We start from the raw sequence: 57671 nt of genomic DNA, 5'->3' as shown, positions 1-57671 counted from the left end.
GCCCTGATCTATACTCAGACTTCAGTGTTGATGGGAGTGTTGGATGGGTATCATCTTTTTTTATCTGCAGTGGCTCAGCTGAAATTGGGTTGGAATTCGTGCTGGAATCCTCAGATTTAGTAAACGTCTGCTGCGGTTCAACAGATGTCTCCTTGGAGAGATAACTGTGAGATGCAGCCCCTGGATGTGTGAGTGATTGCGCAGGAGCAGTTATATATAATTGATTGAGACTGTTGACAGCTTCATGTAAAAGTCGTATCCGAGCATCGCATGCTAACCCATCACCATCATAAAACGATGGATCGAAAACGAACAGCGGGCAGATGACATCTGCATCGGCAACAGCATTCGCAAGCGCTCGGTGGTCAGCGGTTCGGAGATGTTTACGATGCCAGATGACACAGCCATTCAGGGCAGATGACGTTTCAGTATTGTCAGAACCGATGTTGATATTAGTGTCGGCGTTATCGGCAGTCGTAATCGCTTCGGTGGGAGTAGGGATATCTGATAGCATTGGAACCGACGTGATTTCGGCATTATTTCCCACGTTATCGCTCATCAGTGTATTATTGATTTATAAGCTCGTAACTGGTATGAATCCGTCGGAAAAAACGGCGACAGGCGAGATTAGCTATTATCAAGATACGATACTCTCTAATCGCCTCCTATAGGATGTACATTTGGTGGATGATCTACCGGTTATATCGCTGCATCCCTTCGATTTCGCACAGCCAGGATAATAAATATAGCAAGTCCACCCCCGCGGAGAATGAGTTCGATTATTGATCCATTGATGATGAGAGTTGTCCCAAGGAACTCGGAGACATCACGCACAGTCGTCCAGAGAAGTTGTGGAGACATTAATAGAAGCGAGCTGCTGGCGAACCCTACCCGTTCCACCGGTGATGCTTGTGTATACAACGTTCCAATAACAGTGATTCCTAAGGCTACAACGCCGGTAAATACACCAATAACTGGAATTACAATCTCTGGAATAGCGTATGACAGATTGAGGAGATCTGCAAATTCAATTACACGATATCGCTCACGAAGGGGGAGTTCTGCAGCGTTTGACTTTCGACGTAATAGGACAATGCCCGGCGCAAGCACAAACGCAAAAGGAACAATTGCCTTGTTTAATGAGAGTGAAAATGCCTTGACGCCTGTTTCGAATGGATCTGATTTGGCAACTCCACTGGCAGCATAAGCAGCAACAGCGACCGGGGGAGTGATGTCAGCGATTACTCCAAAGTACAGAATAAATAAGTGTGCTGCCAGCAATGGGATTCCAAACTCAACGAGTGGGCTCGCCAGCATTGAGATAAGAATAATGTATGTAACTGTCGTTGGCATTCCCATGCCCAGAATGATACTTGCAAATGCGGTGACAACGAGCATGATAACCACAGAGCCACCAGAAAGTACAAGCAACAATGACGTAAGGTTAGGTCCCAGCCCAGATACGCTAATAACACCTGGAATGATCCCTGCGGCAGCAACAGCGATGACGACTGGGACAGCGGTCCGGGCACCATCTTCCATTGATTCGAATACGAACGTGCCTAGCCGGAACAGTTGATAATCACCAACATTAGTGTTCGTTCGTGACGTAACATCTTCAATCGTATTCAGAACTGACGGATTTAATTCGAGATGTGCAGAAGACGCCTTTGGATTAATCAAGAGTGTGAGCGCACTCGCTGCGATTGTGTACCAGCCAATTCGAGGTAAAACAGTATCTATCGCAACATCAATACTCATAGCATCTGCACGTACACCAGTGATAAAATCGATAACTGAAACACCGACGAAGACGTGGGTAAGTAGTTCCACGCCAATGATAGCCGCGAGCGACGTCACAAGTGCACCACGGGTATTCTTGTTATATGCACCGACAAGTGCAATGAGTGCTACGAGTGAGATGAGAGTGAACCATGCTGAGCGAGAAACTGAGAGTCGTTCAATAATCAAATAAAATAGCAGCAATATAATTGGGAGAATATAATACCACCCATCAAAGAAATGTTCACGAAGTGAAACGAGCTCTGTTTTATCGACACCACCAATACCCTCCTCAACGGCTTTGAGATGTACCATCACCCACACACCAAAGAAAAACACAACCGCAGGGATTGTCGCAAGAATGATAATATCTGCAAATGGGGTAGCGGTATACTGTACCATTAAAAACGCTGCAGCACCCATTACTGGGGGGAGGATCTGTCCACCTGATGATGATGAGGACTCAACAGCTCCAGAGAACTCAGCGGAGTACCCTGATTGTTTCATCAACGGGATAGTAAATGCACCCGTTGTGACCGTATTGGCGATTGAAGAGCCTGAAATGGTTCCCATAAACCCACTAGCGAGGATGCTCGCTTTTGCCGGACCACCTTTTTGCCGACCCGTGAGCGCGTATGCCAGATCAATAAACCATTGACCAGCACCACTCATTTCTAAGAATGCACCAAACAGAATAAAAATATAAATAAAACTAACTGAAACGGTAACTGGAATTCCAAAAACACCGTTTTCGGTATTATACCAGAGATTCTGGATAATATCTGGCCATGTCAGTTCAGGAATCGCAAGTAATCCTAACAATGGTGTTGTTGTGCTGATGAGATACCCCCATCGGGCATACACAATGAATGTCGCAACAATAAGCATCAATGGAAGTCCGAGCGTTCGTCGTGTCGCTTCAAGAACAAGCAGGATGCCGATGACACCTAATAATAGTGCGTATGAGATGTCACCAATGACGGGCATGCCACCAAAGAGTGGATCAAGTACCGGGTAGATGTCAACAACTGGACGTCCTGACTCAAGACCAAACACACGCATCCGCTGGATTTCCTCAAAATCAGTGATGAAGTATGTCGCCGCGAGGATAGCTGCAGTAATGCTGATGCCATCAAATGGCGTGATACGGCGGCGATGAGGATCAACAAACAGCCACCGAAGGGCGGTTGCAACGACAGTAAGTGTCTGAGTGAGTGGGTTTGACTCACTTAGAGTATCAGTAACGGTAGTGTATGCGCGACCGAGCGCTCGTGAAATAAAACCCTCCCCCATCGTTGCTGGAAATAATAAGAACGTGAGCACAAGCGCGAATACAACATGAATGGCATTTGCCTGTAACAATTGTAATGAGATGTCGATCGTGCCGATAATTGGTGCCCAAACTGTTATCGTAAAACTTTGTGCAGCTAATAACAATTGAAACGTCGAGAAGAGCACACCGATTGCCGCCGTAATAATAGCCGCAACACCAGTGAGAGAACGCCGGCGTTCAATCTCATCGATGAGTTCTGTTGTATCCTCGGTATCTGAAACAGACTGCGTAGTGCTGTTGTTATCGGGTTTTGTTGTGGAATTAGAATCCTCAGGAGGCGTGTCAGTGCTCATACGACCCGTTCCATCGGCGACTGTCGTTCAATGTGAATCCGGACATCATTCGCGTTGGTTTGTGTGATAAGACTATAACGCTGGTCGCTAACAATGAGTGTATGATTTGCAATCCGACCAGGTGATAAAAAGAGTTCGGACATTGTTGTGATTGGGTCTGACGGCTCATACACGAACGTCCCATTGCGATTCGTTACACTGACACTTGTCGGAAGTCCCCAGCCATATGATTCAAACTCCATCCGTGTATTGATAAGCTGCTGACCGGAAACCTGGTACTCATCAGAAACACGGGTTTTCTCAACGCTGTGAGTATATTCGATTGAAAACGTCGTTCCATTGGTGACTGGCTGATGAATGTACGTCTCTTCTGTGTCGGCGTCTTCAACAATGAGGACGAATCCTGGTGCTATTGACGTTCCTACCGAAGCAACGATAAGAACAATAATACCCAATCCGATAACAAATCGTACAGTTGTCGTATATTGCATTCGTGATTTGTCTTCTCTGATTGCGTTATGACTGGTATGGATTCAGTTTTTAAGAGTAATGGCTTCTGTGGATGAGTACCAACAGAGGCAATATTGTGATATCAAAAGCTATTGAGAATCGATACGAATCTAATGTAATGTAATCACTCATAGCTTGAATATAGATTTATAGATCAACCCACAGCGTCAGTATCAGCATTCGAAAGCAAGTGTGTATATATCGTGTGAGTAATTAATTAAATCGGGAATCAACTAATTGCGGGGACTATTTGTTCAAGAGATGGTTATCAGTTTTCGAAGAATGCCGTTGCTCCCTCATGGAGTTCAATCGACATCCCATCTTGTGCGCTGCCAGTTGAGATGAATTCGGTTTTAATCGTGAGCGCATCAGCGTTCTCAAACAGTGCCGTTGTAACAGCTTCGACAACGTTTGCATCAAGTCCAGCACGTGTTGCAATCATCGCTTGAACAGCGATTGTCTCAGTCGTCTCACTGACACCATTGTATGTTCCCGCAGGGATGGTATCATCAGCAAACCATGAAGCCGCACCCTTGACGGTCTGACGGTTCTCGCCCTCAATCGGGACGATTTCAATGTCATTTGTTGTTGCGAGATCTTCAATTGCACCGACTGGCCACCCGCCGACGACAAAGGCGGCGTCAATATCACCATTGGCTAACTGTTCTGATGCTTGTGAAAAACCAGCATTCTGCTCAGTGAAATCAGTGATACCGACCGCTTCAAGAATTTGATTTGCATTAACTTGAGTGCCTGATCCGAGATCACCTGTATTGATCGTTGCCCCACTTAGATCTGAGAGTGTGCTGATATTGCTATCAGCGAGTGTGACAACCGTGATCGTCTCCGGATAGAGTGTAGCAACGCCACGAAGATTATCGATAGGATTTCCATCAAATGCATCAATCCCTGTTCCATTCTTTGCAAAGAATGCAACGTCATTCTGAATAAGCGCGAAGTCTGCAGATCCGTCGGCGAGACTACCAACATTTTCAACACTCGCACCGGTTGATTGAACAGTCAAAGAAAAGTCGGTGTTGTCCTCAACAACTGTCTTGAACTCATTTGAAAGAGGGAAATATGTCCCACCAGTTCCACCAGCATGCCAGCTCAGACGTGATGTTTCACCCTCAGTCTCTGTTTCCACCGACTCATCTATCTCTGTCATGTCTGACTCTGTGTCAGCGTCAGCTTCTGTCTCGGTTTCCTCACCACCGGAATCGCCGCCGCCACTACAACCAGCGAGACCTGTGATACCTGCTGCACCAACTACCCCAAGAAAGCGTCGTCGAGTCTGATTTGACGTCATATTATTATAGAGCTATATGTAGCTATTTATAAATATTTATTCAACCCTGCCACTTCGAAATCGGCGAGTTTATACTCAGTACCTGATTTCTGCTGTAATATGATATTTAACGTAATGAATGGCATGTGTTGTTAATATAATATAAAATATATGTAATCAGTTTGTGTGCATAACATGATAACGTACTTCACTAGATCAGTACTGGCTTGCGTCCGGTCGACGCTGAAATAATGCTATACCGCTGTTTTTCCGAGCGTTGTCGCGATCGATGAGAGTATTGACGTGCTGACTGTATCGATATGTGTGACCGCCTGAACTGCAGACCACCATGACAGTGAAACACCGGCTCCGCCGTGACCATAATTATGTATTATCTCATCAGCATCCATTTCAATACGAATTCCTGCTGTCCGGTATGGTCGGTATCCGTGGGTCGCAGTTATTGAATTTTTATGAATATTCGCATGTGGAGACATGATGTCCGTATTAACTGTATAGACACGGGCAGGAACTATCTCATCATCGATCTGCATCGGTGATGTCGGTGAGTCTCCATTCCATTCACCATCGATAATAGTGCCCATGAGATGTGACCCACCGAAGAGGATCATGTCCTGTCGTGAGTACATATAGACGCTTGAGTTGTGGTCTGTGGATGTGTAATTATATGAAAACGGAAATGGGGCGAGATCTTCAGCCGGTATCATGAGAATGTGTCCTTTGATAGCTCGCATTGAGTCATCATTAAACAAAGTGCGACTTCCATAGCCCGAACAATTAAATACGATACCAGGAAGGGTGGAGACTTCATCGGGTGTGATTCTCCGTCGATTGAGTGTCCCGCCAAGCCGACGATACGTACGAAATAAAAGAGACATATACTCAGGCATCTCAACAAAGTATTCCTTACAAACGTATCCATTACGGGCAGATTTACCCTTCCGTGAGGGCACGTACGGATCATATGATGCAATGTCTCGAGCTCCCATTCGAAGGGGAATCACATCGTCGTGACTGCTTTCAGACAGATGGAATCGGGTCTGTTTCCGCACCGGCACGTTATCTGTGTTGTAGAATGGCTCAAATGTTGATTCTGCATATGCAATAAGTTCATCATCGGAGTGTTCAGAGTCAACATCAACTGGGTAGACCGACGCAGCAGCGTAATTTGATGCAACTGAGGATATATCGGATCCATCAAGATATGTAAACACATCACTCAGTAGAGTCGTGTCATGTCCCAAATACTCAAGAAGAATGCCAGTCGAAACTGCTTGTATGCCACCGCCGATGATTGTACATTTCATACCGTATATGGAGTATTATCTCCCACGTCATCAATATCTGCCCGGTTTAATCTGGTATATGCTGAATTACTGTGCCATCAGCGGCTACCGTGAGTGACATCTACGTTGGATTTTCTCGAGTGATATTCAGAGTATCCTCGATTCGATCGATCCAAATAAATGTCTCAGCCGGGGCTGTGAGTGTTATTATAGACTCTTCCGCTAATTCAACGTGCATATCCTCTATTTGCAGACATCCATGCGGCACCTTATATACAACCTCACTGCCCTGATGTTCGCCAGTTATTTTATATCGCGAGTTTTGAACTTCAATCTCTACTTTCTCATATGTCGCTGTGCCGGTAATCGCACCGAGTATGTCGCTCATGTTTACTAATATACCGGTGAGATCACTGATATCTCTTGTCGCGTTGCTCAATTGAACTTACTGCGAGAAGTATGTCACCGCATTGAGAGACGGATATGTCGAGGAGAATCCAGAGATGCTCGTATATGCACATCTCACAGGGGTGTAATAAAAAAGGTAGAGGAGGTATATCAAAAGAGCCATTTAGGAGGATATTGAGCATATATCTATTAAAACGTGTGACACCCGCGATCAAGCGTCAGATCATATCGGATAACACTAAATGAACATGTGCAGAGCCGATAGGAAAGTACATGTCGGAGCAGTGATATATATGTGTATACAATACCGTCAGCCAACACCATTTACAATCAGAGTATAACAAAATGCATCGAGAGGGACACTATGGAACTACACTATTTGTAGGAGCAGTCTGTGTACTCGTATTAGGGATAATCACTGGCATGATTGCAACAACAGTGATGATGATTTATGCTCGCGTTCCTGATCAAGATCAATATATCCCTGAAAGTATCATTAGCCACCGGGGACCAACACACAGTGTCTTGTTCGCATTCATACTTGCATTTATTTCAGCGAGTACAGTCACTTATCCATTTCATTTTGGACAGCAATTAGCTGTCGAACATAATCTTATTTCAACAGCAGTGATAGTCCCATCTACCGTCTGGGCGTTTTTCGCTGGAGTGGTGGTAATTTCTATTCTTACCCATATCATCACCGACGCGCTGACGAAAGGAGGTGGATTCAAAGTGAAACCGCTATGGCCATTCAGTTTATGGTCCCCTGCGCTCGGTCTTTGTACTGCTGATGATAAACGCTGGAATACAGCACTTCTGGCAAGCGGGGCAACAGCTTTTATGACTACTATCTTACACGAAGTATATTACTCAGTGCTGCCTACAGTTACTGTGTTCTGAGTCATTACACTGCATACTGATATCATAAACATAGATGGGCTAGTTGATAGCGTGGCGATATATAACTAATATAGCTAGACTCCAACAGGTAGCTGTGCCCCACAATATTGATCGATCAATCGTGAAGTGCCATTTAGAGACCACATAGAATGTGTTGGTGAGGTCACACAGATAGTTTTAGTCTGGTGAGCCGGTATCCGGTTTGGTTCAATTTCCACTTAATTGGGAAGGTACAATAGAATATATGAACTCAAATCAGGCATTAGACCATGGTGTTCCAGCGTATGTCGTCAACAGTGCAGACTCAATACAGACGGTTGATTTGGCAGGAATAGGGCGCGAGTCTTATTTCCAGTGTATGAGTGCTCACCAGTCACAGGAGGCAATTCAGTGTTTGTTTTCGGAAGAAGCAGGATTTGAGAACGAATATAGGTGTATAGAATGCGGCAGTGTGGCACTGTTACGACTGAGGTGAGTATAGAATGTGTGAATCAAATGAACTTTATCAGATCCGAACATCAAATTGTCTATACTGGTCTGTGAAGCTCACTGCCTAAGCTGTCACTATAATTATAAACCACATTATTTAGACGAAGCTATTGAGAAATGTGACGAAATCGTCAACCTGAGCTGAGTGAGGAAACATTGAGCGAACATCAGATTGGCTCGACTATCTCTGCCACGGGTGCAACTCAATAAAGAAAGTATTCAACCAATAGCCCCCTCTGATTTTCGATGATGAAAATAAGGAAAAATAGACGACAGTAAGCCGGTGGAGAGATTTGAACTCTCGACCTATTCCTTACAAAGGAACCGCTCTCCCAGCTGAGCTACACCGGCACGACTTGCGCGTATAACAACAGTATTCCGGTAATATTCAAAAGATTTCCGAATCACCGTTTTCATACTTATATTCATACCCATACTGAAGACATACGACAAGTCTGAATGATTGACATGGATGAGATATATCTATATGTGGCAGGACTAATCAACTCCTCACTAGTTGCGAGATTCAACATAACTACAACAGTGAGGACGGCTTCAGGTGAAGAAACATGAACAGACACCCTATGCAGCTTGATGTGGATGGCATATTCAAGAATATCATTCCATGCTGGCTACCTCACGGACGCTCATTTTCAGCATCAGCTATTTGAAATCGCAGGGCAGTATAGACAGATAATGTTTGCCGGGTAAGATCACATCGGATGTATCATGACATTATATCAATAAGACTATTTTGTACAGTGATTAGACAGCAAGGGTTGAGTAGATGGGCCCTGTCGGATTCGAACCAACGACCACTCGGTTATGAGCCGAGCGCTCTCACCAGACTGAGCTAAGGGCCCTCATATGAAAATTTGGAGTGACGTTCTTATGTGTTATCTTCGACGATCACTGAATAGTCACAGTATCACAATCCTATGTGAGAGCAATTATCCAAAGATTGAGTTCAAAACACAACAGCCGAGATAGCCATTGGTATATTCATGAGCATAGTTCTCACTCTGAATCATCTTTGTAAGAATGGACTGTTGTGACAACCCAAGTAATAATGATCTTATATAATCCACGGGATAAAAAGGCATAAGATGCAGGAATGCAACTAACACGCCGTCGCCAGGGCTCGAACCTGGGACCACCTCGTTAACAGCGAGGTGCTCTACCAACTGAGCTACGACGGCTCAATGTATTCAAAAATAAACCGAGGTAATATAATATGGCTTTCGCTTCGTGGTCAAGAAGCAGTAGAATGGGTGAGTAATGCTATCTTAAGCGGTATCGATACCCTTTCGACAATAGCAGTTGTAAATATGACAAAGATGGGGATGGATCATGAGTGAGGGTGATTCTGGAGACGGATTTGGATCTGAGCATCGCATGGTCATCAAACAGATACGCGACCAGGTTGACCCAGATGCCGCTGAACGCGAAGCGATGCGACAAGCCACCGGTCGGCTACGTGATCGTGTCATAACTGAAATTGAGTCACTTTCGGTTAACGCAGATGTAATCCAGGTTGGGTCAACAGCTAGAGGCACATGGTTGGCGGGCGACCGTGATATTGATCTTTTTATTCGGTTCCCAGCAGATCTTAATCGAGAAGCCCTCGAAGAGTATGGACTGAGGATAGGGAATGCTGTGCTCCCATCGGGACATGAAGAGTACGCTGAGCATCCATATATCACTGGCAGATTTGAGGGATTTGAAATTGACCTTGTCCCATGTTATAATATTGATGCTGGAAGCGAACTCCAATCAGCAGTTGATCGGACTCCACATCATAATCGATATCTTCAGACGCGGATAGATGAAACAGCTGCTGCAGCAGTCCGAGTGTTGAAAAAGTTCCTCAAGGGAACCAGGGTATATGGAAGCGACCTCCGGACGCGTGGATTCTCAGGATATCTCACAGAGTTACTCGTGATGGAATACGGCGATTTTGAAGGGGTGCTCAAGGCTGCAGCGAAGTGGCAGCCCCCGATTGAGATTGATCCGGAAGAACATGCAACGGCGACTCATGACGATCCGCTCATAGTTGTTGACCCGACAGATCCAACGCGGAACGTTGCTGCCGTCTGCTCGGCTACAAATGTCTCTCGGCTCCAACACTATGCACGGCAGTTTCTCACAAAGCCAACACAGACATACTTTGAGTCGCCAGCTGAGGCGACTGTAGGGATGGACGCTGAAACACTTCAGTCGCATCTCCAACGTCGCGGAACATCGCCAATAGCGCTTGTGTTTGATTCGCCTGATATCGTCGATGACCAGTTGTATCCACAACTACAGAAGTCAATACAAGGGATACAAACAGCACTTGAGACGGAGGGGTTCGACATTGTTCGGACAGCGACCTTCGCAGACGACAAAGCGGTTCTTTTTATTGAACTCATGCACCGGTATCATCCAACGATTGAACGTCACACCGGTCCACCAGTCGCTGTTCGTGAACATGCAGGTGAATTCTACACAGCCTATGATAGCGATTCCGAGGCTTATGGACCATTTATCGACGGTGATCGATATGTTGTCGAACGTGAGCGGACATGGACAGACGCAGCAGCGTTTCTTCGATCGGGGTCGATTTTCAGTGTTGGTCTTGGCGCACAGATTGAAGAGGCGCTTGCCAATACATACACAGTGCTTGTTGAGGATGAGATTACAGCCTTGACATCTGAGTTTGGTGAATCACTGACTCAGTATTTTGAACCAATGGCCTAGGGTATCTGAGTATTAACCGTATTTGAGCTGAATTTCGAATTGAAATGTAATCTCAAGGGGTCATCAGTGTGTGGGTACTGAGTGGATCATTCAAACCCATGTGTTGTCCGGATATCATCAGCAAGGGTCTTAATTTCCTTATCTGGTTCACCATCGTGGTCAAGCGGTTTTCGACCATCAAATGTCTCATGAACGATTGAGACACCATCGGCGAGGGTATCGAGTCCATATCCACCTTCAAGCACAAATGCAAGACCGGCATCAACATCACTCGCGAGCGAGCGGACACGATCGGTGAGAAGAGCATATCCCTCTGTTGAGATACGCATCCGTGAGATTGGGTCATGTCGGTGTGCATCAAAGCCTGCACTAATAATAAATAAATCAGGGTCGAATGACTCGATAACAGGGCGAATGATAGTATTAATGACGTGAAGATACTCTGCGTCACCAGCACCGACCGAGAGTGGAATATTTAGTGTTGTACCCTTCCCATCACCCGCACCAGTTTCCTCGATAGCCCCGGTGCCAGGATAAAGACCATCTTCATGTGTCGATGCATAAAGAACATCACCATTATCATAGAAAATATCCTGAGTTCCATTTCCATGGTGGACATCCCAATCGAAAATGGCTGCTGTATCAACACCTGAGTCGGGATCATCAATGAGTGTTTGAGCGGCAACAGCGGCATTATTGATAAAACAAAATCCCATAGCGTCATCTCCAACCGCATGATGTCCAGGTGGACGACCAACAGAAAATGGCGTTTGCCGGCCGCTGGCTCCGTTGACAGCGACACGAGCAGCCCACTGTGCGAGTCCGGCGGAGGCGAGTGCTGCCTCCCATGTATTTGTTGAGGCAACTGTATCTGGATCCCAGTTGCCGCCACCAGATTCGCAAAAGTCGCGAATCTCCCTAATATACTCACTATCGTGAACGGTTGCAATATCTGCATCAGTCGCCGGCTTCGGATCAATATACGATGCCCCATGTCGCTTTGCAAGAGCACGGCGGATAGCTCGAATTCGGTCTGCGGTTTCAGGGTGTCGGTTACCAGTATCGTGTGCGAGACAAATCTCGCTGTACCCAAACTGCATTGTATTACTCAAACAACTGAAAGTATGTTTCAATATCTTCAGCCTGTATCGTCCGTCGATCAGCGTGCCGAGCAAGGATCGCAGCCGCATTTGCGACGTTATTCGCGTAGTCTTCAAGAATATCCGCAAGTGCAATCCGAGCGTCCATCGATACACGGTATCGGTTATCAATGCGAAGGCGAGCAATACGGTCGATTGGTGCAATGGGGAGTTCGAGTTCCCGACGTGAGATAACCTGTTGGACATCAAAATCAGCCGCCATCAGCGTTTTTCGGTCATCAGCAGCCGCTTCTTTTGCAGCGGTGACCGCAAGGGTGGCTCCGTGTGTTTGGATGCGATAAGCCAACTCCTCAGCTGCACCCGCACTGACACGAAGTTCACCGGCCTTCCCACGGATAATAGTGTCCACAGGGGCGAACGGTAGCTCGACACTCATACACATACATCGGGTACGAGTATGGTATAATCCTTTCCGTACTATCGTCACATACATCCCCAGTATGGGGGTCACACAGTCATATGGCATCGACGTAATATTCACCGAAACATATGACGGCGTCCGCTAGTCCGGTGTAATCTGATATGATTCAATTCGATTATTATATGCGTAAGCATCAGCTAATCAAATCAATTAATCATCACGCTCAGGGGTATTGACGATATTAGCGAGATTCTTCATCAGGAGTGATCAATTTCAGTAGGCGTGATTGTTTGTCCATCTGTCGGTCCGGTTACGGTAATAACTTCACCAAGTCGTAACGATTCGTTTGTCTCAACGCGACGAGTATCAGTTCCATTATCAAGAACAACCGGACTACCGGCCTGGACAACCGTGCCCGTGAATGACTCAACATCGTCGTGTGTTATATCGTCATTTTCGGTCGTATGCATGGAATCAATAGTTGTAGCACCCCCATCAGACGCAGCTTGTTCACCTTCATTGTCAGTGTTATCACCAATCGAATCAGGAGATGTCGATGATGAGGTGGTTGTTGTTTCATCGGGTTCTGACCCCGCCGCGAAAGCATCAAGCCCTGATGTTTCGGTTGTTTGCGGTTGTTGGTCAGTAGACGATTCCACTGTGGTTGCCGCATCTTCAGGGCGTTCATCAAGTCTGTAGACCGTTGATCGCCATCCAGCTGAGGCCTCATGATCATCCTGCCATCCCTCCTGGATTTCGACGTCGGTACATACGACATAGTCAGCAAGATCAATATCAAGGTCGGCTTTATCACCCCACAACGCAACGCGAATATCACCGGTTTCATCACGAATCCGGACATTTCGAACTTGTCCTTCTGACCCATCGTCGCGATCAAACGTTCGTTTTGTGTCTGTTTCAATCACGCCACCAGCGATATCAGCTGTCTCATCGATCACCACTTCCTCAATCGGGTTCGCATCCGGAACGTATTCGATATCCTCGTCAATTAACTCAATTGTACCACGGTCGCCGACATGCAATTCAAGTGTTCCTTCTCGTTCGCGCACGTACCCATCGACAATCTCAATACTATCATCTGGAGTAATCGACTCTACAAGACTTGCGCTGTCATCCCAGAGGGTAATCCGGACACGACCGGTAGGGTCACCAACACTGAGGTTAGCAACGCGACCCTCAGAGCCATCATCACGGTCAAAAATTCGGATTTCATCAGTGCTGAGCACGCGACCGCGAAGATTTACATCTGAAAGACCTAACGAGAGATCCTCAATACGGTGTGTGTTTACAGAGTCGACATCAACATTGACCTCAGCATCAGGTGCAGGTTCGACGGTATCAACATCAATCTCAACACCGTCAAATCCATCTTTTGGTCGACCACCAATACGGAGAATTTGTCCAGATTCAAGTCGTTCAATGGCATCATTAGCCATGTCGTCCCACATTGCAACGCGAATGCGCCCAGAGGAATCAGCAACCTCAACGTTGACTACACTACCATCTTCTGCGTCACCATCACGTTCGAATGTGCGACGATCGCCAATCTGGAGCACTTTTGCAAGGAATTTCGCTTCATCCATTCCTGGTTCAATATCCGCAATGCCTTTGACTTCTTCATCGCGGAGTTCATGTGCAATTAATTTCGCCGCTGTTTCCTCATCGGCAAGTCCACCCATCTGATCAACTTTATCCTCAACAGCTGACTCAAACTCCTCACGAGAGACATCGGTGTCAAGTTCATCATAGATATCAGCCATTGAGCTCATGACATAGACACCTCCATATTTGCAGACAGAACTAGAGATGTGTAAGCTGTGATCACATCAGTATAGGTATTGATATCATCTTGGTCATTGTCGATGTATAAAATAGATTGATAGATACAATCCTGTATCATACTAGTCATTTTGACTACCATGCTCAGTGTTGCTGTTGTATTAGTACCGATATGCGCCCTAAGACGCACAGGTAACGTAGCGCTTGCAAGGGGTGTGAATGTGTTCATAGTCATATTTGTATTAGGGTGGACCATCGGTTAACAATTATCGTGTCAACGGTGACAGTGAGAAGATAATCATGAGCATTATTCTCGTGGTATTCTCATATGCGCAACGACCTGACGACCGTTTATATCCTCATGAATGACGCGAACTGTCCAGTGCTCATAGTCATTATCATCTAGACAAGAATCAAACTCAATATTCATATGGACCGAATATCCAACTGGGGTAAGAGCCTGCGTACACATTTCTGCAGCGTTTTGATTAACAGTTGTTGTGATTAAAACGGTAATGACGGAGTCGGTATCAGCGTAGGTGTTGGTCACATTGTTTACTGACTGTGTTGATCCGGATTCTTTATTGAGAGATGTTTGTGTGAGTATTGGTATAGAGCAACCATTTTGTCCGAAAGCACAACCATCGATGACAACACTGGTGACTGATTGCTTATCACCATCAGAACTGAATTTCACCGTTGCATCGCCCTCTGATTCACATTGTTCATTCTGAGTGAGTGTTGTGTTGATGTTTGGTGACCTTGGGGATTGGTTACTCTCTGCTGATGATGGCACTGACGGTGATGATAGACCTTGACCCACACAGCCGGCAAGTGACTCATTAATCATAAAAACGGTCGCGATAAGAATACTGCGTCGATATATTGTGAACAGGTATTATTATTCGTTATAAAGCGTTGTTGCCGATATCACGCGCGAGGTCTTGTCGCAATGTGTCGATATGCCAATTGTAATATATAATTTTACACACCGTAACGCTGATAAGTGAATGTATGATATTCAATATAAGTCCTGGTAGGGTAGTGGACTATCCTCTTGGCTTGCGGAGCCAGGGACCGGAGTTCAAATCTCCGTCAGGACGCTACAATTTCTTTAGTTTACAGCCAGTATAGTCATATCTAACAAGTAGATACACTGACGAAAATCAAAACCAAGCTTCAATCAATCCAGCTAGTATATTCGAATTATATGTCTCATTGAACGGGCAGCGGAGAAATTCGTTAACTATCCAGGTTCAGGATGACTCAGAGCCAAACAGGAAATATATTAATTCGCCGGCAGTTTCAATTGCCTGGCATGTTGAGAACGTCGTACGCATACGATGATGGATTCTGCAAGTGATGATGAGTATCCTGGTAGCCACACAGACACTGATAGTGTGTCCAGTGAGGAATCAGACGATCTAATAGATCGCAACGGAGGAAAGATGAGACAACATGCAATGGTATTTGAGTTGATATGTGATACTGTAGACGGATTTCCAACTGAAACGCCTGAGAGACGGTGTCACTATATTGGTATATGATGCATGCAATTTTTTAGCATGATTAAAGATCGATTATCTGTCAGCAATAACCAGCTATTTATTACAGTGTTTGCAGGAATTACTGGTGTCGCCGGTTCCTATGCGGTTGCCGGCTACACTCGCCAATTCATTGTCGCACCTATTGATGCGCTGGTTGTCCGGCTTACACCTGGTCTACTCGTTGCGTTCGTCATCGAGAATATCGGAGAGGGGGGTCATGTTTTACACATTGCCCTTTCGATGTGTCTTGCCGTTGGTCTGCTTGGTGGAGCCGCACTCTTTGGAATCTATGTTGCCGAGCAACTCACACAATCGACGCTTGGGATCGTACTCGCTGGCGGTCTTGCATGGAGTGTAACCGTGGCAATCACAGGTAATCCAGCGCTGGCGGTTGGTGCCGCCGCACCGGTATTAGTTTTCACTGCACTTGGCGTGGAATCGGGGACCGTGATTGAACAGAGTCCAACCCGACGTCAAGTCCTCGCTAGCGCAGCCGCATTCGTTGGTGTTACAGTTGGCGTCGGTCGGTTTAATGGCACTAGTGAAGACAATACTATTACCAACCCAGTCAGCAGAGCGGTCGAAGATAAGTTTCAACAAGCCACTATTCAGACACTTGATATCAACGGCGATATACCCGGATTAGTCAGCGAGATCGGTGGGTTCTATAATGTCGATATCGCGGAGTTTGACCCCGAGGTGTCGGCTGACGACTGGTCGATGACGATCACCGGTGAAGTCAGCGATGATGTGACTGTCGACTATAACGAATTGACCGCGATGCCGACCGAACATCGCTACGTAACACTACGCTGTGTCGGTGAAGATCTCAACGGCAAAAAGATGGATACCGCTATCTGGACTGGGACACCGATTAAGTCGCTGCTGGAGGAGGCTGACCCCGACGGAACGTGTGACTGTGCGATGCTTCGCGCCGAGGATGATTATTTTGTCCAGTTCCCTACTGACGCTCTCGAAAATGCCTTTCTCGCCTGGGAGATGAACGGTCAACCGCTCCCGCAGTCGCATGGGCATCCGGTGCGCGCGCTCGTGCCTGGTCACTGGGGAGAGACGAATGTGAAGTGGCTCAGCGAGATTGAACTGCTTGAGGAGGAGATGGACGGCTACTGGGAACAACGCGGCTGGCATGGCACTGGTCCAGTCAACACCGTCGCTAAACTGTGGAGTACCATCACGCTCGATAGCGGTAATATCGAACTCGCCGGTCACGCGTACGCCGGCACCCGCGGTATCAAGCGTGTAGAGGTCTCTGTCGATGGCGGGTCGACATGGGAGGATGCTGAGCTATCCGAACCAATACCCGGTGATGATGTGTGGCGACAGTGGCGACATGAGTTCAACCCTAATGGTGATGCTAGCCACGATGTGATCGTCCGGGCAGTCGACGGTAAAGGTGATCTTCAGCCTGAAGAGCAGTCGGACTCCTACCCAAGCGGTGCAACAGGTTGGGTACAACAGACGGTGACACGGTGAGTATCGCAATTAATTGCTATTTGATACATCGTTTATATTCGTTTTACCAATCACATTGTTTTTGATCAAAGTCACAAATCAATGTCTGTCATATGGTCGATATAAAATATGTTCTACGTGGGCGTATAATTATAATGTCAAAGACTGGAGAACTGCTGATTTCTATTTTGTCCGCCCTGATTATCGTTGATCATATTTGCAACGAAACAAAATGAGGAGTTATTATATTTTCTCAAAACGCTGACGAAAAGACAGAATCTCGTGAGTATCAGCCTGTTTGTTGCTGGAACTCGTTTGTATAATTATTATAGTTCGAATTATAGATATCCTGTAACATTGGTTCAAGACGTTCAGTGTTCAAGAGTGGAAGTTCTGGGTGATCATTATATATATGATCACTTGGGATATCATCGAAATCATATGGCACCGCATATCGAAGTTCGCGACCAAACTGTTCCTGCACCTCTTCACGATTGATATAATCAATAAACTCAAGCGCAAGCTGTTTCTTTGAATCATCGACTCCATTTGGAATCGTGTATGTCTCAATCCATGCTGGAGCACCCTCCTCGGGAACCGTGTATCGGACAGGGACATCGTTGTCTACACGGAGCCGATACGTTCGGGCAAACCAAAACGACCCGGCGAGAACAGACTCATTCGTCAAGAGTCGCTCCATTTCCTGACCTGTTCCCCACCATGTCTGCGCCGCATTATCAAATTCGCCGATTGCAGCCCATATATCATCCATTCGATTTGGAATTTCGGCGAATGGAACACCTGCACGTTTTGCTGCAACACCAAGCCAGCAACTCATCCAACTTGCCAGACTCACATTGTCTTGCATCTCATCCGTCAGTAAATCCTCCCAACTGGATGGTTCATCCATCGCATTTGTATTGTATGTCATTCCCCAGCCACTGACTGAGTACGGAGCATGGTGTGGTTCACTTCCTGGATCATACTGCACCGACGTTGGATTGAATTGATCCCGAACTCGATCGCGAACATTCGGAACCTCACCAAGTGGAATTTCTTGGAATAGGTCATTTTGAATGCCTCGATAAAGGGTATAATCCCAGTGTGAGACTAAATCAAAGTCTGCACTTCCAGCCTGGAGTTTTGAGAGCATATCCGATGGGCTTGGAAGTGGGACTTGATTGATTGTCACGTCAAATTCCTCTTCAAATGGCTCTTTTAAAACACGTTCTGCAGTTTCACCGAACTCACCAGACCACTGCATAAATGTGAGACTATTTGCTCGACTCCCACTAGAGCTACCTGTGATACAACCAGCAAGTCCAGTGATCGTAGACGCAGCAGCGGTGCCTTGTAGAAATCGACGGCGAGATGTCGATGTCGTTTGAGCGTGAGACTGAGATTGGTCGTTACTCACATTAAGTCCTATTGAGATGAATAAGTAAAAACATACTGATAATGGGTTCTAATCGGTGATTACACGACTTGAGAGTCGTTCAGCGAGGAAAGCCATCGTCAATGAGACTCCGACAATGACCGTTCCCATTGCATTGACTACTGGAGTAAGACTAAAATTAATTCGAGAAAAGATAACCACCGGCAGTGTGTTGAGCGTGCTAGATGTCCAAAAGAAAGTCTGTGTGAAGTTATCAAATGAAATAGTGAATGCAAACATCATGCCGGCGATGATACCCGGTGAGATGATGGGAAGTGTTACTTCATAGAAGGTCCGAAGTGGACCGGCGCCAAGATTCTGTGCTGCTTCCTCCAATGAGCGGTCAAATCCATATAACTGCCCAGCAACGACAATAGTCATGAATGGGAGTGTGATCAGGATATGTCCCATAATAAGCGAGATAAATGAGCCAGCGATATCTAATATCGAATAAAGTGAAAGAACAGCAATGCCGGTCACAACCCATGGCACCATCATTGGCGTAATAAACAGTGTATTAAGAGTATCTACATTGAATAACCAGCGCGCATATTCGTTTCGCACCATTCCGATTGCAGCTGCAGTGCCGATGATTGCTGAACCGATAGCGGCGATAATACCTATTTGAACGCTTATCAAGAAAGCACGAATGAGTTGTGCATCGAACTTCTCACCGATTGGGATGAGTGCAAGATACCACTCAGTTGAGAATCCAGAGATTGGAAAACTTGGCACTGAGTCAGCGCTAAAAGAGAGTATAACAACAACTAGAATTGGCGCATAAAGAAAAATAAATAAAATGATAGTCTCAAATTGAAGTAGTTTCGATCCGGTCTTCGAAGAGAATGAAAGTCGTCCAAGAAGTCGTGTTACCCGGCTCATGCAGTATCACTGCCATAGAGGCTACGTAAGCCAATGGCTCGATTAAATACATATACGAGTGTAATAACAGTAATCACGAATAATGTCGCCATTGCACTTCCAAGCGACCAATCAAAGCTTTCTCCGAAGAGTTGTGCAATGATATTGCCAATCATGAGGTTCCCTTGCCCACCGAGCATATTTGGGATAACGAACGACCCAAATGAGAGGACAAACACGATTATTGAAGAAGCAGCAATCCCGGGAAGTGTCTGTGGGAGTGTTACTTCATAGAATGTCTGGAACCGATTGGCTCCAAGGTTACGTGCTGCCTCTGTATGCGAGCGATCAATACGCTGAATGGACGTATACAATGGGATTACTGCAAACGGCATAAATACGTGTACAAGCCCAACAATGATTGCCCACGGCGAATAAAGCATTTGTAGTGGTGCTTCAAGAACACCTACTAAACTCACTAAGACATAGTTGATGAGTCCACTCTGTCCAAGGATGAGTTGCCAGGCGAAGGTACGGATTATTAGATTAATCCAAAACGGTAAAATAAGCATCAATAAATAGAGATTTCGAAACCGACTGTCCATGAACGCAATATGATATGCTGCCGGATACGCAATCAGTAGTGAAATCATTGTGACAGCCACAGCAATAAGAAGTGATTTGAGAAGAACTGTAAGATAATAGCTAGTTGCGAAGATTGTCTGATAATTTGCAATGGTGATTACTAGGTTCCCTGTCGAAAGCGGTGCTGATTCGAGAAAACTATACACTAGGATAATCAGCAATGAACCACCGAGTAGTCCAAGCACCCATAGGAATCCAGGAGCGAGTTGTAATAGCGGAATATACGATTCCTTCCGCTCAAACCAGGCTTCGATGGGGTCAGCAATGAGTTCATACATATCAGCTATCAACTGGCGTGGCTCAGCAGAACTCATACGCGATGTTCACCAATAATAGTGCAGTCATCCCGTGACCAAGTAAGTGAAACTGTATCACCGGTGGCAATCGATTGCTGAGCAGCCAATCCTGATGCTTCTGCAAGTATCTCTTGATTATTACCAACCGTAGCGACAAACTGTGTCGTCTTGCCGATGAATGTCTTGTTCGTTATTTCAGCGCTAAGTCCGTCCTCAGGATCCTTATCTGGTGGATGGATTGTAATATCCTCCGGGCGGATGTTCAAATAAACTCGTTCACCTGTGGAGAGTGAATTTTCATCAAATCCGTTTTTCATCACTGATACTGTATCCATTGAAGAAAACTCTGGTTCAACTTTGATAACATCCTTCGTGGCAGATTTAAATCGCGTCTGGAGAATATTCGCTTCTCCAATAAAGTCAGCAACAAATTGATTCTGAGGATTATTATACAATTTGCGAGGTGTATCTATTTGTTGAGCTTTTCCGGCATCTAACACTAAGATGCGATCACTCATTGAGAGTGCTTCCTCTTGATCGTGTGTGACATAAATCGTCGTAATATCAAGTCGATCTTGGATTTGCTGCAATTCAAACCGCATGTCCTGTCGAAGTTGGAGATCAAGCGCCGCAAGTGGTTCATCTAACAGAAGCACTGATGGCTCAATAATCAACGCACGAGCTAATGCGACTCGCTGTTGTTGCCCACCGGAGAGTTCACTCGGCATCCGCTGCTCAAATCCCCCGAGATCAACGGTTGCAAGCATTTGCTCTACGCGATCTTCACGTTCTGACTGTGGGACGCCGTCCATTTTGAGACCAAAGCCAACATTCTCGCTAACGGTTTTGTGTGGGAATAGCGCATAACCCTGAAATACCATGCCGGTTTCGCGTTGGTGTGCAGGAGTACCCGTAATATCAGTTTCATTAATTTTAATCCTACCTTCGCTTGCATTTTCGAAGCCAGCAATTGTGCGTAATGTTGTTGATTTTCCACAACCACTTGGACCTAAGATTGAGAAGAATTCGCCTCGTCGAACTGAAAAAGATAGGTCATGGACTGCCGTGACATCGCCATACTGCTTGGTTAGTCCCGACAACTCCACGACGGTTTGTGCGCCCATTAGCTATTCAGACATTAACTAGCGTTTTATCAACATAACAGTTGGGAAAGCGAGCAACTATATCAATATATAGATGAACTATGTCAAAGTATACATAAATTTGCTGTTCTATCATAAATCATACAATTAAATTAATGTTTCCAGCGATCCTCCTGATGTTGCATAAGACGAGTTTGATGTTCGTCTCGACGTTCACGCGGGGAAATGTTTGTTTCAGTGTAGAAAACACTATGTGCGTCGCGACGAGTTTCCGGCTATGACCAAGTTACGTGTCAAAGATGTAATGACGACACCAATGTTGACTCTGGAAGCGGAGACGTCAATAACTGAAGCTGCTGACGCAATGCGAAAGGCGACGATCAAATCTGTCGTCGTTGTCGGGGAAGGCTGCCGACCAGCCGGTATTTTCACCTCAACAGATGCCCTATCGGTAATAGCAGACAATATTCCAGCGGATGAGACAGCTGTCCAGGAGTATATGACAACTGGCGTTGAAACTGTTTCACCAGATGTCGCGTTGACTGCGGCTGCCGAGCAGATGCATGATGGCGGATACAGTCATTTACCTGTGACTGACGCTGACGATGACGGAGTCGGAATCCTAACGAAGACTGATCTCGCTGAGGCTGTCTCTGACCCAACGACCGATACTTCTGTGACGACAGTCAACGAATGATAGAATCGGCAATAATCAATTATCAACTACAATGATATCTGTAGGTCAAGTAATGCGGGGTCAGATATGACTCAATATGAGAAATGATCGCTGATATGGAAGATACCGTGCTATGGAAATCAAAACAGACGCATGTTAATATCGCCGTCGTGAAGTCCAAACATTCAGTATGACGCTAGATTCAGAGCGGACGGAGGCTGCCCGTGCATATTATGACAGTATTGATCAGGATAACTATGATAAACTAGCCTCGCTTCTTACGCCAGAATTCACGCATCAACGTTCTGATCAAACGCTCGCTGGGCGAGAGCGATTCGTTCAGTTCATGCGTGATGAGCGCCCAATGACTGATACGACTCATGTCGTAGATAGGGTGTATACCAATAAGAATGAGGTTGCCGTTCGTGGTCGTCTACTCCGAGAAGGAGAGTTACTCTTCGAGTTTGTTGATGTGTTTATATTTGATGAACACAATATGAGCCGTCTTCAGACATACACACAGTAATATATTATCTGAGTTACTCAGTTTCAACGCTAGATGAATTCCCCTTCATCCAATCAATTGTGTGTTGCCAGTCCTCTTTTCTTTGATTACAGGCGATTAGATGGTTTTCAAGAGTATCCTGTGTAATACCCATCATTTCTGCTGCGACTTCATATGACATATTCTCATGCTCAACGAGTTTCCAAGCTTCTTCTTGTCGTTCTGATAATGCAATGTTTCCACCCGGGCCGTGCATACATATTTAGATAGGTGTTACACCAACTTTAATTACCCAACTCCGTGCATACAGTAGCTCAGACTAGAAAAATAGTATACATGCACAAGTATACTGATATCTAGAATTTTATACCAGCAGTGAGATAGGAAATTAGGATCTGCCTTTCTGAGTGCAATTAATTAGGATACATGTCAATACCTCTTTTCGTAGTTACATTGAATCAGATGCGGTGTTCAATTAGACATGTAGACATGATCTGAAATTTCGGGATGACGTGTACATATATAATTGAACCCATGTACTGTTCCGGTACGATACTAGTGGCAAACGTTTCATTATTCCCGAGGGGAATATACATTCATGAGCGAACATGAAGAGACATCAGTTGAGACAGAGAGTAAGCCAGAGTTCAAAGGATGTGTGTTCTGCTATAGTGCAGAATGGGTATATTACGGTGCGAGGAAAGGAATACAGGCAATTCGTCGCTAGATAACATATTTTTATCTGAGCGGATGATGACGACGCTGGGTTCTCACTAAATTGTATTCACTTCACATGATGATAGATGCTATTTAACAGAAGTCGAACGCATGCCTCCTGATTAAATCAGTGAAACAGATGAACTATTATGTTTAACCGGCAATTTACATTGCGTGCGCGACACTCCAGGATCAGATCCGGCAGCACCGACGGATGTCATGCGTGAGGCAGTGATAACTGAAAATGGCGATTATCGGTATCGACTTGATCGTGTATGGGATTCAACAGCACCAACAATGGCGTTTGTATTAGTAAATCCCAGTCGGGCCGATGCAGAAAGCGATGACCAAACAACGACGCGATGTATGACGTATGCAAATGGAATGGGATTCGGTCACGTAATTATCGGGAATTTATTTGCATTACGAAGCACGGACCCAACCGTTATGAAATCACATTCAACCCCAGTTGGTCCAAAGAACGATGAGTATCTCCAAGATATCTGTCGTGAGTCTGATCGAGTTGTTGCTGGATGGGGTATTCATGGCACGATAAGCGAACGAGGGCGCGAAGTCACAGCGGCTCTTGACGCTGATTGGTATGCGATTACGACAACCACTGATGGGCATCCTGCACACCCAAGCCGGACACCGTATGACACGACGCTTGAACCATTCAGTTATGATTGATACGTCTGGTTATTGGTATACGTAAATTCAACAGAAGAACGCGTTAGTTGAGTGGTTAATGTACTCTGATGGCCTCCCTTACAGTCCCAATTGTATGAGTAGTTTTGAGTTCGCGTGATATTCAGCTATCATGTAGAGTTACCAATATGACAGTATAAACGTGCCGAGTAGCTCTTATTCACCGGTCGCCACTGAGTGGTATGGCTGCTGTCACTCAGTATATTGGTCAATTACGACCACTCTTCAGTGTCGCTCGACCGCCGTTTTTAGTCCTTCCGGCCACTCTTATTACACTTGGTGCCGCTGCGTCAGCCGTTGGTAATGGATCCTTTAGCGCTACTCGGACTGGTATTGCACTTATTGGGCTTATTGCGTTACATGTCTCGGTTAACGCGCTAAATGAGGCGGCTGATTATGAGTCAGGGATTGACGAGCGCACAGATGCCACACCATTCTCAGGAGGAAGCAAGACACTCCCGGCTGGAGACGTCAACCCCACAACTGTATACCGCTTTGGCTATGCTACTGCGGCTATTGGGATGATTATTGGAGTATGGTTTTTGATAGTTATTGGACCGATACTTATACCAATCTATGTGATTGGTGCAATCAGCGTTCTTGGATATACAGAGTATCTGACGAAAGTTGGACTCGGCGAGATTGGGGCTGGGCTTGGACTTGGTGGACTTCCTGTCATTGGAACAGCACTCGTCCAGTCAGGAGAAATTTCACCTGTTGGGGTACTTGCTGCAGTGCCGGCATTTATATTGACATTTAATCTACTTTTGCTCAATGAGTTTCCTGACGTTGACCCTGATCGATACGGTGGTCGGGCAAACCTCATCCACCGGTTTGGGCGTGTATGGGGCGGTCGCCTCTATGCAGTTACGACAGTAGTCGTTCCAATAATCATTATCCTTGGCGTCATCGCAAAAGTATTCCCTCGCACAGCATTACTTGCATTGCTTGGAGTTATTGCCGCATTCCGCCCAGTGGTGTGGTCAATTCAAACTCCGGAAGAACGCCCACCGGCATCCGTGCTTCGTAATAATGTTATATTTATTCTATTGACAAATATTCTTTTAACTATTGGATTGACACTGCCAATCATACTTAGTGGTATTCTCACTTGATTGAGATAATATAGAGTTATGCCTCCTGTAACCGACCGCCATCGATTGCGATGTTTTGTCCAGAGATATATGATGCCGCATCGGTGCAGAAGAATAGTATCGGTGCAATTACGTCATCAAATCGGGCTGGACGACCACGCGGATAATCACCGACGTCAACGACAGTATTCTCAACTGCAAAAGGTGATACAGCGTTGACGGTGATTCCGTCATCCTGTGTGTCATACGCAACTGTCCGTGTAAAGAGCAAGACAGATTTTTTCGCCGCAAAGTAAGGAAAGTTCATTGGAACAGCGCGATCATCACGGGCATCAGCAACACCAAAATTAATGACTCGACCCCATTGGTTATCTCGCATTGTCGGAAGAACTGCTCGTGTACAGAGATACGTACCATACAGACAGCCCTCAATCGTACGACGCCATTCCACAACTGAGAGTTCATCCCACCGTCCTTGAGGGAGTGGTCCAACAGCGTTTATTAATATGTCAATCGTGCCCAGCTCTGTTTCACAGCTTGCAATCATCTCATCTACCTCACTTGGGACCGTTATATCTGCCTGCACAGTTGTCGCCGCAACATCATGCTCACGCGCAGTTTCAGCAGTTGTTGCCGCTGCATCAGCGCTTTGACGATAATGAACAGCAACATCAGCACCCGCATCCGCAAGTGCAAGGAGCACCTCGCGTCCGACACGTTTTGCCGAACCAGTTACCAATGCAGTCCGTCCATCTAACGTTGGCGTGAGATTGATATCAGCCATAGCAGTCATATTCGGGCTATGAATATCAGTTATCTGGCAGTGATGTTTGGATGATAACTGCATATGTGATTTCTATCAAATATGAATCTGTTGTAATAAATCCGACATTACAATTTTTCGCGTTCGAACTGGTTAGCGGTCGCTCAGTGTCACGATGAGAGCGCGAAAGACACTTGTTCAACAGTTGGGAGAAACAACAGTACGTGTGTTGTCAGTTACCCACGGCTGCAGCCGTGGGCTTGGTGGTGGACTCTCGACCTACCGATGCCGAGACGAACGTATCGGATACCACTCTACTCGCAGTCACGGTCACAATCCCCGACTTCAGGGCGTCCTGACAGGACGCCCCTCCAGCAACGGACTTCTGCCCTTGCTGGAGTGTCACCGATAACTTCCGAGTAATGTTCTTCTCCACATTATAATCCGCGTTCGTCGTGTACCTGCAGTCCAAGCACTCACACTGCTGGTCGGCGCGGTTTTCTTCAAGCGTGCATCCGCATTTTGAGCATTGCTGGCTCGTATACGCTGGCTCAACGGTCTCAACCACGATGCCAGCCCGAGCCCGTTCCGCTTTGTGCCCGACTTGCAATTGAAGCGCGTTAAACACCCATCGTTGGAACTTCTTGCCGCCGCTGATATGATTCACGGGCGAGTGTCTGAGGCAGTATGTCGTTTTGTATGTTGGCTCTACTATTATCACGTATGCGAGTTCATACGCTCGGTCCTGAAGATGGAGATAAGACGCCTACAGTCGCTGTGGTCGGTGGTGTCCATGGCGATGAGCCCTGTGGTGTGCGAGCAGTTGAGCGATTCTGCTCAGGAAACATAACAAACAGCGTTCAACGACGGGTTAAATTTATTATTGCAAATGAGCGTGCGCTTGAGAGAAATGTGCGATACACCGAGGCTGACCTCAATAGACTATTTCCTGGTGATCCAGAGAGTGAGATATATGAAGAGCGCCTGGCGTCTGATCTCTACCAGGAGATTAAAGACTGTGTAACGCTCGGATTTCATTCAACAGTTTCATTTGATCAGCCGTTTGGAACACTCGCGAATTTAACAGCACAAAAAGCAACGATTATGCAGGCATTGCCGCTTGATCATGCAGCTGATTTTTCTGGATATGTGACGGGACGAAGCGTGAATCTATCAGGATTTGTCAATGTCGAAGCTGGTTATCAAGGCTCTGAAGCTGCGGCTGAGAACGCCTATAGATGTCTAATTGCATATCTCCGCGTCATGAATGTCCTTCCCGAAGAAGCTGAGGTAACTCCAACGACGCATTATCAGGTTCAAGATGCGATTGAAAAGACTCCAGGAGAAAGATACCGCGTACACGCTAATAACTTTGAGCAAGTGGCTTCAGGCATAGAGTATGCAACAACCGAAGCAGGGAAATCGCTCATAGCTGACTCAGAATTTTATCCAGTGCTTATGTCTGCAGACGGGCACGATACACTTCTTGGATATGCGGCTGAGCGGACGGGTGAGATTGATGTTGCAGTAACTGAGTGAACTGTTCCAACCTGCTCGGGTTCGTTTCGTAAACATATTCCAGGGTTACTGATACGCCATCTTGGAGAAGGATACTTTCGACTCCATCAATCAGACATTGCTGATATTTCCCGTCAAGAGACTTTGAGCTCTCTTTCATCGAATATTGACACAATATTTGTATTCGTGTTTTACTCTGAAATATGCATGTCAATATCGATACGGCGACACTCAACCCGCTGTGGTCTAATTAATATACAACGCAACTGGCTCTTGCAGTGCTGTTGTCAAGTGCGATTAATCTGTACTCATGATTTCGGTTCCTACGTGGGTCTTGACTGGTATAGTCGCTGTCTGTGCTCGGGCAGTTATGAGTCCGTATCAAAAGCAATTGCTTGCCGACGCCTCTGAGTCTGAAGTGTTGTTTGTCAGGGATACCGTTGCGCTTGGATTGTTTCTGCCAGTGATTGGATGGACCGCATTGCAATATGGATTCACAGGGACACCACGAAGTACTGTCGCAATGGTACTGACAGGGGTATTGAATGTCATTGGTGCATTCATGATATTTGCGGCGCTCTCACGAGAGGATGCATCCGTTATTATCCCACTAACATCATTATCACCAATCATCACATCACTAGTCGAACCGGTCTTGCGTGACACTTCTATCACACCATTTGTGATTGCTGGAGCTGTTTTGAGTGCGTTTGGGGCCGCAATAGTAAATTCCGAACAAAATACACTGCAGAGCGTTTTGCACGGTTCGGATACGACAGCAGTCGTATTAGCAGTCTCGGTGAACTTTATTTTCGGTATAACATCCACACTTGACGGCATCGCCACTGCAACTATTAATCCAGTTTATGTTTCGGCGATCATCGTATTATTTGTGGGAATCGGGAGTGCAGGTCGATTGTGGCGGGCTGGTGTTGTTCATGAAGCATCTCAACGGAGGCAGCTTCTGGCGCTCTATCGGGGTGATAAAGGCGTTCTTGGCGTGTTACAATTCGGCGGGCTTGCAGCAACGCTGTTTACCTTCGGTGCAGCCCCAAGTGCGACCCAGGCCTCGATTTTATTTCGAGCGAGTATCATTTTAGTTGTTATTATAAGTAGTATTGGGCTGAAAGAGGGTCATCTTCGACGACGTGCCGTTGGAGCGGTACTCATCGCTCTTGGGGTGGGACTTGGTGTCAGTGGCTGAGTGATTAATTTCGCTTCCCGGGGCATTTTTATCACTACTGCCCGAGCGTTTAGTATGTCACCCGCCCATGGGCATCGGATAGGGACACCAGAGAGTCCAAATGCAACGACATTGCTGCTACTTGGAAGTGGAGAGCTTGGAAAGGAGGTTATTTTTGCAGCTCAACAACTCGGGCTAGAGACAGTTGCTGTCGACAGATATGAGCACGCACCAGCGATGCAAGCTGCACACCGGAGCTACACTGTTGATATGACCGACGCAACTGCAGTCCGAAGGATCGTCCAGCAGGAGGAGCCTGCAGTCATTATTCCGGAAATTGAGGCTATCGCGACCGATGAGCTTGAGCGATTAGAAGAACAGGGTTATGATGTTGCACCGACAGCGCAAGCGACTCGATTGACAATGGATCGTCAGTGGATCCGTGAGTTCACTGCTGAGGAGGTTGGTGTTGCAACAAGTGAGTATGCCTTCGCTGATGATCATGACACATACCGCGAAGCCGTTGCGGATATTGGGATACCTGTGGTTGTAAAGCCCACAATGTCATCATCAGGGAAGGGTCAATCAACCGTACGTGAGAGTAAAGAGATCAATGATGGTTGGGAAACCGCTCGGGCGGGGTCACGATCAGATACCGGTCGTGTCATTATCGAGGAACTCGTCGAGTTTGACTCCGAGTTTACACTTCTGACAGTGAGACATAATGACGGAACAACATTCTGTCCGCCAGTCGGACATACACAGCAAAATGGCGACTATCGAACAAGTTGGCAACCACATCCATTAACAAGTGAGCAACTAGCGACCGCACAGCGAATGGCTCGGGAGGTGACTGATGGACTTGGTGGGCACGGTATCTTTGGCATTGAGTTCTTCGTACAAGATGGAGATGTGATTTTTAGTGAACTTTCGCCACGACCACATGACACTGGGTTGGTAACGTTGGTTTCTCAACGGGTGAGTCAATTCGACCTTCATTTACGTGCCATTCTCGGTCTTCCGGTACCTGAGGTCGCTGTTGAGCGCCCAGGCGCAAGCGCGGCAGTGGTTGTCGATGAATCACTCACACGACCTGCGTTTACCGGGGTTGATGAGGCAGTATCAGTATCTGAGGTTGACATGCGACTGTTTGGGAAGCCTGAGGCATACGCTGGTCGACGAATGGGTGCCGCCGTCGCAACCGCTGCTGACATAGATACGGCACGTAAGCGAGCTTCAGAAGCTGTTGACTGCATTGGTGTCATTGATGATAAGGCCTAATCAGTTGAGATAACTCCCTCAGAGAAGCGATCGATGATAAAATCTGAACAGTTGAGTGGATCAATGATTCTGCTGTGGATTTTGAAGATGATCTTCCAATCGGGAATCAGAGACACACTCAGGGATAGCTGACCGGCGGTCCGTCTCATTGATTACTTCATTGGTAGTGTCACTGCGCTCAGAGCCAGAGTTAACAAAATCTTATATATTATCTTACGGCTGAAATTAATAGCTCATGGACCGGTAGCATCGCGATCAATTTTGAAATTATCGCCAGATTTGAACCTCAAGCACTGACATTTGCTTGTGAGCTAATATTATACAGTATAGATGGGCTTATTCAGACATTAACTCAGAGGCTTCGATATGCGAGGTAAGTTGTTCGTGAACCGAGCCATTGCTCGTGAGTAATGGTGTTCGCTCATCAGTCGAATTGAATGTTAATTCATATGATGACCCATGTTGGTCTGTTGTCTTCCCACCGACTTCTCGGAGAAGGCAAAGTCCAGCTGCAACATCCCATGGGCGTGTATCATGTTCCCAAGCTGCATCGGCACTTCCTGATGCGACGTATGCAAGATTGAGCGCAGCACTTCCTAGTCGACGGACACCTTGTGTCTCGTGATAGAACGCTTGCAGGAACTCTCCGCTGGGGTCGTATCCAGATAGCAACATGCTTTCATCAAGTTGACTTCTTGATGTTGGTTTTATTTCGTGATCATTTTGATATGCGCCTCTTCCGTCGATAGCGTGGAACATATCATCAGATTCTGGTGCATACACAACACCAACGACTGGTTCTCGATCTTTCAACAGTGCAATTGAGATCGAGTAGTTTGGGTTTCCGTGAGCGAAGTTTCCAGTCCCATCAAGCGGATCAATGATCCATGCATATCCATCCGTAGGAGCAGTTTGATTGTTTTCCTCAGACTGCACAACGTGATCAGGAAATTCACTATTGATTGCCGTTTCGATGATGTCATTCGCTTGATAGTCTGCCTCGGTAACAATATCTGATTTGTCAGTCTTGTATTGGACATCTTCAACTTGTCCATGAAGTTCTTGAAGCGGCTCACCAGCAGACCGAGCAGCTTCTTTAGCGACACGTGAAGCACGCTCTTTGAAATCAGACGATCCGACGTCACCCTCAAGTGCTGATTTGGGACCGTCGTTGTCAACGGTTCGAAGTCCCCAGTCAAGTTTGTCGACCATCGCAGTAATAAATGCATCATCATACGGTGTACGGACGGTCTGAACCGGCTGATCTGCACCAGAGATATGAACAACAGTGTTTGATTCGAGTCGTTCAAACTGTCGCCCGCCGTCAATATCTATATCAAAATCACTATCCAGAACAATATCAATCTCTGAATCTTGACTGACGACTATTGGGTCAACTGCCGCGCTGATTGTCTCATGTGGAATTATTTGTAGCGTTCGGTTGTTTTGTGGATAATGAACTGGACCGCCATTCGAGTATGCTCGTCCGGTGCTCCCGGTTGGGGTCGAGACAATCAGCCCACTGCCAAAGTATTCACCAACGTATTCCTCATCGACAAATACGTGCAGTGATCCGACCTTTGTTCCATAGCGGTCTTCTGGCGGGTGCTTTTGTAAGAACATTTCATTGATACCTGTCGTATTGATATCCCCGGCAGTGACCTCATACTGCTGTCGCGCGTTGATAGAGCCTCGTCCACGATAGACAGCAGTCAATGCATCTTCCACATCGAGTGGCTCAACACGGGCTAAAAATGCTAATGTCCCAGAATTGATCCCCATCAGTGGAATCTGGAATGGAGCAAATGAACGAGCGGCTTCTAGAAACGTTCCATCACCGCCAATAGAAACTCCAAGCGTTGTTTTCTCTCGCTCAATGTGCTCGTTAGTTATGTCCGCGCCAACATCAAGAACTGTCAATCCAATATCATTAGATTTAGCCCATGATTCGACCATATTGATTATCTTGGTGCTTTCTGGTGCTGCTAGTCCAACAATCTCATCAAGAGTAGCAAGGCGTCTCCCATGCATACAAATAATATATATTTATACCCCATTAACTTCATTGGATATCTCTCATAAATGTTTTTTCACTGATATTTACTTCGTCAAATTCGAGCGAGGAGTCCCGTGTTGCCGCCATCATTAATTCACTGATTATGCAACTCAATCAACACTGCATTAGTCATATATATTATAAAAGTACTACAGGATTGGATTACCGGCGGTTGAAAGAGCAAACGCAAGTGTCTATTTCAGCCGAATCTAGTATAGTGATTGTGCATCCTATATTCTAGGTGGTGCGCTATCCGGTGCCGTTTATCTTCATAGACTTGTGAAATATGTACATTTTTATGTACTATCGCGTATGATACGAAAACAACATACTATGATTGCCAGCGAGATCCTACGGGGACTGACACATGTTCTGAAACTACACTACATAGCACATGTGTGGTCAATATCCTGCCAACAGCCACTCGAGCGGTCACAGGCGAATATCCACTATTCACCCCGTCGATGGGGGACATCACAATGACTCAAGAAATCGTCATCATCGGCGCTGGAATCGGTGGAACAGTGACCGCGAACCAGCTTCAAACAGAACTCCACCGTGAGATAGCCGCCGGAGACGTACGCATCCGGATTATCTCTGATACGCCGGAATACGTGCATAAATCGATTTGGTTCTAATCCCGTGGGGGGAAGCCGAGCCCGAGGATGCGACCCGACCGCTGGCTGATCCCATTGATTGTCGGGTCGATATCATTTACGATCATGTTACCGGTATTAACACGGCTAGTAAGTCGCTGTCACTGAGTAATAGTGTCTCAATTCCGTACGACTATCTTGTTATCGCCACGGTGCGAGCCCAGATATCGAGGCGACACCGGGATTCGGCGCGGACGGCAATGGTCATCATTTCTATGACCCTGATGCCGCCATGTCTCTCCGCGATGAACTGTCAACGTTTGAGTCAGGTCGGCTCGTGCTCTCGGTCGTTGGAATGCCACACGTCTGTCCAGCTGTCCCAATCGAATTCACGACGATGACTGACGCCCGCTTCCGGGAGCTCGACAATGGTGAAGATGTTGAGATCATTTATACGTATCCGATCCCACAGCTACATAGTGTTGATGCCGTCGACGAATGGATCGGACCGTGGTTTGCTGACCGAAATATTACAACCCACATCGACTTTAATTTTGCATCAGTTAATGCCGATGCCAAGGTGATCCACACTGAGGATGGCAAGCGATTATCCTACGATCTGCTAGTCGGGGTCCCGGAATTCAAGCCGAGCCCGCTCATCGCGGAATCTGGTCTCGGGGAGACGTGGATGGAGGTTGACAAACACACGTTTGAATCCGACCATGCTGATGATGTCTTTGGCGCCGGCGATGTGACGAACATCCCGACGAGTAAGGCTGGCAGTGTTGCCCATTATACAGCCGGTACGATTGTCGACCGTGTAGCTGCACTAGCTCGGGCAAATACTCCCCAGACAATTTTCAATGGCGATTCGATCTGTTTCATTCAGGCGGGCACTGATACCGGCTCACACATGAGTTTCCAGTATGATGCCGAACCGGTGATTCGCGACGAAACTGAATTTGTTCACTGGGCGAAACTGACCTAAATGAGAGTTACTGGCTCACAGCGCGAGGACTTGCGTGATACCATGAGTCAACAACTTGATCCGAACGACGAAGCAGTACAGGACGCAGTTGAAACGGTGATAACCCTCCAGGAGAGCGGAACGTTAGACGATCTCGCAGCTGCGGCAAATGTCGTTTCGCTTGTATCCGAGGCTGTCGATGAGGATATGGTTCAATCGACAACACGAGCCCTCGTCCATGCCGGCGAGCTACTCGACAGCGCGGCTGGTGACCTGAGGCAGTCCGAAATCTCGAGTTGCTTACCGCCGCAGTTAGTGACACGTCTGAGCCACCGGACCCAGTAGGACCGATTGGGGCAACGCGGAAGCTCACCGATCCGAAGGTCAAAGGCGGACTTGGGTTTCTGCTGACGTTACTCGAAGAGCTCGACGACCAAATTGATACACGAGCCCACCAGCACGATGTCGACACCGAAATTGACAAACAACGCACCTAATCGAATACAAAAGGGCTCATCTTGAATCACCGGTCCGTTTTCGTATGTAACTAGTTGCGAATATCTGATTGTAGTGTTTTTCAGGCTACTTACTTGTAAAACCGATATACTGATGCAACGTGTGGCGGTCGGTTGAGCATCCAAATCGTAACTGGAATCCCAACAACTGTGATTGAAACAGATGATGCTATGTTTGCCCACAGCAAGCTCAATCACCAGCCGATGAAAGCAAAATAAATCGATATGAGCAGTTTCAGAAGGCGTCCACTACATAGATCCAGCGATGACGCCACCGTCCACATCCCAGATTGCACCAGTTACCCAACTCGATTCCTCAGAAAGCAGGAAGTCAATCACTGCGGCTACTTCTCCCGACTCGCCAACCCGACCGATTGGGTGCATATCATTGAATGCTTGCAAATTCTCATGTATGTCTTCCGGGTCCATGAACTCGCTATATATCGGAGTCTCCACCACAGCTGGAGAGACTGCGTTAACCCGCACACCGTGTTCTCCTAATTCAACCGCGAGATTCTGTGTGAGCGCGTGTAGACCGGCTTTTGACATGGAGTAAGCCGACGACGGCGTTGCATCTACGGCCTGTTGTGCCCACATAGAACCGACATTGACAATGGATCCTTCACCGTTCTTTTTCATTCCACGGGCCACAGCTGCGTAATGAAGAAAAACGCCTTATTCAATTCGCTGTATTTGTCATAGTCGGACTCTGTGTGCTCCAAGAACGGCTTCGGTTCAAACGACCCTGCAGAATTAATCAAATACTGTATCGAACTATCTGACTGCTCAACTGCTTCGACAAACGCATCAACATCGTCGTCCTCAGAGAGATCAATCACCGAGTACTCGCCTGTCCCATCGCCCGGAAGAGTTGCAACTGCGTCTTGCAGCTTCGCTTCCGTCCGACCGACAAGATGGACATTGATACCTCGCTCAGATAGCTCCTCTGCGGTGGCTAGCCCGATACCGCTTGACCCACCGAGAATTAGCGCCTCGCTCTTTGCTGAGATATGTGGAGTCATATCTCTTCGATATAAAATATCGAGTATTAAAGTCATGCTCATATGGATTGTATCCAAATACGCGTCGGGAACGAAATCAACAGAGAGATATATAATTCGTCATAGGTGTCGCTCAATTTCGTTAAGCAGTTGATACATTGTCGGGCACACCATGATCAAAACCTGCTGAGCAAGACAGAATGGATATTTTGAGTCGATAACCGACACAGGCGTAAATATTATGTTACAGCAGTTCGACTCCATCTGAAATGTTAATCGACGCTGTGGTTCGAGTGATTCTCAGAGTTGGATCTGAAGTAGTTGTAAGATAACAAACCATTATAAAGGGCATATTCAGCGAACAAGGGTCACATAGAAATCGAGTGCCGCCTCCCGGATTTGAACCAGGGACAGCTCGATCTTCAGTCGAGTGCTCTCCCAAGCTGAGCTAAGGCGGCGCACTTGAGAAGATGATGACTGCATGAAAAAAGGTTTCGAATCAAAAAATCGCTAGACTGCGGCGGCATGAACGAGCAAGGCTATGATGACAACCGAATGATCAATTATAGTATCAATGTATATACACCAGATCGGTTGTACTCTAAGTTGCAAGCTGAATGGCGTGATCCTGATCTTGATACCCAACAGATGTTGTAATTGATTCGTGTAACTGGCAGCCGATGCGACAGCAATTGTCAGTGCAAAAATAAATGTATGTGGTTAATATGTAGTGTCTGAACGAAACTCACGAATAGTCGATAACGTGGGAATACCCTCCTGGGCGCCAGTATATTGAGTTGATATTGATCCGGCGATAATCGCTACATTAATCGCCTCTAATAGTGACTTTTCCACAGGAAGTCGAGCAGCAAGGTAGCCACTAAGAACATCACCTGCACCTGTTGTATCGACTGTATCGACTGTGGGAGGTGTGATAGAAAGTTGCACTGAATCCGGTGGCTTTGCTCCCGTCTGATTCTCATTTTCTGTATTTGTCATGATATGTATATGATCAGGGATATCAGAATCATCGGGGACAATTTGAGAGACATCTAAGTCTGTAGAATTCGGTATCTCGACAGTAGCATCATCACCGCCTGCTTTGCGAATGATGACGCCTGCATACTCAATGAGCGCTGAATTGAGTGCTGCGTATTCGGTCTCATTTGGTGTCACATAGTCAATCGCATTCGATTTAAGTAGTTGATCAGCGTCACCGGCAGGAGCCGGGTCAAAAAAGACAATCGGCGGGTCGTCACTCACCGTGAGTCGGTCAAGTAAGTGAGTGACTGGCTCAGGTGGAATCTCGTTTTGAATCAAAAGACAATCACCAGCGATAATCCTCTCAAAGTGAGCGTTGATATAATCGATATCAATTGCTCTATTGGCACCGGGACGAACGACAATTCGATTGTCACTTTCAGGGTCAATAAAAATATCTGCGGTTCCAGTCGGCATTGGTGTCAACTGTACATTACTGATATTGACGCCAGATTCACTGAGATGGTCACAGACATCTGTACCCTCACTATCAGATCCAACGGCACCGAGCAGTGTCGCGTCAGCCCCTGCATTTGTTGCAGCTATAGCTTGATTCGCTCCTTTACCGCCGTATTGTACCGTATCTGGCGATGTTGGGATTGACGACGGGAGTGATCCAACATCATGTATAACTGTTTCACCACAATCTGGAAACCATGCGTGTGTGGATGTGAGATCTTCAAGCACATCAGATGAGATATGATGGATGCGGTCAACATTGATGCTACCAAGGCTGATTATTTTAGGCATAAATGAACAGAGGCTATTGTGATATGATACATAATGGATCACATATTAGTAATATATACCTAGCGTTAGTGAGATTACTCCCGCGTGATAATATGGCTTGGTGTTCGTCTGAGAGCGGTGACTCAGACCGAAGGGATAGAAAAATTGTATTCATACCCGACATCAACTCCCCGTACGTCACAAATTGAGCGGACACATCAAACGTTATTTTTTATCTAATCCAGCATCGAGAAACCGCTCAGGATTCGGGAAAAATGTGGTTGAGTCGTCATGTGAGAGTGTCACAATGTGTGTTCCATCAAGATAGCTAAGATGTGAAAACATTCGATCGTGATTCGTTGCAACTCTCACCAGTGATTTAGCATGACCAGATGGGTACGCGCCAGCAATAAACAACGACTGCGGTGCGGATATTTCCTCAGTGCAAATACATTCGGTGACAATGAATACTGTTCCCTCAACTGCTCGTTGATATACAAGCGTCTCATTCACGGTAAAGGGTGGTTCGATAAACCCGAGTGCTTCTTGTGCGTTGCGCGGGACGGTATATCTGAGTCCCCATGTCGGCACAGATGAACCCTCAGGTGGGGTAATGATGACAGACTCAGATATATCAATAATATTATCTATATCACCACCATCAGATCCACGAGGTGCTGTCTCAGCAGCAATCACAAGAGCAGTATGGTGTCCGTCTGTTTCGCGATCATCAATCATACGGTAAGTATCCTTGATCGTTGCTTTCCATCCATCGCGAACAGCATCAGAAGCAGCAGCAATATGTGTCGGGTCACTGTTCGTGTTGTGCTTACGAGATTGCTCACCGGGAATACCAGAGTCTGGACCAATCCGCATTATACAAGTGTATGATAGCCCATCAGCCTGAATGTTCCCCCAATTTTGACTGGGCTTTCATGAGAGTTAAGATATGGTACCACTAAACGTGATAGACGTCAGATTGACGCTGAGATTGGTATTGGTTCAATTGATTCGTTGAAATGACGTATTTATGAATATCTTGTGCTGGATAAGTCGATTAAATATGAACATCAAGTCCAATTTCAAAATAAAGTGACGTCGCAAGGACAAGGAGACTTGTCGCAAAGATCTTCCAGTCTCGACTGATTCGTTCACCAAACGACAGCCGGTTATCACGTAACGGTGGGATTGTTTGAATTCGCTGTTCAAATCCATACTCAGCGTTAGTATCAACCGAAAACTGTCCAAGTGATACCTGTGGGCGTGTCCCGCTTGATGACTCCGTGGCACCGGCTGAGCGAGTATTAGTTGCACGACGACGAATACGCTCTGGCTGAATTCCAATACTCCCAATGCCAAAAAGAACGATACCAACCGCAAATAATGCGTTTTTTACTGCGATGAGATTCGCCCAGATAATAAGCGCAGTAACACCGCTCGTGATGACAGTCACTGTCGAAGTAAATAACACCCAAAGTAAAAAATCAGTCAGTTGTAATGTCAGTTTAGATATCTGTGTCATTATTGATCGTATGAGTGATCAGTCTGATCGACAGACGAATGTGTTCCAGCGTCAGGGTCATCAAGACGTCGGTCAAATATCGTTGAGACATCATCATGTTCAGATTTATGACAGTGACAATAGCTTCGTTGTGTCATCGCTGTCGGAGAAGATGATGAGTCGCGAGTGTCACCAGTGTTGACAGCCTGTAGTGTCGGCTCTTCGCGGTCACAGATACTGCCAAAGGTATCTCGAAGTGACTCACGTGCCTTCTCGGGATAGCCTGATTTAATATGCTCAACAGCTGATCCAATAGAATCAGCGACTATTGGTGGGCACTCATCTAAGTCACCAAAGAGGTCTACAACGGCTGAATCGATGTCATCGTGTGCTGAGAATAATCCGAGCCGCCGAGCAATCTGCCCACGAACACCAGGGTCTACCCGGGAGCGCTCTCGAACAACTTCGCGAAAGCGCTCAATACGCTCCCATGTTGTTGTATCAAGATGTTCAAGTTCACTTGGGCGGAGTTTTGCTGGACATCGTGTCGCGAACTGACATCCTGTCGGAGGATCACGAGGACTTGGCGGTGTCCCCGGAAGTGTGATACGCGTAGTCGTGTCCTGTGGGTCTGGATTTGGAATTGCGGAAAGTAGTGCCCGTGTATATGGATTCTGTGGGCTTTGATACAACTGCTCTGTCTCACCAATCTCCATTATTTTGCCAAGATACAATACTGCAACTCGATCACAAATATGTCTGACTACTGAAAGATCGTGAGCAATGAAGAGATACGTCAATCCGAATTTCGTTTGGAGGTCGTCAAGAAGGGAAATGATCTTCGCTTGAACACTCACGTCAAGCGCACTCACTGGCTCATCGAGTACGAGAAATTCCGGCTCAAGTGCGAGTGCACGTGCAATACCGACACGTTGACGTTGACCACCTGAGAACTGATGTGGATATCTGACGTAATGTTCCGGTTGAAGTCCAACATCAGCAAGTAGCGTTTGAACACGATCACGGCGTTTTTGTTTTGTTCCCCATCCGTGTGCATCAAGTGGTTCACGAATGATCTCACCAACGGTCATACGATCGTTAAGACTTGACTCAGGATCCTGAAATACGATCTGCGCACGCTGGCGCCACTCAGTGAGTGAATCGCTATCTAAAGTCGTGACATCAGTGCCGTCAAATGTAATTTCTCCTGCGGTTGCCGCTTCTAACCGGACAAGTGTACGCCCTAGCGTTGTTTTTCCAGAACCGGATTCACCAACCAATCCAAGTGTCTCACCACGCTCAATTTGAAAACTAACTCCATCAACTGCCTTTACCGGCGGATCCGCGAATGCACCATCACCACCATAGTATGTCTTTAAATCTCTGACAGTCACAAGCGGATCTGTATCCATATTGGAGACTGACTGTGGAGACCGTATTGACTCATCAGGATCAGAACGTGAATCAGCTGGTTTACTCATGATAATCACCTCCATCGACATCTGTCTGTGCACGACGGCGATGTTCCGCCACACGTGCTGATTCTTCCTTTTGCTCCGGATAAAGAAGACAAGCTGCGGTATGAGCTGAGTCATCATCAACGCTGACATGTTGTGGCGGCACAGCTTCACACTCATCGAAGGCTTTCGGACACCGCGGCGCAAATCGACACTCAGTCGCAGGCGCATGTGGCGTTGGAACATCACCGTCGATTGTCCGCAGTCCGTCATCACCGGACCGTCGTCCAGGAATCGCCTCCAGTAGACCACGTGTATATGGATGCTGTGGGGACTGAAACAGTCGCTCAACAGGAGCCCGTTCAACAATCTCACCTGCATAAACAACGTTGACGCGGTCTGCAATTTGTGCAATCACACCCATATCGTGAGTAATAAACAGAATTGAGAGATCACGCTCCTGCTGTATATTGGTGAAAAGATCGAGAATCTGTGCTTGGATAGTTACATCAAGGGCTGTTGTTGGTTCATCACAAATGAGAAATTCCGGGTCACAGGCAAGCATCATCGCAATAACTGCTCGCTGTCGCATTCCCCCAGAGAACTCATGTGGATACTCCGATAGTCGGCGAGCAGGATCTGGGATTGCAACAGCTTCGAGTAGTTCAATCGCTCGTTCCCGAGCCTCCTCGCCGCGGATACTCTGGTTCACGGAAAGTGCCTCCCGGATCTGGTTGCCGATTGTATAGACCGGATTGAGCGATTGTTGAGGGTCTTGGAATACCATTCCAATACCATTACCACGGATTGCTCGATATTGATCATCGTCACAGTTGGTGAGCTCTGTGTCGTTGAATCTGATAGACGATGTGGGGAGTATCTCACCCGGTGCATCAATCAGACCCATAATTGAGCGGGCGGTCACGCTTTTTCCAGACCCAGATTCACCGACGATACCAACCGTTTCGCCGCGGTGAACATCAAAATCAATACTGTCGACGGCATGAATCGTTTCATGATCGGTGCGAAACACTGTCGTGAGATCACGGACAGAGAGCACCACATCATCATTAGGTTGACCCAGTGGGGATGCATCTCGTTGGCTATCCGTGACCGAACTCGCGTTAGAGCCGGGAGCTGATGATTCCATCAAGCACCACCTCCAGTCGCTCCTTCGGTACGATCGCTGCCATCGCTCTCTGGGTCAATTGCATCTCGAAGTCCATCACCAAATGCGTTCAATCCAGTCACAAGGAGAACGATCATTAATCCGGGGAGTAATGAAATATGCCAGGACGAACTGGAGACATAGCTTTGTCCAAGTGAAACCGCCCGTCCCCATGCTGGTGTTGGTGGTGTGATTCCAAGACCATTGCCAAGAAAGGACAAAGCAGCAAGTCCAATAATGATTCCCCCAGTTGAGAGTGAAGCATACACTAAGAGATATCCAGTGACATATGGAAGCATATGTTTTCGCATAATTGTCCGTGGAGCCTGTCCGAAACTGCGGGCGGCATCAACCCATGATTCGCGAGCAACTTGTAGTGCCGGTCCACGAACAGCCCGCCAGAGAAACGGCCACCCAGTAAATGCAAAGATCAGCGCGAGAAGGAAGCCACCATCTAATACTGTTGCAAGCCAGTGATCAGCAAAGACAGCACTGATCATGATTAATAGAAGCAATTGTGGGATGGAGACAACACCATCAGCTGTTGTTAGGATACCAAGGTCAATTCGCCCACCATAGAATGCAGACATCATCGCAAGCGTGGCAGCAATGAGACTACTTAATCCGATTGCAAGACCAGCAACGATGAGTGTGATCCGTGCCCCACCCATCATAAATGTAAATAAATCCCGACCGTTCGGGAGAGTGCCGAACGGGTGAAATCGATTGAATTCATCATAGCTCATTGGACCTACATTTTGTTCACTCGATCCCTTTGATTTAGAGTCAAAATTGGCATCGCCAGCCGTAATTGTCTCAACACTCTGGCTGTCAGCATTGAAATACGTAACCTCATGACTATACGGTGAAATAATATTTTGCTCAACAGTGGTTGGTCCGAGTGCGGGTCCGAACAGTGCCATTGTAATGAATAAGGCAATAATGATAATCCCAAATTGTCCCCAGCGGTGCTCAGAAAGGCGATCAACGATATCATCAGTCGGCGTCCATGCAGCCTGTCGATAGTGATCTCGGAAGATTGTCCATCCTCGGAAAATCCAATAAAAAACAAACAACGAGTATCCAACAATCAATACTGCACGAATTGCCCATGCGAAAGCCGGTTCAACGCCAAGTATCGGACCAGTCCACGGTCCGTTAGGACCCATGAGATGACCCTGATTTGGGATTGTTTCGCGACTCAAAAGGGTTGGAATGCCCTCAGCGGCATCACGAGCGGTTGTAATCGCATTTGAAGCCGCTGTCTGTATGTCAACGACGGTAGTTGCAAGCTGTGGGTTGATGATGCCGACAGCAATATCAATAAACGCCGTCAGACCGATGACAATGCCATCGAGAATCGTCAGTAGTCCACTTAGAAAGGCACCGAACTCAACTGCAAGAAGTCCAATCGCGACAAGTGCCCATCTAGCTGCCGGCGTTGGTTCGGCGGTGATGCGAGCGCGAACTGATTGTCCATCGCGCTGAAACGGATCGTCAGTGGTCGTCTCAACGGTTGAAGTTGTGTGAGAGCGTGCGCACATGTGAATCGATTGTGATGTGGAACGGGCGCTGAGTTGAATTTAGGACACCTAAGACTCGAAGTGAATCACCGGATAGCATAGCAAATCCATGCGGCGTGATACTGTTAGGAGTGTCAGCAGTATCAACAGGGAAGTATTCGGGGTCATTCATTATTCGGTATCTTCGAGTGTGATTCTCGGATCGACAACTGTGTAGAGAAGATCCTGTACAATATTGAATAGTATTTGAATGATGATAAAGACAAAGATGAGTGTCATCACGACAGGAATATCTGGACCGAGGATCGCCCGGAAAAACAGGTTACCAAGCCCATTAATACTGAATACCTGCTCGACTAACACTGATCCGCCGATGAGCAAATAAAACTCACCCATAATCACTGGGAGTAGTGGCACAATTGCGTTACGGCCAACATGTTTGATAATTATTCGCCGTGCTGAGAGTCCTTTTGCTTTTGCCGTTTCGATATATTTCGAATTAAGACTCTCAAGTACCGCTGTCCGGCCAATCCGAATTTCATTCCCCATCGACGCTGACCCCAACACAAGGGCTGCAGGCAGAATCCACTTGAATGCAATAATGAAATTTTCAACATTCGGAACAGGGATGACAATTAATCCAATGAGTGGTACTGCTCCGAAAGGGTCAATGACAGTAAAGAGCTGTCGCACCGCGGCTGGTGTCCCAATGACATCGGTGTTCACGCCAAATGCGCGATACCACGAAAGAACACCACCAGCCGAGAGACTTCCAGCAATCATCACTGCAAGCCAAAAATTAGGCATCGCTCGCCAGATGATACCGCCACCAGAGGCGAAGTAATCGCCCCATGTGTTCGCTTTGAGCCCAGCATATAGTCCAACTGGTATACCAATTAATAATGCAATGACAACTGACCACCACCCGAGCCACAGCGTAGGCGCCATCCGCCCGAGGATAACGGTTTGAACGGATGCACCGCGCTGGATAATCCATGACTGACCAAATTGGAAGGTAACAAGATTGCGTAATACCATCCCGTATTGTTCCCATAGCGGAATTGGTGTCCCGTTAGGACGGATGATCCCCAGAGAAATTCGAAGTTGACGAGCAGCCTCAGGGTTTGCATCTCGACCAAGGATCGATAATACTGGATCGATCGGACCTTTATACATAATCAAAAACGACATTGTCAGTCCAAAGAGGAGGACTGGAATGGCTAATGTAAGTCGTTTCAGTAAGTAGATAGACCGGTTCATTTGAATGGTCGATGTGACATCAATATGATCAATTTCATCTGAAGACGTCTCAGGAATGTCGTAGTATTATTATCAGTATCAGTGATGTTCAGATACTATCGGAATATATCGTGTTATTTTTGCTCTGTATTATCTATTATCCCTGCCAATGTGAATTATACGCTGAGGATCCACCGGGGTATACTTGTGGTGGCGTAAGGTGATATGCAGGAACGCCACGACCTTTGAATACATCATTGACGAACTGCTCACGATTGGTTACGTACGCCATCGCCTGTCGAACTGCTTTCGGGACTTTCTCCATATGGAATCCAACGTAATATGTATTAATTGTTGGAGTACGAGCCATATTAACCATCTTGTCGTTCTCAAGCGGACCGTACGTGCCAAATTCTTGTGGTCCCTCACTTGATTCTATTGACACTTTCTCAGGGTCGTACTTCGAAGTCGGAATACCCGCAACATCGGCATTTTCATTCAAGAAGTAATTGTATGATGCGGTCGTATCAGTGATTATTGCACTATCGATACCCTCAATAGCTGCTTGTTGTCCATGATATTCGTCAAACCGATCAACAGTGAATGAGCCACCGTTGCCAGAGTTCCACTCAATAAATCTGAAGGGACCGGTTCCGATTGGGTTTGAGGTAGAAAACTCAGTTTGTGACATGTCGCCCTCATACCCTTCAATGTCACCAACAATTCCCTCAGGAATGACTGAGAAAGCCGAATACGCAAGCACCTCAAGTGTATAACTGAATGATTGCTGAAGTGTAATTTGGAATGAGTACTCACCAGTTGCTTCGACTCCTGTTGAGTCAGGGATAACATTCCCATCTGCGTCAGTCTCTCGCTCAATGTTTAACACGCTATTTGGAAAGTACGTATTTGTCGAATTATTTGACTCGACGAGTCGACGAATTGAGTACACCACATCATCGGCAGTTACCTCTCCATAATCACCATGGAATTGAATTCCCTCTTTCAACGTGAATTCATACTGCGTGAGATCATCATTGACCTCATAGTCGCTGATAAGAAGTGGCTCAACCTCTGTGCTTCCATTTGGATAATTCATCGGTGCATCAAACATATTCATGATCTTTGCTCCAGAGGCAGTATTTCCTGATGCAATTGGGTCAAGCGCGCTAAATGTCGCTGATGTCCCACTCAGTCTATCCTGCCCCGCAACGTCACCGACTGAAACATTCGTTTTTGACCGTGAGCCACCCATACCGCCAGGTGGATTATATGAAACACGATCATACCAAAACTGCTCAGAGAGACCATGATAGATTGGGAGTAATGCCGCAGACTCCCATAATCCAGCTTCGATGTTCCCAACAGCATCATTTCGAGTCTGAACAGCACTTTCATCTAATCCAGGGTTATTTTGAATTCGATTGAACTGCGAAGTAAGGTACTCTTTAACAGATGTATTGGTATTTGCGTCTTCTGACCAGAATAATCGCGCACCATTTGGGGTATACCCATCCGCATCATAAATCGTGTTTTCGGGGTCAACCAGTTGGAGGAAGTTCTGTGGAGCAGGATAGTCAGCAATCCAGCCAAGTGTAAATGCCTCATGATCTCCTTTTTCAGTCGATTCAAGAAGGGCGCCGAAGTCTGCCTCGCTGATGCTCATATCGATATATGCAGACTCAAGGCGAGCGCGAACTGTGTTGGCGATTTCCTTCCATGTTGGGCTGGTATATTGTGTCCAACTGAGTTCATATCGGTTATCTGGACCAAATCCAGCTTCTTCCATTACCGATCGTGCGCTTTGGACATCAGTCTCACCAGGCGAATACGGGTATGATGACGGTCGAGAAAATTCCGTAGAAGTCGGACCACCGTTGTCGTCGGGTGTTTGTGTTTCAGTTCCCTCATCACCGCCCTGTGAACATCCGGCAACACCAACGGTTGCCGCGACGGCACCAGTCGCACGTAAGAACCGACGTCGATTCACCTCAGAGTCATCAACCATTTGTTACCGAATAACGTATTAATCGGCTTAAGCGTGCTGACCGGATGCAAAAAGAGATATTTCAAAATCAATGCCCAGAGATTAACTGTAATCATTTCATCAAGTGATAACGCATCACTCATGAGTTTGAAACTATGAGCCGTTATGACTATCGCCCTGGGTACTTGCTTCGCGTTTGATTATTTCCCTATCAGATTGTGACGGTGGCACGTGATTTTCACGCTCATGATCGCTTCGTTCAGTCCAATGACAAGCAACAGTATGATTATCATCGCCGTCTACAGTGTGATTTTCGGGGTTCTGATTGACGCATTGTCCATCGATGAACTCTGGGCAGCGTGTGTGGAAACGACAACCGCTCGGTGGATTGGTGACACTCGGTGGGGTGCCTGCAAGCGATTCACGCTCATGATCCTCATCACGAATACTCGGAATTGCACGCAAGAGCACCTTAGTGTATGGGTGTTGTGGATTATTGAAAATGTCATCTGCGTGTCCTCGTTCGACGATTTCACCGGCATACATGACTGCAATCCGATCACAGACGTGTCGAACGACATTGAGGTCGTGTGATATAAATACATACGAGAGGTCGTACGTATCCTGAAGTTCATCAATGAGATTCAAAATTTGTGCCTGGAGAGTTACATCAAGTGCAGAAACAGGCTCATCAAAAACGATAAGATCAGGCTCTGTAATGAGCGCGCGGCAGAGTCCGACACGCTGACGTTGACCACCGCTCAGTTGATGCGGATAGACATCAATATCTGAATGTGAGAGTCCAACCTCCTCAAATAGCTCTATAACCCTGTTCCATTTTGCTTCACCATCAGCGATGTCATGTACCTCAAGTGGTTTGGCGACACTTTCGCCAACCGTTTTTCGTGGATTTAGTGCCGAAAGTGGGTCCTGAAAGACATACTGCATTCGACGACGAATAGGTCGAAGGTCGCTTCCGGAAAGTGTCTCGATATGGTCATAATCAAAGATGACACTGCCATCAGTTGGTTCATACAGCCGAGTCAACGTTCGACCGAGTGTGCTCTTACCACACCCAGATTCGCCGACGATCCCAACAGTTTCACCCTCATGAACAGTCAAGTCGATACCATCAACAGCTTTCGCGTGCTGTTGTTCACCAAAGAACCGTTCAAAAAACCCAGTTTCGGTTGGGAAGTACTTCTTGAGCCCGGCAACACGCATGATTTCTCGACGGTAACGATTATCAGATGTCGTTGTAGTGTCTGTATCTTGCTGAGTGACCGTTTCGTTCCTTTTGGGAGATCCTGGTCCTGTATCTGAGAGTCCTGAATTCATTCACTTACCTCAATCTCTTGTGCTTGTTGCGGTTTGCCCGATGCATCCCCTGGACGGTCATTTGTGAAATCATGACAGCGTATAATATGGTCATCGGTGACACTATGCGTTGGAAGCGGTTTGCTACATGCATCAAACGCAATCGGACAACGGTCGCGGAATGGACATCCATCAGGACGGTTCCTAGGATCAGGCGCAGACCCAGGGGTTGTCCGCAATTCGCCATCGTTTGATTGCGCACTATATTCAGGGATACTCTGCAGCAATCCTTCAGTATACGGATGTGATGGACTTGTAAATATACTGTCAGTCAGACCTTGCTCCATCACGGACCCAGAGTACATGACCGTGACACGGTCACATGTTTCAGCAACAACACCAAGATCGTGTGTGATGAGCAGAACAGAAACGTCAAAATCATCACAGAGACTGCGCAACTCAGCAAGGATATCGGCTTCAACTGTCACATCTAGTGCTGTTGTTGGTTCATCCGCGATGATAACTGAAGGGTCGCCAGCAAGCGCCTGTGCGATCATTACGCGCTGTCGCTGACCACCACTCAGCTGATGCGGATATTCACTTGCTCGCGTGCTAGCATCAGGAATACCAACTATTTCAAGTAGCTCAACAGCACGCTTCCATGATTCTGACGTTTCATCTGTCCCAGTGATGTATTTTCGTCTTAGTTCACTCAAAGTCCCGGTTGACTCTCCAACATCAGTATGATGTCTAACCACCTCGGCGATCTGCTCCCCAACGGTCATAACTGGATTTAGTGCTGATAATGAGTCTTGAAAAATCATTCCAATCTCAGCACCACGAGTCGATCGCATGTCTTTTTCAGATTGCGCAAGTAGGTCCGTGGAGTCAAACGTGAGTTCATCAGCGTTCACTCGCGCATCATCAAGTAATCGAAGGATGGCTCGCGCAGTAACACTTTTTCCGGAGCCAGATTCACCGACGAGACCATGAACTTCCCCTTGGCGGAGAGTGAGATCAACACTCTCGACAGCTTGAATATCCGGTCCGTCATCAACAGGAAACGTGACCGCAAGATCGCGCATCTCAAGCAGTGGGTCAGAGCCTGTCACGGTGACCCACCTCCCTGACGAACATCAAATGTATCACGCAAAGCATCCCCAAAGAGATTGATCCCAAGGACGGTGATGACAATTGCAATGCCAGGAATAATTGAGATCCACCATGCCTGCCCAATCAACCCTCTTCCTTGTCCAAGAAGAGCTCCCCAAGTTGGGGTAGTCGGCTTCACACCGATCCCGAGGAACGACAGCGTGCTCTCGGCAAGCATCGCACGAGCAACTAGTACAGTGAATTGAACGATAAGCGGCGCAACAGCGTTTGGAAGCACCTCGTCGATCATGATATGTAGGTCATCGACTCCAATATTTTTGGCTGCCATAACGAATTCCTCTTCACGAATAGATAGTACTTCTCCACGGATGATGCGAGCGAAATCATCAATATAGGCGAATGCAACTGCAATGATTACGTTCCAAACGCCTTGTCCAAAGATTGCAACGAGCATGATAGCAACAAGCAACCATGGAAACGCCCAGAGGACATCGATGAATCGCATCAATATGTCATCAACCAGTCCTCCGTAATACCCTGCGACAAGACCGAGCGTCACCCCGATGATGGCTGCAATAGAAACAGCCCCAAGGCTGACACCAAGACTGATCCGAGCACCAAACATGATCCGAGAGAGAAGGTCGCGACCGAACGAATCAGTTCCAAATGGATGTGCGCTCGTGAGCGATGGTGATTGCATGATTGCGTACTCCTGAGCCATTGGGTCAAATGGTGCGAGCTCAGGTGCGAAAACTGCTGCAAGAATAAATCCAATAACGGTTATTAATCCAAATAACGCCTTACGATCGGATGAAATCGTCTCGCGAAGTCGGTCGAACCGAATGTTGAGGAAAGTATCCTTACCATCACGGCTGTAATTATCATGATCGGCTCCCATCAGGCATCACTCCCATATCGAATCTTCGGATTAATTGACATGTATAGCAAGTCGATGAATAAATTCATAAATACAAATATAATTGAAATAACAATAACTGATCCTTGCACAAGCGGGAAGTCTTGACGCTCAATCGAGCGAATAAGTAAGCGACCGAAGCCCTGGATTCCAAAGACAATTTCAACGGCCACAATACCGGCGAGAAGAAGTGCAAAAAGAATCCCTGCGATGGTCACAACCGGGAGAAGCGCATTTTGGAGCCCGTGTTTTAGTAAGATCAATCGTGGTGACAGTCCCTTAGCCCGAGCAGTCTGCATATAATCCTCACTTAACACTTCAAGCATTGATGAGCGAGTCATTCGGGTTAGGATACCGGCATATGGAAGTCCAACGGCAAGACCAGGGAGAATGATATGACTGAGCCATGGTAATATTCCGTCACTAATTGATGAATATCCATACGATGGAATCGCTGGAACGGCGGTACCGACTGTGAGCAAAAGCACTATTCCAATCCAAAATGATGGCATACTGATACCGAGAAATGCGATTCCCGTCGCCGCATGATCTTGCCACTGACTACGACGAGTTGCACTGATGATACCGGCTGGGATCGAAACAAGAAGCGCGATTGTGATACCGATAAGACCGATACTTAGTGTTGGTTCAGCCGCACCGAAGATGCGCGAAAGTACAGCCTCACCCGTATATATCGACGTGCCGAAATCAGCTGTCAGCAAATCACCCATCCAGCGTAGATACTGTATATGGAGAGGCTGGTTAAGTCCGAGCTCAGCTCGAACAGCAGCAAGAGCATCCGGTTCGGCGGTCCCACCGAGCACAAGTCGTGCTGGGTCACCAGGAACGGAGCGAACGGCAATAAAGACCGCTGTGGCAACGATGTAGACAACGACTATTGCTTGTAGTGTACGTTTGGCAACATATCGCTCAATACCCATTTATTCAATTTGCGCTGTATGGAAGTTACTCAATCCTGCTTGGTTACCAACACCACTGAGACTCGAGGATGCTGCCTTCGGGATAAGTGGGAATGTTGTCATTGCCCATGGTGTATCCTCAATGAAAATTTCCTCTGCTTGGCGAAGAAGTTCTGTTCTTGAATCAGGATCTGACGTCCGAAGATCCTCTTCAAGCAGAGAATTAAACTCAGGATTATTATAGAGGTTTGCTTGCCACTTACCAGCAGACCCAGATTCAACCGGTGTCTTCAGTTGTTTCCATAGTGACATCCAAGGGTCGATGTCGACATAGCCATCATACATCACTAGCTCGTTTGAATACTGATATAGGTTATCCCAGTATGCAGAGGAAGGTTGAATATTAAGTTCAACCTCAATACCGACCTCCGAAAGCATGCTCTGAACGACTGTCATCCGACGTTCATCGCCTGGTGTCCCGAGCAGCGAGAGAGACATCCGGGGTTCGCCTGTGTATCCAGCCTCATCAAGTAGCTGTTTTGCAGTGTCTGGATCGTAGTACTGACCTGGATCAGGTTCTTGATCGTGTAGCCACGCAATAGCAGGGTTGAATACAGAATGAGCAGGTTCTGCATATCCGAAGAATGCACGCTCGACTAATGCTTCGCGGTCAATAGCCATCGAAATGGCTTGACGAACCTCTTTACTCGTTGTTGGGAGGTCCTCACTCGACCATTTGTCCGTTGATTGTGCCTCGCCACTCGCATATTGGTCCCATTCAACCTCAGCTGGATTAGTACATAGTGGTGCAACGGCGAACCATGCACCAGGGTTTGATCCAGTGACGCTAAGACTACCCATTGATTCTGCTTGACCAGCGTTCTGTGGAGGAATACTGATTGAATAGTCGAGTTCACTGCCCTGAATCGCTGTCCACATTGTTGATGGTTCAGGGATTAAATCAATTCGAACTGAGTCGAGATATGGGAGCGCAGTTCCGTCACTATCAGTCCCAAAGTATCCATCATGCGCTTCTAATTGAAGATATTCTCCAGATTCTCGCTCAGTTACTTCAAATGCTCCACTACCGACCGGCATACGGTTGTATTCTTCTGGGTTGTCTGTTGCAGTCGGTGCATGGACAATGGTTCCCGCTCGTCCTGGACCACGTGTTAAGAATGAGATGAACGGTCCAACAGTTTCTGATAAGCTAATTCGGAGTGTGGTCGGGTCCTCAGCAGTGATTTCTTCGACAGACGAGACCTTCCCGAGATGAGGGGAGTCATCGAGACTCATCAGTCGTTCAAATGATGCCTTTACCGCTTCTGCATCAAGAGGGTCTCCATTATGGAACGTTGCACCCTCTTTGAGATCGAACACGTATGTTGAACTGTCAGGAAGCGTCCAGTTCTTCGCTAAGTCACCAGTGATTGAGCCATCAGCACCGATTTTCACTAATCCGCTATATACATTCGATGAGAGGTATATTTCCTGACCTTTGTCAATATAATGCGGATCAAGATATTCAATTTGGTCAATATTCCATCCTGCAGTGATGGAGCCACCGCCTGATCCACTAGCACTTTCTGAGCCAGTTTCGGCATCTCCGGTATCACCCCCGCTAGGATCACTAGAACCACCAGCGCATCCGGCGAGTGAAGAAATACCGCCAGCGGCGAAGAGTTTGACTGCTGTACGTCGATCTATTTCTGGACCTTCAAGATCAGATTTGTCAAATTTGTCGAACATATTGATTGGAAGTTTATTTTGTTTTGTTTGTTGTTAGTTTGGTTTCTAACATTATTTTTGTTTGGTGTATTTGATTTAGCATAACACTCTAATATAACTATGCTAATACAACGTTATATCGAAGCAGATAAAACATTATAAAAGTTGTTATGACTGTATATACACACATACTGTAGTATATTAATCGTAAAATCTGCGTAGTTGAACTTCCTGTGACTAACAAATCAAAATAATTAAAATATTGACTCAGTTGCCAACTCGAGGATCAAAATACTTAGATTATCAAATTCCTGTGTATGTATATTTATATATCGACAATACCGAAAATAAAAGACTATCACATGTATTGTTTAACATAACGTGCTAATACAGTAGTATTATCCATCATTCCATCAACGTATGAATCAATGATAAAGATACTAATTATGATAGAACTAATTTCATTACGAAATACTGATATTAATTGGAATAACCAATGTCAAGAAATTTTATCAGTACTTAATTCTCAACGATTAACAGCAGTCACCCGATGAACGGTAATACTGAGCAGATTGAGATTGATTATGCGGCTCGTGCCCGTGAACAACTTGGATTCTCGCGATGGTGGTTACTCCTCGCTGCTGCAGTCAGTATGGCACTTGTCAGTCCATATCAGTACGTGTGGTCATCAATCGAAGGACCCTTGTCGGCTCAGTTTGGTATCCAAGCTCCAGCACTGGGTGCTGTCTTTACATTATTTGTGATTTTTCAAGCTGGGTCGCAGTTTCCCGTTGGGTGGTGGCGAGATAAACGTGGTCCAAAGGCGCTCTCGTTTGCTGCAGCAGCACTGGCTGGGGGTGGGTATATTGGGCTTGCATATGCCACAGCAGTGTGGCAGGTATACGTTCTGTACTCACTCGGTGCAATCGGAGTTGGAATTGTATACACAGTATCAGTCAATACAGCTCTAAAATGGTTTCCAGATCGACCAGGATTAACTACAGGCATTGGAACAATGGCATTTGCAGCTGGAAGTGCGCTTGTAGTTCCATTTGTTCGAGCAAATGCAACAGCTGCATCATATCCGTTTGTGCTTCGAACGCTTGGTGTTATCATCGGTTTAGGGATCTTCATCGGCGCACTCATTCTCCGTGACCCACCAGATAGATGGGCAGAGGCTCAGACGAAGAACACTGAAAATGGTCTTACCGAGACTGATAGTGATACAAGAGACACCCCTGAGGTAGCTCAGAAGCAGTATACTTGGCGAGAAGTACTTCGAACATGGCAGTTTTGGGTAATGTATGGTATGTTCATCGCTGTCAGTGGAGCAGGACTGATGCTCACCGCGAAAGTCGTCTCATTCGCAAATGCGCTCGGGTTAACCGCAGTAACAGCAACCGCCTCTGCGACGCTATTACCTGTTGCCGGAGGAGCAGGTCGTCTCATTCTTGGCGACCTTTCTGATCGGGTTCCACGAGAGCGGGCTATGGCAGTATCGTTTACACTGTGTGGAGTTGGTCTTGCGGCGGTCGTTTACTTCGCTCAGAATGAGTCCGCACTCGGATTTCTGGCAGCGGTTATTATGACAACATTCTTTTGGAGTCCACAGTATACACTTTTCCCTAGCGTTGTTGGAACATACTATGGGAGTGCAAACTCATCAGCCAACTATGCGTTGTTGTACTCAGGAAAAATGTGGGGTGGGGTTTTTGGAGGAGCCGCTGCTGGGTGGCTCGTTAACCAGGTCGGCTGGTCAGGTGCCTTCTTAACAGGATCGGGGCTGGCGATTATTGCTGGTGTCGCAGCACTTGCGCTTCGATCGCCAAAAATATCAGATACAGAATATGTTGAAGCTGATGTCGACGCTAGTGATTAATCGAAGGTTGTGTGAAATTAATGGCTCAATATTACAGAAATCAGTATTATGATTGAGAGCACTGGCTGCTTCGTTAAGATAATAATTGCATACTCATATACACTGTTAGCGTTGAAATCTCAGAATCCGATTGCTGCCCCATCTTTTCTTGGGTCCGTCGCACCAGAGAGAACATCACCACGACGACGAGTGAATTGGGCGCCTCCAAATGCACTTGGGGGGCGAACAGTTACGTCATGACCGCGCCGGGCAAGTTTTCCAAGAACGCCGTCAGCAAATCGCTCTTCAATAGCAAGAGAGCCATCATCACAGTAGCGCCATCGTGGTGCATTGAGGGCGGCTTGTGGATCAAAGCCGTAGTCAATTAGATTAGCAAGAACCTGCAGATGCCCCTGTGGTTGCATATACCCACCCATCACACCGAATGCAGCCCAGTCGTCTGAATCGAATTGAATCAATCCTGGAATAAGTGTATGGAAGGGACGCTTTTTCGGTTCAAGTGCGTTTGGATGCGATGGATCGAGGGTGAACGATGCACCACGGTTTTGCAGGACAATTCCCGTATCAGGTACGACAACACCACTACCGAATGGTCCAAAGATTGAGTTGATTAACGAGACAACATTACCCGCCTTATCAGCAACTGTTAACAGTACAGTATCGCTCTCTTCTGGAGGCATCCCTGGTCCGCCGACACTGACGTCACTGGCACGTTCATCAATACTTTTTGCCCGATTGACTGCATGCGATGATGCGGCGAGATCGGGAACGGATTCAAATGTCGGATCAGTAATGTAATGATGCCCATCGTGGAACGCTCGTTTCAATGACTCTGCATAATAATGGATTCGATCTGCAGAGTCATATGCGTATGAACCAGCATCGATCTCGGAGGCAATATTGAGTGCTTCAAGTGCAATCAATCCTTGATTGTTCGGGGGGAGTTCATACACTGTTGTCCCGCGATATGTTGTTGAGACTGGGTCAACATACTCAGCCTCAAAATCTGCAAGATCAGAGGGTTCTAACAGCCCACCACGGTCACGGACGGCGGTCGCGATTTGTGTCGCAAGCGGGCCTTCATAGAATGCGTCAGCACTACCCTCAGCAATCGTTTCAAATGTTTCAGCGAGATGCGGGAGTCGAATGACGTCACCAACCGATGGAGTGCCGTCTGATACGTGGAAGGCTTCTTTTCCGACGGTATCAACGAACACATCAGCATTGCGCGCCCATGCACTGGCAATAATTTCTGAGACAGGATATCCCTCACTCGCATATGTAATTGCTGGCTCAAGTGTTGTGTTAAGCTCATAGCGACCATGGTCCATGAGAAGACGTTCCCAACCACGGACAGTCCCTGGGACAGTAACAGCCAGTGGACCGGAAGCGGGCATTGTTGGGGTGTTAGAGTCGACGCGATTACGAACGGTCTCACGGGTCGCGGCTGCAGGAGCACCACCACAGCTCCGCATTGCACCAACATCACCCTCTGCGGTTCGATACATTGCGAATACGTCACCGCCAATGCCTGTGCTCATTGGTTCAACAACGTTCAGTGTAGCAGCAGTCGCGACAGCGGCGTCAAAGGCATTACCGCCATTTCGAAGCAATTGAATCCCAGCCTGTGCTGCCAACGGCTGGCTTGTCGCAACGATACCATTGTGTGCGTACATCGTTGAACGGCGCGAGTCAAATTTATCTAAATCAGGGTTTGTCGACAGCTCATCTGATGAGAAATCTATCTCTGAATCGGTAGGCTGGGTCACGAGTAAAACGTTAATCTCTCGATATAAAATTGTACGTGAATAATTTGTGTCTACATATTTCCATTCGTATCAAATACTTGTGATTATAAGATTATAATAGAGAATACATTGAGTATCGAGGAAACAGCTCTCACACAGATAGATACGAGGTAAGCATCAGTAGTACTTGAAACTATGACGTGAGTCACTATTACCGTTCTGTCACCGAGTCACGATGGATGAAGAGAAATAAGAATATATACCAATCATCAGATCTAAATTCAGTGCTTGTACCAGTCAGTGTGGTCTCGTATAACCAGAGAGTACTAAGATCCGTCCGAGGAACCACACGCTGAGCACGAGCAGTAAATTTTACACACCGGATTCGCACAATCGGGGTTTTGAGCGGTGCAATACTCTCGACCGTGAGTAATCATCAACACGTGCAGTGAGTACTTCAGATCATCCGGAACCTGCTCATTCAATTCAGTATGTGCACGTTTATTCGACGCCGTTGAATCAAGAAGCCCAAATCGTTTTGCAAGCCGTTCAACATGCGTATCAACGGCGAATGTTGGCTTTTCAAAGTGAAAATTCAGAACGACGCTGGCTGTTTTCGGTCCGATCCCTTTGATATTGGTGAGCCATGATTGGGCCGCATCAGTTGGTTGATCTGCAAGAAATCCAAGTGTATATTCGCCATCTGTTTCCTCACGAATCGCTGTTAATGCACGTTGGATTCGAGCGGCTTTTTGATTTTTCAATCCTGCGACTTCAATTACATCTGCAAGTTCTTCATGTGGTGCAGTCTCCATTGCTTGGTAATCTGGATATCTCTCAAATAGCGCATGTGTCGCACGGGCAGTTTGTGCATCAGCGACACTCTGTGAAAGGATAGTTCCGAGAAGTTGTCGGACACCATCTGTGGTATGTGCTGGGTCAGGGCGTTCATGCAAAGAGACAAGATCACGGTGCAGTTCGCGGATATCCATATTAATGAATGGAAGCCAACAGTAAATAACGCCTCGGCTGGTCGTTAATATATGCACCGTGTTAGACCGTGCCGGATTATTTAGGTGTGTGGCGACATAATTGAGTATACTGAATGGTTTCAAGAGAGACGCCATCGTCAGGTGTGAAATCAAAACAAGACGATGTCAATCTCAGCGAAGACAGCGAAACTGGACATAAAACGTATCCAGATATACATACTATCAGCTCCGACGTGGTCAGTGATAATACTAACATTAATATTGACATTAATTTCGGACCTGTCATGACTATACGGTCCAATGATCAATTCCTGTGGCGGGATACCGGCAGTGCTGACACTGATATGATTGTCACTGACACAATGTGGTCTTAATTATATGATGAGTTTAGCAATAATCAAACAAATGAATATTACTGAAGAGATGACACAACTAGAAGCAAAAGTGATTGTGGACGCATCACTGATACAAACATTCACGAGGAAACAATGAGCGATGATGATGGAAACAGTGAGGAAGATAAAGATAAATCTCATATCTCAGACCCAATCCAATCGCCAATACCAGAGTTTGATTCCCCTCAGCCAACAGATGAAGATGGATTCCCAACCGGTGAGCCTGCGATTGGCTGTATAGAGTGTCAATCTGCACTTCGTGAGGCAACACGGGAGACAACTGCATTTTTATTATTAGATGCACTCACGATCCCAATCGTTGGATGTTCGGACCATCGCGAAGAATTTGCATCAGTTTGCGGATTGACGAGCGATGAGGCTGCTCAAGTCGTTGAGTATCTGCCTGCTGGAGGCGTCAATTGTCCAAGTTGTCAGCTCGCACCGCGAACACCTAATCATCCGGTTATTCCTATTGGAAACGGCGGCGTCGCAATCCTCGCATGTTCTGAGCATCAATCAGAGCTTATTAATCGGTTTCAAACTGGACTTGCAACGCGCGACCAACTTACAACCAGTCTTGATACGATACGGTAGTCTGTGTGTGGACTGCCCACGACTCAGACCGTGAACTATCTGGTCGATTCTTTATCATCAAAACTGTACTCACAAAGATATTATTATCCAGAAGCCACTATATTGGCTGCTTTT

At 46.7% G+C, this 57671-nt stretch carries 52 protein-coding genes, 5 tRNA genes and 1 pseudogene (1 of these 58 running past the window's edge); 19 read left to right on the top strand and 39 right to left on the bottom strand.

Features of this window, described 5'->3' with window-relative positions:
* The 6 genes from J07HQW2_RS11430 to J07HQW2_RS11405 form a co-directional block, all read right to left on the bottom strand.
* On the bottom strand, positions 1-559 hold the start of the coding sequence (locus J07HQW2_RS11430; RefSeq protein ID WP_021055680.1) for a cryptochrome/deoxyribodipyrimidine photo-lyase family protein. Its footprint begins 1613 nt before the window's first position; 559 of the gene's 2172 nt are visible here — the first part of the coding sequence; its start codon is at positions 557-559; its stop codon lies off the left edge, out of view.
* 140 nt (positions 560-699) lie between these two features.
* A complete protein-coding gene (locus tag J07HQW2_RS11425) occupies positions 700-3408 on the bottom strand; it encodes a TRAP transporter permease (RefSeq protein ID WP_021055679.1) in 2709 nt (902 codons plus the stop codon).
* On the bottom strand, positions 3405-3899 hold the full coding sequence (locus tag J07HQW2_RS11420) for a DUF1850 domain-containing protein (protein WP_021055678.1): 495 nt from the start codon (positions 3897-3899) through the stop codon (positions 3405-3407). Before J07HQW2_RS11420 ends, J07HQW2_RS11425 begins: the two co-directional genes overlap by 4 nt.
* Before the next feature lie 287 nt (positions 3900-4186).
* Complete coding sequence (locus tag J07HQW2_RS11415; RefSeq protein WP_021055677.1) at positions 4187-5227, bottom strand: TAXI family TRAP transporter solute-binding subunit; 1041 nt, start codon at positions 5225-5227, stop codon at positions 4187-4189.
* Between the two features lie 233 nt (positions 5228-5460).
* Positions 5461-6534 (bottom strand): FAD-dependent oxidoreductase, encoded by a 1074-nt coding sequence (locus tag J07HQW2_RS11410; protein ID WP_021055675.1) that lies wholly within the window; start codon positions 6532-6534, stop codon positions 5461-5463.
* Positions 6535-6634: 100 nt separating this feature from the next.
* Positions 6635-6901, bottom strand: a complete 267-nt coding sequence (locus tag J07HQW2_RS11405; protein ID WP_021055674.1) for a hypothetical protein — start codon at positions 6899-6901, stop codon at positions 6635-6637.
* A gap of 365 nt (positions 6902-7266) precedes the next feature.
* On the opposite strand from J07HQW2_RS11405, the gene J07HQW2_RS11400 reads away from it, so the two are divergent.
* Positions 7267-7821, top strand: a complete 555-nt coding sequence (locus tag J07HQW2_RS11400) for a metal-dependent hydrolase (RefSeq protein ID WP_021055673.1) — start codon at positions 7267-7269, stop codon at positions 7819-7821.
* A gap of 767 nt (positions 7822-8588) precedes the next feature.
* Here the strand turns inward: J07HQW2_RS11400 and J07HQW2_RS11390 are convergent.
* The 3 genes from J07HQW2_RS11390 to J07HQW2_RS11380 all read right to left on the bottom strand — a co-directional run bounded on the left by J07HQW2_RS11390 (position 8589) and on the right by J07HQW2_RS11380 (position 9509).
* Positions 8589-8661: transfer RNA gene (locus J07HQW2_RS11390), tRNA-Thr, on the bottom strand.
* A gap of 437 nt (positions 8662-9098) precedes the next feature.
* Positions 9099-9173, bottom strand: a tRNA-Ile gene (locus tag J07HQW2_RS11385).
* 263 nt (positions 9174-9436) lie between these two features.
* Positions 9437-9509 (bottom strand) — tRNA-Asn (locus tag J07HQW2_RS11380).
* 151 nt (positions 9510-9660) lie between these two features.
* Between J07HQW2_RS11380 and cca the strand changes: the two genes are divergently transcribed.
* On the top strand, positions 9661-11049 hold the full coding sequence (gene cca / locus J07HQW2_RS11375) for a CCA tRNA nucleotidyltransferase (RefSeq protein ID WP_021055670.1): 1389 nt from the start codon (positions 9661-9663) through the stop codon (positions 11047-11049).
* A gap of 86 nt (positions 11050-11135) precedes the next feature.
* Here cca and J07HQW2_RS11370 read toward each other — a convergent pair whose 3' ends face one another.
* From J07HQW2_RS11370 to J07HQW2_RS11350, 4 genes are all read right to left on the bottom strand, one after another.
* Positions 11136-12149: a histone deacetylase family protein gene (locus tag J07HQW2_RS11370; protein ID WP_021055669.1), complete on the bottom strand. Its 1014-nt coding sequence runs from the start codon at positions 12147-12149 to the stop codon at positions 11136-11138.
* A gap of 4 nt (positions 12150-12153) precedes the next feature.
* Positions 12154-12585, bottom strand: a complete 432-nt coding sequence (locus J07HQW2_RS11365) for a histone family protein (RefSeq protein WP_048075262.1) — start codon at positions 12583-12585, stop codon at positions 12154-12156.
* 242 nt (positions 12586-12827) lie between these two features.
* A complete protein-coding gene (locus tag J07HQW2_RS11360) occupies positions 12828-14360 on the bottom strand; it encodes a single-stranded DNA binding protein (protein WP_021055667.1) in 1533 nt (510 codons plus the stop codon).
* A 317-nt stretch (positions 14361-14677) separates the two neighbouring features.
* A complete protein-coding gene (locus tag J07HQW2_RS11350) occupies positions 14678-15193 on the bottom strand; it encodes a hypothetical protein (RefSeq protein WP_303704098.1) in 516 nt (171 codons plus the stop codon).
* A gap of 207 nt (positions 15194-15400) precedes the next feature.
* Between J07HQW2_RS11350 and J07HQW2_RS11345 the strand changes: the two genes are divergently transcribed.
* Both J07HQW2_RS11345 and J07HQW2_RS11335 read left to right on the top strand, forming a co-directional pair.
* A tRNA-Arg gene (locus J07HQW2_RS11345) sits at positions 15401-15473 on the top strand.
* A gap of 462 nt (positions 15474-15935) precedes the next feature.
* Entirely contained in the window at positions 15936-17411 is a 1476-nt protein-coding gene (locus J07HQW2_RS11335; protein ID WP_048075260.1) for a molybdopterin-dependent oxidoreductase, read from the top strand.
* A gap of 268 nt (positions 17412-17679) precedes the next feature.
* Here J07HQW2_RS11335 and J07HQW2_RS11330 read toward each other — a convergent pair whose 3' ends face one another.
* The 4 genes from J07HQW2_RS11330 to J07HQW2_RS11315 are packed head-to-tail and all read right to left on the bottom strand — an operon-like array spanning position 17680 to position 21751.
* The gene (locus J07HQW2_RS11330; protein WP_021055662.1) at positions 17680-18807 is read right to left on the bottom strand and encodes an ABC transporter substrate-binding protein; all 1128 of its coding nucleotides are present in this window, start codon (positions 18805-18807) and stop codon (positions 17680-17682) included.
* Between the two features lie 48 nt (positions 18808-18855).
* On the bottom strand, positions 18856-19707 hold the full coding sequence (locus J07HQW2_RS11325; RefSeq protein ID WP_021055661.1) for an ABC transporter permease: 852 nt from the start codon (positions 19705-19707) through the stop codon (positions 18856-18858).
* Complete coding sequence (locus J07HQW2_RS11320; RefSeq protein WP_021055660.1) at positions 19704-20645, bottom strand: ABC transporter permease; 942 nt, start codon at positions 20643-20645, stop codon at positions 19704-19706. Before J07HQW2_RS11320 ends, J07HQW2_RS11325 begins: the two co-directional genes overlap by 4 nt.
* Positions 20642-21751, bottom strand: a complete 1110-nt coding sequence (locus J07HQW2_RS11315; protein WP_021055659.1) for an ABC transporter ATP-binding protein — start codon at positions 21749-21751, stop codon at positions 20642-20644. The genes J07HQW2_RS11320 and J07HQW2_RS11315 overlap by 4 nt, the downstream gene beginning before the upstream one ends.
* Before the next feature lie 256 nt (positions 21752-22007).
* On the opposite strand from J07HQW2_RS11315, the gene J07HQW2_RS11310 reads away from it, so the two are divergent.
* Both J07HQW2_RS11310 and J07HQW2_RS11305 read left to right on the top strand, forming a co-directional pair.
* Positions 22008-22427 (top strand): CBS domain-containing protein, encoded by a 420-nt coding sequence (locus J07HQW2_RS11310; RefSeq protein WP_021055658.1) that lies wholly within the window; start codon positions 22008-22010, stop codon positions 22425-22427.
* A 169-nt stretch (positions 22428-22596) separates the two neighbouring features.
* Positions 22597-22932 carry a nuclear transport factor 2 family protein gene (locus J07HQW2_RS11305; RefSeq protein ID WP_021055657.1) on the top strand — a complete coding sequence of 112 codons (336 nt, stop codon included), beginning with the start codon at positions 22597-22599 and terminating at the stop codon, positions 22930-22932.
* Between the two features lie 13 nt (positions 22933-22945).
* Here the strand turns inward: J07HQW2_RS11305 and J07HQW2_RS11300 are convergent, their stop codons facing one another.
* Positions 22946-23167, bottom strand: coding sequence for an RNA polymerase sigma factor (locus J07HQW2_RS11300; RefSeq protein WP_021055656.1), 222 nt, complete (start codon positions 23165-23167; stop codon positions 22946-22948).
* A 342-nt stretch (positions 23168-23509) separates the two neighbouring features.
* Here J07HQW2_RS11300 and J07HQW2_RS18620 point away from each other — a divergent pair, with 342 nt between their 5' ends.
* From J07HQW2_RS18620 to J07HQW2_RS11290, 3 genes are all read left to right on the top strand, one after another.
* The gene (locus J07HQW2_RS18620; RefSeq protein WP_021055655.1) at positions 23510-23638 is read left to right on the top strand and encodes a hypothetical protein; all 129 of its coding nucleotides are present in this window, start codon (positions 23510-23512) and stop codon (positions 23636-23638) included.
* Positions 23639-23802: 164 nt separating this feature from the next.
* Complete coding sequence (locus tag J07HQW2_RS11295) at positions 23803-24318, top strand: DUF1643 domain-containing protein (RefSeq protein ID WP_021055654.1); 516 nt, start codon at positions 23803-23805, stop codon at positions 24316-24318.
* Between the two features lie 200 nt (positions 24319-24518).
* Positions 24519-25451: a prenyltransferase gene (locus J07HQW2_RS11290; RefSeq protein WP_021055653.1), complete on the top strand. Its 933-nt coding sequence runs from the start codon at positions 24519-24521 to the stop codon at positions 25449-25451.
* A 16-nt stretch (positions 25452-25467) separates the two neighbouring features.
* Here J07HQW2_RS11290 and J07HQW2_RS11285 read toward each other — a convergent pair whose 3' ends face one another.
* On the bottom strand, positions 25468-26214 hold the full coding sequence (locus J07HQW2_RS11285; protein WP_048075259.1) for an SDR family NAD(P)-dependent oxidoreductase: 747 nt from the start codon (positions 26212-26214) through the stop codon (positions 25468-25470).
* Positions 26215-26425: 211 nt separating this feature from the next.
* A complete protein-coding gene (locus J07HQW2_RS11280) occupies positions 26426-26860 on the bottom strand; it encodes a zinc ribbon domain-containing protein (protein ID WP_303704096.1) in 435 nt (144 codons plus the stop codon).
* A 56-nt stretch (positions 26861-26916) separates the two neighbouring features.
* Here J07HQW2_RS11280 and J07HQW2_RS11275 point away from each other — a divergent pair, with 56 nt between their 5' ends.
* The 3 genes from J07HQW2_RS11275 (at position 26917) to purT (ending at position 30175) form a co-directional block, all read left to right on the top strand.
* On the top strand, positions 26917-27732 hold the full coding sequence (locus J07HQW2_RS11275) for a M14 family metallopeptidase (protein ID WP_021055651.1): 816 nt from the start codon (positions 26917-26919) through the stop codon (positions 27730-27732).
* Between the two features lie 289 nt (positions 27733-28021).
* Positions 28022-28915: a DMT family transporter gene (locus tag J07HQW2_RS11270; protein ID WP_021055649.1), complete on the top strand. Its 894-nt coding sequence runs from the start codon at positions 28022-28024 to the stop codon at positions 28913-28915.
* Between the two features lie 54 nt (positions 28916-28969).
* Complete coding sequence (gene purT, locus J07HQW2_RS11265; RefSeq protein ID WP_021055648.1) at positions 28970-30175, top strand: formate-dependent phosphoribosylglycinamide formyltransferase; 1206 nt, start codon at positions 28970-28972, stop codon at positions 30173-30175.
* Positions 30176-30511: 336 nt separating this feature from the next.
* Here the strand turns inward: purT and J07HQW2_RS11260 are convergent, their stop codons facing one another.
* Positions 30512-32206, bottom strand: a complete 1695-nt coding sequence (locus J07HQW2_RS11260) for an NAD(+)/NADH kinase (protein ID WP_021055647.1) — start codon at positions 32204-32206, stop codon at positions 30512-30514.
* Positions 32207-32629: 423 nt separating this feature from the next.
* Between J07HQW2_RS11260 and J07HQW2_RS18615 the strand changes: the two genes are divergently transcribed.
* The 4 genes from J07HQW2_RS18615 to J07HQW2_RS20055 all read left to right on the top strand — a co-directional run bounded on the left by J07HQW2_RS18615 (position 32630) and on the right by J07HQW2_RS20055 (position 34291).
* Positions 32630-32869: a hypothetical protein gene (locus J07HQW2_RS18615; protein WP_021055646.1), complete on the top strand. Its 240-nt coding sequence runs from the start codon at positions 32630-32632 to the stop codon at positions 32867-32869.
* Between the two features lie 250 nt (positions 32870-33119).
* Positions 33120-33815 (top strand): NAD(P)/FAD-dependent oxidoreductase, encoded by a 696-nt coding sequence (locus tag J07HQW2_RS18610; protein WP_021055645.1) that lies wholly within the window; start codon positions 33120-33122, stop codon positions 33813-33815.
* On the top strand, positions 33816-34139 hold the full coding sequence (locus J07HQW2_RS11250; protein WP_021055644.1) for a helical membrane plugin domain-containing protein: 324 nt from the start codon (positions 33816-33818) through the stop codon (positions 34137-34139). It begins immediately after the preceding gene.
* Entirely contained in the window at positions 34091-34291 is a 201-nt protein-coding gene (locus J07HQW2_RS20055; RefSeq protein WP_394324614.1) for a DUF1641 domain-containing protein, read from the top strand. Before J07HQW2_RS11250 ends, J07HQW2_RS20055 begins: the two co-directional genes overlap by 49 nt.
* Before the next feature lie 267 nt (positions 34292-34558).
* Here the strand turns inward: J07HQW2_RS20055 and J07HQW2_RS11245 are convergent.
* From J07HQW2_RS11245 to J07HQW2_RS11175, 16 genes and pseudogenes are all read right to left on the bottom strand, one after another.
* Positions 34559-35331, bottom strand: a pseudogene (locus tag J07HQW2_RS11245) (SDR family NAD(P)-dependent oxidoreductase).
* A gap of 363 nt (positions 35332-35694) precedes the next feature.
* A tRNA-Phe gene (locus tag J07HQW2_RS11240) sits at positions 35695-35768 on the bottom strand.
* Between the two features lie 262 nt (positions 35769-36030).
* Positions 36031-37101: a PfkB family carbohydrate kinase gene (locus J07HQW2_RS11235; protein WP_021055640.1), complete on the bottom strand. Its 1071-nt coding sequence runs from the start codon at positions 37099-37101 to the stop codon at positions 36031-36033.
* A 204-nt stretch (positions 37102-37305) separates the two neighbouring features.
* A complete protein-coding gene (locus J07HQW2_RS11230) occupies positions 37306-37956 on the bottom strand; it encodes a DUF7529 family protein (protein WP_021055639.1) in 651 nt (216 codons plus the stop codon).
* Positions 37957-38137: 181 nt separating this feature from the next.
* On the bottom strand, positions 38138-38602 hold the full coding sequence (locus J07HQW2_RS11225) for a DUF7555 family protein (RefSeq protein ID WP_021055638.1): 465 nt from the start codon (positions 38600-38602) through the stop codon (positions 38138-38140).
* The gene (locus tag J07HQW2_RS11220) at positions 38602-40062 is read right to left on the bottom strand and encodes an ABC transporter ATP-binding protein (protein ID WP_048075257.1); all 1461 of its coding nucleotides are present in this window, start codon (positions 40060-40062) and stop codon (positions 38602-38604) included. The genes J07HQW2_RS11225 and J07HQW2_RS11220 overlap by 1 nt, the downstream gene beginning before the upstream one ends.
* On the bottom strand, positions 40055-41188 hold the full coding sequence (locus J07HQW2_RS11215; protein ID WP_021055636.1) for an ABC transporter ATP-binding protein: 1134 nt from the start codon (positions 41186-41188) through the stop codon (positions 40055-40057). The genes J07HQW2_RS11220 and J07HQW2_RS11215 overlap by 8 nt, the downstream gene beginning before the upstream one ends.
* Positions 41188-42750: an ABC transporter permease gene (locus J07HQW2_RS11210; RefSeq protein ID WP_021055635.1), complete on the bottom strand. Its 1563-nt coding sequence runs from the start codon at positions 42748-42750 to the stop codon at positions 41188-41190. Before J07HQW2_RS11210 ends, J07HQW2_RS11215 begins: the two co-directional genes overlap by 1 nt.
* Positions 42716-42901, bottom strand: a complete 186-nt coding sequence (locus J07HQW2_RS18605; protein WP_021055634.1) for a hypothetical protein — start codon at positions 42899-42901, stop codon at positions 42716-42718. Before J07HQW2_RS18605 ends, J07HQW2_RS11210 begins: the two co-directional genes overlap by 35 nt.
* Entirely contained in the window at positions 42901-43989 is a 1089-nt protein-coding gene (locus J07HQW2_RS11205; protein WP_021055633.1) for an ABC transporter permease, read from the bottom strand. The genes J07HQW2_RS18605 and J07HQW2_RS11205 overlap by 1 nt, the downstream gene beginning before the upstream one ends.
* A gap of 136 nt (positions 43990-44125) precedes the next feature.
* On the bottom strand, positions 44126-45976 hold the full coding sequence (locus tag J07HQW2_RS11200; protein WP_021055632.1) for an ABC transporter substrate-binding protein: 1851 nt from the start codon (positions 45974-45976) through the stop codon (positions 44126-44128).
* Positions 45977-46108: 132 nt separating this feature from the next.
* On the bottom strand, positions 46109-47293 hold the full coding sequence (locus J07HQW2_RS11195) for an ABC transporter ATP-binding protein (protein ID WP_021055630.1): 1185 nt from the start codon (positions 47291-47293) through the stop codon (positions 46109-46111).
* The gene (locus J07HQW2_RS11190) at positions 47290-48384 is read right to left on the bottom strand and encodes an ABC transporter ATP-binding protein (RefSeq protein WP_021055629.1); all 1095 of its coding nucleotides are present in this window, start codon (positions 48382-48384) and stop codon (positions 47290-47292) included. Before J07HQW2_RS11190 ends, J07HQW2_RS11195 begins: the two co-directional genes overlap by 4 nt.
* Positions 48381-49283 (bottom strand): ABC transporter permease, encoded by a 903-nt coding sequence (locus J07HQW2_RS11185; RefSeq protein WP_021055628.1) that lies wholly within the window; start codon positions 49281-49283, stop codon positions 48381-48383. The genes J07HQW2_RS11190 and J07HQW2_RS11185 overlap by 4 nt, the downstream gene beginning before the upstream one ends.
* On the bottom strand, positions 49283-50242 hold the full coding sequence (locus J07HQW2_RS11180) for an ABC transporter permease (protein WP_021055627.1): 960 nt from the start codon (positions 50240-50242) through the stop codon (positions 49283-49285). The genes J07HQW2_RS11185 and J07HQW2_RS11180 overlap by 1 nt, the downstream gene beginning before the upstream one ends.
* On the bottom strand, positions 50243-51970 hold the full coding sequence (locus tag J07HQW2_RS11175) for an ABC transporter substrate-binding protein (RefSeq protein ID WP_021055626.1): 1728 nt from the start codon (positions 51968-51970) through the stop codon (positions 50243-50245).
* A 529-nt stretch (positions 51971-52499) separates the two neighbouring features.
* On the opposite strand from J07HQW2_RS11175, the gene J07HQW2_RS11170 reads away from it, so the two are divergent.
* Positions 52500-53828, top strand: a complete 1329-nt coding sequence (locus J07HQW2_RS11170) for an OFA family MFS transporter (RefSeq protein ID WP_021055625.1) — start codon at positions 52500-52502, stop codon at positions 53826-53828.
* Between the two features lie 119 nt (positions 53829-53947).
* On the opposite strand, the gene ggt is transcribed toward J07HQW2_RS11170, so the two are convergent.
* Together ggt and nth are read right to left on the bottom strand one after the other, a co-directional pair.
* Positions 53948-55504: a gamma-glutamyltransferase gene (gene ggt, locus J07HQW2_RS11165; RefSeq protein ID WP_048075650.1), complete on the bottom strand. Its 1557-nt coding sequence runs from the start codon at positions 55502-55504 to the stop codon at positions 53948-53950.
* A gap of 398 nt (positions 55505-55902) precedes the next feature.
* The gene (nth, locus tag J07HQW2_RS11160; protein ID WP_021055623.1) at positions 55903-56568 is read right to left on the bottom strand and encodes an endonuclease III domain-containing protein; all 666 of its coding nucleotides are present in this window, start codon (positions 56566-56568) and stop codon (positions 55903-55905) included.
* Between the two features lie 113 nt (positions 56569-56681).
* On the opposite strand from nth, the gene J07HQW2_RS11155 reads away from it, so the two are divergent.
* Complete coding sequence (locus J07HQW2_RS11155; RefSeq protein WP_021055622.1) at positions 56682-56942, top strand: hypothetical protein; 261 nt, start codon at positions 56682-56684, stop codon at positions 56940-56942.
* A gap of 114 nt (positions 56943-57056) precedes the next feature.
* Entirely contained in the window at positions 57057-57557 is a 501-nt protein-coding gene (locus J07HQW2_RS11150) for a hypothetical protein (RefSeq protein WP_021055620.1), read from the top strand.
* Positions 57558-57671: the final 114 nt, after the last annotated feature.

The sequence above is a fragment of the Haloquadratum walsbyi J07HQW2 genome, assembly GCF_000415985.1.
Lineage (GTDB): Archaea > Halobacteriota > Halobacteria > Halobacteriales > Haloferacaceae > Haloquadratum > Haloquadratum walsbyi_B.
Note: the sequence above shows the minus strand (reverse complement) of the source record. Positions and strands in the feature narration are given on the sequence as shown.

Excerpts from the sequence above, each read along its gene's own strand:
- J07HQW2_RS11425 (WP_021055679.1), bottom strand. The coding sequence starts at position 3,408 with ATGAGCACTGACACGCCTCCTGAGGATTCTAATTCCACAACAAAACCC.
- J07HQW2_RS11420 (WP_021055678.1), bottom strand. The coding sequence starts at position 3,899 with ATGCAATATACGACAACTGTACGATTTGTTATCGGATTGGGTATTATT.
- J07HQW2_RS11415 (WP_021055677.1), bottom strand. The coding sequence starts at position 5,227 with ATGACGTCAAATCAGACTCGACGACGCTTTCTTGGGGTAGTTGGTGCA.
- J07HQW2_RS11410 (WP_021055675.1), bottom strand. The coding sequence starts at position 6,534 with ATGAAATGTACAATCATCGGCGGTGGCATACAAGCAGTTTCGACTGGC.
- J07HQW2_RS11405 (WP_021055674.1), bottom strand. The coding sequence starts at position 6,901 with ATGAGCGACATACTCGGTGCGATTACCGGCACAGCGACATATGAGAAA.
- J07HQW2_RS11400 (WP_021055673.1), top strand. The coding sequence starts at position 7,267 with ATGCATCGAGAGGGACACTATGGAACTACACTATTTGTAGGAGCAGTC.
- cca (WP_021055670.1), top strand. The coding sequence starts at position 9,661 with ATGAGTGAGGGTGATTCTGGAGACGGATTTGGATCTGAGCATCGCATG.
- J07HQW2_RS11370 (WP_021055669.1), bottom strand. The coding sequence starts at position 12,149 with ATGCAGTTTGGGTACAGCGAGATTTGTCTCGCACACGATACTGGTAAC.
- J07HQW2_RS11365 (WP_048075262.1), bottom strand. The coding sequence starts at position 12,585 with ATGAGTGTCGAGCTACCGTTCGCCCCTGTGGACACTATTATCCGTGGG.
- J07HQW2_RS11360 (WP_021055667.1), bottom strand. The coding sequence starts at position 14,360 with ATGAGCTCAATGGCTGATATCTATGATGAACTTGACACCGATGTCTCT.
- J07HQW2_RS11335 (WP_048075260.1), top strand. The coding sequence starts at position 15,936 with ATGATTAAAGATCGATTATCTGTCAGCAATAACCAGCTATTTATTACA.
- J07HQW2_RS11325 (WP_021055661.1), bottom strand. The coding sequence starts at position 19,707 with ATGAGCCGGGTAACACGACTTCTTGGACGACTTTCATTCTCTTCGAAG.
- J07HQW2_RS11320 (WP_021055660.1), bottom strand. The coding sequence starts at position 20,645 with ATGAGTTCTGCTGAGCCACGCCAGTTGATAGCTGATATGTATGAACTC.
- J07HQW2_RS11315 (WP_021055659.1), bottom strand. The coding sequence starts at position 21,751 with ATGGGCGCACAAACCGTCGTGGAGTTGTCGGGACTAACCAAGCAGTAT.
- J07HQW2_RS11310 (WP_021055658.1), top strand. The coding sequence starts at position 22,008 with ATGACCAAGTTACGTGTCAAAGATGTAATGACGACACCAATGTTGACT.
- J07HQW2_RS11305 (WP_021055657.1), top strand. The coding sequence starts at position 22,597 with ATGACGCTAGATTCAGAGCGGACGGAGGCTGCCCGTGCATATTATGAC.
- J07HQW2_RS11300 (WP_021055656.1), bottom strand. The coding sequence starts at position 23,167 with ATGCACGGCCCGGGTGGAAACATTGCATTATCAGAACGACAAGAAGAA.
- J07HQW2_RS18620 (WP_021055655.1), top strand. The coding sequence starts at position 23,510 with ATGAGCGAACATGAAGAGACATCAGTTGAGACAGAGAGTAAGCCAGAG.
- J07HQW2_RS11290 (WP_021055653.1), top strand. The coding sequence starts at position 24,519 with ATGGCTGCTGTCACTCAGTATATTGGTCAATTACGACCACTCTTCAGT.
- J07HQW2_RS11285 (WP_048075259.1), bottom strand. The coding sequence starts at position 26,214 with ATGGCTGATATCAATCTCACGCCAACGTTAGATGGACGGACTGCATTG.
- J07HQW2_RS11275 (WP_021055651.1), top strand. The coding sequence starts at position 26,917 with ATGCGAGTTCATACGCTCGGTCCTGAAGATGGAGATAAGACGCCTACA.
- J07HQW2_RS11270 (WP_021055649.1), top strand. The coding sequence starts at position 28,022 with ATGATTTCGGTTCCTACGTGGGTCTTGACTGGTATAGTCGCTGTCTGT.
- purT (WP_021055648.1), top strand. The coding sequence starts at position 28,970 with ATGTCACCCGCCCATGGGCATCGGATAGGGACACCAGAGAGTCCAAAT.
- J07HQW2_RS11260 (WP_021055647.1), bottom strand. The coding sequence starts at position 32,206 with ATGCATGGGAGACGCCTTGCTACTCTTGATGAGATTGTTGGACTAGCA.
- J07HQW2_RS18610 (WP_021055645.1), top strand. The coding sequence starts at position 33,120 with ATGTCTCTCCGCGATGAACTGTCAACGTTTGAGTCAGGTCGGCTCGTG.
- J07HQW2_RS11250 (WP_021055644.1), top strand. The coding sequence starts at position 33,816 with ATGAGAGTTACTGGCTCACAGCGCGAGGACTTGCGTGATACCATGAGT.
- J07HQW2_RS11235 (WP_021055640.1), bottom strand. The coding sequence starts at position 37,101 with ATGCCTAAAATAATCAGCCTTGGTAGCATCAATGTTGACCGCATCCAT.
- J07HQW2_RS11230 (WP_021055639.1), bottom strand. The coding sequence starts at position 37,956 with ATGCGGATTGGTCCAGACTCTGGTATTCCCGGTGAGCAATCTCGTAAG.
- J07HQW2_RS11225 (WP_021055638.1), bottom strand. The coding sequence starts at position 38,602 with ATGACACAGATATCTAAACTGACATTACAACTGACTGATTTTTTACTT.
- J07HQW2_RS11220 (WP_048075257.1), bottom strand. The coding sequence starts at position 40,062 with ATGAGTAAACCAGCTGATTCACGTTCTGATCCTGATGAGTCAATACGG.
- J07HQW2_RS11215 (WP_021055636.1), bottom strand. The coding sequence starts at position 41,188 with ATGGAATCATCAGCTCCCGGCTCTAACGCGAGTTCGGTCACGGATAGC.
- J07HQW2_RS11210 (WP_021055635.1), bottom strand. The coding sequence starts at position 42,750 with ATGTGCGCACGCTCTCACACAACTTCAACCGTTGAGACGACCACTGAC.
- J07HQW2_RS18605 (WP_021055634.1), bottom strand. The coding sequence starts at position 42,901 with ATGAATGACCCCGAATACTTCCCTGTTGATACTGCTGACACTCCTAAC.
- J07HQW2_RS11205 (WP_021055633.1), bottom strand. The coding sequence starts at position 43,989 with ATGAACCGGTCTATCTACTTACTGAAACGACTTACATTAGCCATTCCA.
- J07HQW2_RS11200 (WP_021055632.1), bottom strand. The coding sequence starts at position 45,976 with ATGGTTGATGACTCTGAGGTGAATCGACGTCGGTTCTTACGTGCGACT.
- J07HQW2_RS11195 (WP_021055630.1), bottom strand. The coding sequence starts at position 47,293 with ATGAATTCAGGACTCTCAGATACAGGACCAGGATCTCCCAAAAGGAAC.
- J07HQW2_RS11185 (WP_021055628.1), bottom strand. The coding sequence starts at position 49,283 with ATGGGAGCCGATCATGATAATTACAGCCGTGATGGTAAGGATACTTTC.
- J07HQW2_RS11180 (WP_021055627.1), bottom strand. The coding sequence starts at position 50,242 with ATGGGTATTGAGCGATATGTTGCCAAACGTACACTACAAGCAATAGTC.
- J07HQW2_RS11175 (WP_021055626.1), bottom strand. The coding sequence starts at position 51,970 with ATGTTCGACAAATTTGACAAATCTGATCTTGAAGGTCCAGAAATAGAT.
- J07HQW2_RS11170 (WP_021055625.1), top strand. The coding sequence starts at position 52,500 with ATGAACGGTAATACTGAGCAGATTGAGATTGATTATGCGGCTCGTGCC.
- ggt (WP_048075650.1), bottom strand. The coding sequence starts at position 55,504 with ATGTACGCACACAATGGTATCGTTGCGACAAGCCAGCCGTTGGCAGCA.
- nth (WP_021055623.1), bottom strand. The coding sequence starts at position 56,568 with ATGGATATCCGCGAACTGCACCGTGATCTTGTCTCTTTGCATGAACGC.
- J07HQW2_RS11155 (WP_021055622.1), top strand. The coding sequence starts at position 56,682 with ATGGTTTCAAGAGAGACGCCATCGTCAGGTGTGAAATCAAAACAAGAC.
- J07HQW2_RS11150 (WP_021055620.1), top strand. The coding sequence starts at position 57,057 with ATGAGCGATGATGATGGAAACAGTGAGGAAGATAAAGATAAATCTCAT.